50 protein-coding genes (2 of these 50 cut by a window edge) are annotated in these 57671 nt (G+C 38.8%); 18 read left to right on the plus strand and 32 right to left on the minus strand.

What is annotated here, in order from left to right; translation table 11 throughout:
- Positions 1-406, plus strand: partial view of an EAL domain-containing protein gene (locus WNY98_RS08880; RefSeq protein WP_342877679.1) — the 3' end only. 1325 nt of this gene lie to the left of the window's left edge; only the last 406 of its 1731 coding nucleotides appear in the window; its start codon lies off the left edge, out of view; it ends in the stop codon at positions 404-406.
- Between the two features lie 61 nt (positions 407-467).
- On the opposite strand, the gene WNY98_RS08885 is transcribed toward WNY98_RS08880, so the two are convergent.
- The 3 genes from WNY98_RS08885 to WNY98_RS08895 all read right to left on the minus strand — a co-directional run bounded on the left by WNY98_RS08885 (position 468) and on the right by WNY98_RS08895 (position 3096).
- Complete coding sequence (locus WNY98_RS08885; RefSeq protein WP_342877680.1) at positions 468-917, minus strand: response regulator; 450 nt, start codon at positions 915-917, stop codon at positions 468-470.
- Positions 914-2368 (minus strand): HAMP domain-containing sensor histidine kinase, encoded by a 1455-nt coding sequence (locus tag WNY98_RS08890; protein WP_342877681.1) that lies wholly within the window; start codon positions 2366-2368, stop codon positions 914-916. The genes WNY98_RS08885 and WNY98_RS08890 overlap by 4 nt, the downstream gene beginning before the upstream one ends.
- Before the next feature lie 290 nt (positions 2369-2658).
- A complete protein-coding gene (locus tag WNY98_RS08895) occupies positions 2659-3096 on the minus strand; it encodes a PACE efflux transporter (RefSeq protein WP_342877682.1) in 438 nt (145 codons plus the stop codon).
- Between the two features lie 125 nt (positions 3097-3221).
- Here WNY98_RS08895 and WNY98_RS08900 point away from each other — a divergent pair, with 125 nt between their 5' ends.
- Positions 3222-4127 carry a LysR family transcriptional regulator gene (locus WNY98_RS08900; protein WP_024597983.1) on the plus strand — a complete coding sequence of 302 codons (906 nt, stop codon included), beginning with the start codon at positions 3222-3224 and terminating at the stop codon, positions 4125-4127.
- 16 nt (positions 4128-4143) lie between these two features.
- Here WNY98_RS08900 and WNY98_RS08905 read toward each other — a convergent pair whose 3' ends face one another.
- The 6 genes from WNY98_RS08905 to WNY98_RS08930 form a co-directional block, all read right to left on the minus strand.
- Positions 4144-4788 carry an MOSC domain-containing protein gene (locus WNY98_RS08905; RefSeq protein ID WP_342877683.1) on the minus strand — a complete coding sequence of 215 codons (645 nt, stop codon included), beginning with the start codon at positions 4786-4788 and terminating at the stop codon, positions 4144-4146.
- Between the two features lie 389 nt (positions 4789-5177).
- Positions 5178-6110: an alpha-E domain-containing protein gene (locus WNY98_RS08910; protein ID WP_197185823.1), complete on the minus strand. Its 933-nt coding sequence runs from the start codon at positions 6108-6110 to the stop codon at positions 5178-5180.
- A 1-nt stretch (position 6111) separates the two neighbouring features.
- Positions 6112-7566 carry a circularly permuted type 2 ATP-grasp protein gene (locus WNY98_RS08915; protein ID WP_024597986.1) on the minus strand — a complete coding sequence of 485 codons (1455 nt, stop codon included), beginning with the start codon at positions 7564-7566 and terminating at the stop codon, positions 6112-6114.
- A gap of 47 nt (positions 7567-7613) precedes the next feature.
- Entirely contained in the window at positions 7614-8492 is an 879-nt protein-coding gene (locus tag WNY98_RS08920; RefSeq protein ID WP_182716375.1) for a transglutaminase family protein, read from the minus strand.
- Entirely contained in the window at positions 8489-11008 is a 2520-nt protein-coding gene (locus tag WNY98_RS08925) for a circularly permuted type 2 ATP-grasp protein (RefSeq protein WP_342877684.1), read from the minus strand. The genes WNY98_RS08920 and WNY98_RS08925 overlap by 4 nt, the downstream gene beginning before the upstream one ends.
- Before the next feature lie 112 nt (positions 11009-11120).
- On the minus strand, positions 11121-14432 hold the full coding sequence (locus tag WNY98_RS08930) for a transglutaminase family protein (protein WP_342877685.1): 3312 nt from the start codon (positions 14430-14432) through the stop codon (positions 11121-11123).
- A gap of 1020 nt (positions 14433-15452) precedes the next feature.
- Here WNY98_RS08930 and WNY98_RS08935 point away from each other — a divergent pair.
- Together WNY98_RS08935 and WNY98_RS08940 are read left to right on the plus strand one after the other, a co-directional pair.
- The gene (locus WNY98_RS08935; protein WP_342877686.1) at positions 15453-16226 is read left to right on the plus strand and encodes an SHOCT domain-containing protein; all 774 of its coding nucleotides are present in this window, start codon (positions 15453-15455) and stop codon (positions 16224-16226) included.
- A 69-nt stretch (positions 16227-16295) separates the two neighbouring features.
- Complete coding sequence (locus WNY98_RS08940; protein WP_342877687.1) at positions 16296-17465, plus strand: putative zinc-binding metallopeptidase; 1170 nt, start codon at positions 16296-16298, stop codon at positions 17463-17465.
- 157 nt (positions 17466-17622) lie between these two features.
- Here the strand turns inward: WNY98_RS08940 and WNY98_RS08945 are convergent, their stop codons facing one another.
- The 12 genes from WNY98_RS08945 to WNY98_RS09000 form a co-directional block, all read right to left on the minus strand.
- Positions 17623-18942: a hypothetical protein gene (locus tag WNY98_RS08945; RefSeq protein ID WP_342877688.1), complete on the minus strand. Its 1320-nt coding sequence runs from the start codon at positions 18940-18942 to the stop codon at positions 17623-17625.
- A gap of 151 nt (positions 18943-19093) precedes the next feature.
- Positions 19094-19552, minus strand: a complete 459-nt coding sequence (moaE, locus tag WNY98_RS08950; protein WP_342877689.1) for a molybdopterin synthase catalytic subunit MoaE — start codon at positions 19550-19552, stop codon at positions 19094-19096.
- Complete coding sequence (locus tag WNY98_RS08955; protein WP_342877690.1) at positions 19552-19851, minus strand: MoaD/ThiS family protein; 300 nt, start codon at positions 19849-19851, stop codon at positions 19552-19554. The genes moaE and WNY98_RS08955 overlap by 1 nt, the downstream gene beginning before the upstream one ends.
- Positions 19829-20299, minus strand: coding sequence for a cyclic pyranopterin monophosphate synthase MoaC (gene moaC, locus WNY98_RS08960; RefSeq protein ID WP_076925901.1), 471 nt, complete (start codon positions 20297-20299; stop codon positions 19829-19831). The genes WNY98_RS08955 and moaC overlap by 23 nt, the downstream gene beginning before the upstream one ends.
- Before the next feature lies 1 nt (position 20300).
- Positions 20301-20840: a molybdenum cofactor biosynthesis protein B gene (gene moaB / locus WNY98_RS08965; protein WP_076925902.1), complete on the minus strand. Its 540-nt coding sequence runs from the start codon at positions 20838-20840 to the stop codon at positions 20301-20303.
- Complete coding sequence (locus tag WNY98_RS08970) at positions 20837-21511, minus strand: molybdenum cofactor guanylyltransferase (protein WP_342877718.1); 675 nt, start codon at positions 21509-21511, stop codon at positions 20837-20839. The genes moaB and WNY98_RS08970 overlap by 4 nt, the downstream gene beginning before the upstream one ends.
- Positions 21512-21560: 49 nt before the next feature.
- Complete coding sequence (gene moaA / locus WNY98_RS08975; protein WP_342877691.1) at positions 21561-22532, minus strand: GTP 3',8-cyclase MoaA; 972 nt, start codon at positions 22530-22532, stop codon at positions 21561-21563.
- Positions 22533-22548: 16 nt separating this feature from the next.
- The gene (locus WNY98_RS08980; protein ID WP_342877692.1) at positions 22549-25245 is read right to left on the minus strand and encodes a nitrate reductase; all 2697 of its coding nucleotides are present in this window, start codon (positions 25243-25245) and stop codon (positions 22549-22551) included.
- A 43-nt stretch (positions 25246-25288) separates the two neighbouring features.
- On the minus strand, positions 25289-26812 hold the full coding sequence (locus tag WNY98_RS08985) for an FAD-dependent oxidoreductase (protein ID WP_342877693.1): 1524 nt from the start codon (positions 26810-26812) through the stop codon (positions 25289-25291).
- A gap of 227 nt (positions 26813-27039) precedes the next feature.
- A complete protein-coding gene (locus WNY98_RS08990) occupies positions 27040-28233 on the minus strand; it encodes an alginate export family protein (RefSeq protein WP_342877694.1) in 1194 nt (397 codons plus the stop codon).
- 9 nt (positions 28234-28242) lie between these two features.
- On the minus strand, positions 28243-29985 hold the full coding sequence (locus WNY98_RS08995) for a bifunctional protein-serine/threonine kinase/phosphatase (protein WP_342877695.1): 1743 nt from the start codon (positions 29983-29985) through the stop codon (positions 28243-28245).
- A 13-nt stretch (positions 29986-29998) separates the two neighbouring features.
- Entirely contained in the window at positions 29999-31468 is a 1470-nt protein-coding gene (locus tag WNY98_RS09000; protein ID WP_342877696.1) for a NarK family nitrate/nitrite MFS transporter, read from the minus strand.
- A gap of 289 nt (positions 31469-31757) precedes the next feature.
- On the opposite strand from WNY98_RS09000, the gene moeB reads away from it, so the two are divergent.
- Positions 31758-32516, plus strand: coding sequence for a molybdopterin-synthase adenylyltransferase MoeB (gene moeB / locus WNY98_RS09005; RefSeq protein ID WP_342877697.1), 759 nt, complete (start codon positions 31758-31760; stop codon positions 32514-32516).
- Here moeB and WNY98_RS09010 read toward each other — a convergent pair whose 3' ends face one another.
- Genes WNY98_RS09010 through modA form a run of 3 tightly spaced genes read right to left on the minus strand, consistent with a single transcriptional unit; the run spans position 32517 to position 34963 of the window.
- A complete protein-coding gene (locus WNY98_RS09010; protein WP_342877698.1) occupies positions 32517-33545 on the minus strand; it encodes an ATP-binding cassette domain-containing protein in 1029 nt (342 codons plus the stop codon). It abuts the gene before it with no gap.
- Between the two features lies 1 nt (position 33546).
- Positions 33547-34224, minus strand: coding sequence for a molybdate ABC transporter permease subunit (modB, locus tag WNY98_RS09015; RefSeq protein ID WP_002959821.1), 678 nt, complete (start codon positions 34222-34224; stop codon positions 33547-33549).
- Positions 34211-34963: a molybdate ABC transporter substrate-binding protein gene (gene modA, locus WNY98_RS09020; protein WP_342877699.1), complete on the minus strand. Its 753-nt coding sequence runs from the start codon at positions 34961-34963 to the stop codon at positions 34211-34213. The genes modB and modA overlap by 14 nt, the downstream gene beginning before the upstream one ends.
- Positions 34964-35008: 45 nt before the next feature.
- Between modA and glp the strand changes: the two genes are divergently transcribed.
- Positions 35009-36226, plus strand: coding sequence for a gephyrin-like molybdotransferase Glp (glp, locus tag WNY98_RS09025; RefSeq protein WP_342877700.1), 1218 nt, complete (start codon positions 35009-35011; stop codon positions 36224-36226).
- Between the two features lie 70 nt (positions 36227-36296).
- Here glp and WNY98_RS09030 read toward each other — a convergent pair whose 3' ends face one another.
- Positions 36297-36749 (minus strand): hypothetical protein, encoded by a 453-nt coding sequence (locus tag WNY98_RS09030; RefSeq protein ID WP_342877701.1) that lies wholly within the window; start codon positions 36747-36749, stop codon positions 36297-36299.
- A gap of 274 nt (positions 36750-37023) precedes the next feature.
- A complete protein-coding gene (locus WNY98_RS09035; RefSeq protein ID WP_024599116.1) occupies positions 37024-38448 on the minus strand; it encodes a sodium-dependent transporter in 1425 nt (474 codons plus the stop codon).
- A gap of 188 nt (positions 38449-38636) precedes the next feature.
- Here WNY98_RS09035 and WNY98_RS09040 point away from each other — a divergent pair, with 188 nt between their 5' ends.
- The 6 genes from WNY98_RS09040 (at position 38637) to WNY98_RS09065 (ending at position 42947) form a co-directional block, all read left to right on the plus strand.
- Entirely contained in the window at positions 38637-38939 is a 303-nt protein-coding gene (locus WNY98_RS09040; protein WP_024599115.1) for a YciI family protein, read from the plus strand.
- Positions 38940-39099: 160 nt separating this feature from the next.
- Positions 39100-39357 (plus strand): PepSY domain-containing protein, encoded by a 258-nt coding sequence (locus WNY98_RS09045; RefSeq protein WP_024594903.1) that lies wholly within the window; start codon positions 39100-39102, stop codon positions 39355-39357.
- A 2-nt stretch (positions 39358-39359) separates the two neighbouring features.
- Positions 39360-40034, plus strand: a complete 675-nt coding sequence (locus tag WNY98_RS09050; protein WP_007375447.1) for a response regulator transcription factor — start codon at positions 39360-39362, stop codon at positions 40032-40034.
- Positions 40028-41365, plus strand: coding sequence for an ATP-binding protein (locus WNY98_RS09055; RefSeq protein ID WP_342877702.1), 1338 nt, complete (start codon positions 40028-40030; stop codon positions 41363-41365). Before WNY98_RS09050 ends, WNY98_RS09055 begins: the two co-directional genes overlap by 7 nt.
- On the plus strand, positions 41352-41762 hold the full coding sequence (locus WNY98_RS09060; protein WP_342877703.1) for a hypothetical protein: 411 nt from the start codon (positions 41352-41354) through the stop codon (positions 41760-41762). The genes WNY98_RS09055 and WNY98_RS09060 overlap by 14 nt, the downstream gene beginning before the upstream one ends.
- A gap of 105 nt (positions 41763-41867) precedes the next feature.
- Positions 41868-42947, plus strand: coding sequence for an FAD-dependent oxidoreductase (locus WNY98_RS09065; protein WP_342877704.1), 1080 nt, complete (start codon positions 41868-41870; stop codon positions 42945-42947).
- 69 nt (positions 42948-43016) lie between these two features.
- Here the strand turns inward: WNY98_RS09065 and WNY98_RS09070 are convergent, their stop codons facing one another.
- Positions 43017-44054, minus strand: a complete 1038-nt coding sequence (locus WNY98_RS09070) for an AI-2E family transporter (RefSeq protein WP_342877705.1) — start codon at positions 44052-44054, stop codon at positions 43017-43019.
- Between the two features lie 170 nt (positions 44055-44224).
- Here WNY98_RS09070 and WNY98_RS09075 point away from each other — a divergent pair, with 170 nt between their 5' ends.
- Together WNY98_RS09075 and WNY98_RS09080 are read left to right on the plus strand one after the other, a co-directional pair.
- Positions 44225-45115: a TIGR01777 family oxidoreductase gene (locus WNY98_RS09075; RefSeq protein WP_342877706.1), complete on the plus strand. Its 891-nt coding sequence runs from the start codon at positions 44225-44227 to the stop codon at positions 45113-45115.
- Between the two features lie 353 nt (positions 45116-45468).
- Positions 45469-46422, plus strand: coding sequence for a GGDEF domain-containing protein (locus WNY98_RS09080; protein WP_083707603.1), 954 nt, complete (start codon positions 45469-45471; stop codon positions 46420-46422).
- Positions 46423-46603: 181 nt separating this feature from the next.
- On the opposite strand, the gene WNY98_RS09085 is transcribed toward WNY98_RS09080, so the two are convergent.
- Together WNY98_RS09085 and WNY98_RS09090 are read right to left on the minus strand one after the other, a co-directional pair.
- A complete protein-coding gene (locus WNY98_RS09085; RefSeq protein WP_342877707.1) occupies positions 46604-49156 on the minus strand; it encodes a glycoside hydrolase family 3 N-terminal domain-containing protein in 2553 nt (850 codons plus the stop codon).
- Positions 49156-50430, minus strand: coding sequence for a sugar MFS transporter (locus WNY98_RS09090; RefSeq protein ID WP_197185838.1), 1275 nt, complete (start codon positions 50428-50430; stop codon positions 49156-49158). Before WNY98_RS09090 ends, WNY98_RS09085 begins: the two co-directional genes overlap by 1 nt.
- A 258-nt stretch (positions 50431-50688) precedes the next feature.
- Between WNY98_RS09090 and WNY98_RS09095 the strand changes: the two genes are divergently transcribed.
- The 3 genes from WNY98_RS09095 (at position 50689) to WNY98_RS09105 (ending at position 54435) form a co-directional block, all read left to right on the plus strand.
- On the plus strand, positions 50689-52017 hold the full coding sequence (locus WNY98_RS09095) for a GH1 family beta-glucosidase (RefSeq protein ID WP_342877708.1): 1329 nt from the start codon (positions 50689-50691) through the stop codon (positions 52015-52017).
- A 28-nt stretch (positions 52018-52045) separates the two neighbouring features.
- On the plus strand, positions 52046-53368 hold the full coding sequence (locus tag WNY98_RS09100; protein ID WP_165734906.1) for an MFS transporter: 1323 nt from the start codon (positions 52046-52048) through the stop codon (positions 53366-53368).
- 62 nt (positions 53369-53430) lie between these two features.
- On the plus strand, positions 53431-54435 hold the full coding sequence (locus WNY98_RS09105; protein ID WP_342877709.1) for a LacI family DNA-binding transcriptional regulator: 1005 nt from the start codon (positions 53431-53433) through the stop codon (positions 54433-54435).
- Positions 54436-54526: 91 nt separating this feature from the next.
- On the opposite strand, the gene WNY98_RS09110 is transcribed toward WNY98_RS09105, so the two are convergent.
- Both WNY98_RS09110 and WNY98_RS09115 read right to left on the minus strand, forming a co-directional pair.
- Positions 54527-55195, minus strand: a complete 669-nt coding sequence (locus WNY98_RS09110) for a DUF2987 domain-containing protein (RefSeq protein ID WP_024600125.1) — start codon at positions 55193-55195, stop codon at positions 54527-54529.
- A complete protein-coding gene (locus tag WNY98_RS09115) occupies positions 55188-55994 on the minus strand; it encodes a glucosaminidase domain-containing protein (RefSeq protein ID WP_024600124.1) in 807 nt (268 codons plus the stop codon). Before WNY98_RS09115 ends, WNY98_RS09110 begins: the two co-directional genes overlap by 8 nt.
- 184 nt (positions 55995-56178) lie before the next feature.
- Between WNY98_RS09115 and WNY98_RS09120 the strand changes: the two genes are divergently transcribed.
- Positions 56179-57471 carry an anti-phage deoxyguanosine triphosphatase gene (locus tag WNY98_RS09120; RefSeq protein ID WP_342877710.1) on the plus strand — a complete coding sequence of 431 codons (1293 nt, stop codon included), beginning with the start codon at positions 56179-56181 and terminating at the stop codon, positions 57469-57471.
- 97 nt (positions 57472-57568) lie between these two features.
- On the opposite strand, the gene WNY98_RS09125 is transcribed toward WNY98_RS09120, so the two are convergent.
- Positions 57569-57671 carry the final stretch of a prolyl oligopeptidase family serine peptidase gene (locus tag WNY98_RS09125; protein WP_342877711.1) on the minus strand. Its footprint extends 2054 nt past the window's final position, so only the last 103 of its 2157 coding nucleotides appear in the window; its start codon lies off the right edge, out of view — the gene reads right to left on this strand; it ends in the stop codon at positions 57569-57571.

Below are 57671 nucleotides of genomic sequence, written 5' to 3' on the forward strand. Positions count from 1 at the left end.
AACAGCTTTTATGGAAAACAGTAAAGAGGTAATTGATATATTAACTTCTTTATCTGACAAAAGGTTTAGGATTGCCTTGGACGACTTTGGTATGGGCTACTCATCTATATCGCACCTAATATCCTACCCTATTGATATAGTGAAATTAGACAAAAGCATGCAGTCGTTAGATGGTGAAAATAATAAGCGATTAAAAGTAATCGAGAGCTTATCTTTGATGCTTAAAAAATTAGATTTTTCTGTAGTGGCAGAAGGTGTCGAAACTCAAACCCAGCATCAACTATGTAAAAAACTAAACATAGACTACCTGCAGGGTTTTCTATTTTCAAAACCAATACCCGCAGACGAAATTAATGTGTTACTAAATACCTACACAAAACAAATAAGTCAGTATATGAAACGGTAATATATCAGCTATATAGTGGAGCTTTAAAAATGAACTTTAGAATTTTTAAAGCTCATAAAAATCAGCTGTTTTCGTTTAAGTGTTGCCCGATGACAGCCAATATTTTCTCTTTCAAATCTGCTGCTTGAAAGGTGCCTTTTACAAGGTAACCTTTAACAAAATCGTGTGACATTATTATCTTTTTTTCTTCTTCTCTTTCTGATGAGCTAAACATCATAACCACACAAGAGCTGATTTCTATCATCTTTCTTAGTTTAGAAAATTCTTCTAAAAATTGGATCCCATTAACTCTTGGCATATTAATGTCTAAAAATATAAGTATGGGAGGAAATCCATCAGGGTATGCTTTTCTGTTATCTTCATAATTCTCTAAAAATTCTAATGCTTCTTGACCATCTTTTTTTTCAAAAATTGTAAGCTCTAATTTAGCTTCTTTAATTAGTCTTTTAAGAATGTAGCGATCAACTTCATTGTCATCGACAATTAATATTGGGGGTTTAATTTTTGTCATGTTAGCTTATCCATTGGTATTATTATTTTAAACGTTGTACCTTCATCAGAGCTTCGCAGCGATATTTCACCGTTTAAATATTCAATATGTTTTTTAACCAGCGCCATCCCTAAACCAGAGCCAGTGCTTGTGTCTGCATGAAATCGTTTGAACATATCAAACACTTCACTTTGATGCTTTTGTGGTATTCCCAATCCGTTATCTGTAACAGTAATAAAAAACGTCTCTTGTTCATTAAAAATATCACAGCGAACATAAGGTGAGTCTTTGTTTCTATCGTAATACTTCAACCCGTTTGAAATTAAGTTTTCAATAATTTGGGCAAAACGCGCTTTTTCTGATTTTATAGGTACTGATAAGTTAATTGTTGTTTCGAGCGTACAAGGATTATCTTTCATGAGCCAAGACAGTCGTTCTTTCATATCAATAATTAACTGATTAAAGTCAATTACATCTCTATCTTCACTACCAATTTCAGCTTTCGCTAACAATAAAATATCAACAACAAGTGTTTCTAATTTTTCCATTTGCTGATAGATAACCAGTGCATTTCGGCTTGCCTCTTCTGTGTCTCCCGCTTTTATATCTTCAATAACAAAATGCGCTAGGGATTTAGCCCCTGACAGCGGTGATTTCAGGTCATGGGAAGCTCGATAAGCAAACTGGGCAAGTTCATCATTTGCTTGCTGCAGGGACGCCGTTTGGCTGTTTATAATCTGTTTAAGTTCAATACTGTTTTCAATATTTAAAAGATCATTTTTAACCCGCTGCCTGGCCGCAATAACGAGTGCTTTTAATTCACCCGACGTTTTTATATCAAGTTCATCGTCTAGATTAATATTGCTTTCGGGCTTACTTGATAAAAGCAGAGTTAGATTTCGAATTGAGCTGGATATAGTGCGGGAAAGATAACTTATAAAAAGAATATTAAAAAAAGATATGATTATAACAAGTGGAATTAACGTCATTAGTATAAACGATACTGTTTTTCTAATTGGTTCCTCAAACAGCTCAGTGTTTTTATTAAAGCCACTTAGCGAAGTATTAAGATTTAGTAAAAAAGCGTCTCTACTAAGCTCCCCCTTTTTATACTGTGCAACCGATAATAAGGCTTTATTAGCAATTTCAATATCGTTTTCACAGATTGTTAATGTATGCTCTGTATTAATAACTTTCATAACAGCATAATTTAACGGATTTATTTGTTCAACACACTCAATTGGCTGTTGCCTAATTAACAATATATCCGACTCAATAGTATTTATATCAATGGGGATATTGTTTTCTATTTTTTTAACTGATTTGGTAAGTTGATGAACATATTTTAAATGAAGAAAGTTAAGTTGGTGAAACTTAGCCCCTTTAGCTATTTCAAAGGCAGAATAAACAGTAATGCTTATCTCTGCTGCAGTTAATATTACAATAAGCATCAGTTTTCTTGAAATATTCATATACGACACCTATTTTAGCTACTAACCCAACAATTTTTAAATAACACTATAATAATTATAGTGTTTATAACCTTAGGTATAGCAGACTTTATCTTTTTTACTAGCTCCTCTATAAATAACAATTGATATTTAGCTTTATTCACTTTTAATAAAAAGATCCTTTATTGGTTTTTTGCCACTATAAAGCAAACTTGGGCAATATTACGCCTCAAAAAGTGCTGTTGCATTGGCAAATACACCAGCAGCTAAATACAAAACTTTGTTAAGTCATCCCATATTTAAAAATTGTATTAACATGCAGCATTTTTTGAATGAAAAATATAGGCTCGTGTGTGGTCGTAAACTAAGTTAAAAGTAAAAGCGTAAAGGGTTATAAAAAAAGTTACGCCTATATCCATTATTAATGCTTCCCATAAGCCTACTTTTAAAATGATTGCCATCACGTGAATAGTAAAAACAAGTAACCCGCCTTGAAATAAAAGCACGTGAAAAATACGGAATAATACAGAACGTTGCTCCTTTGCACCGGTAGCTACTTTGTCAAAACACCAGTTGAAAATAAAGTTCCAACACATAGCAATTGTCGCAACAATTACCATAGTGCCCGATAAAGCCTCAATTGCATGATCTGTAAATAGTGCTAAACCTAAAATTGATAACGATACGGCTAAAATCTCAAACAGAACTGCCTGAAATACTCGCTCTGTTGCCCCCATTTTCTCTGTCATAATGTCCTCTTTATCTCTTAATATTTAAGTGTAGTGATAATGACAGATTTATTTAGTTACTAAAGTTAGCAACTATCATCTATAGTGATAAGATGAGTATATAGTTCTAGATAAAGTAGAATAAAATGTACAGCTTAGAGCAACTAAAAACATTTGTAACCGTAGTAGAAACCGGCTCTTTTTCAGCAACAGGGCGAAAGTTAAAGCGTGCACAGTCGGGTATTAGCCAAGCTATCTCTAACCTTGAAATTGCAATAGATCAAACATTGTTTGACCGTAATAAAAATACTCCCACTTTAACAAAAAGTGGAAAAACCTTGTTACCTGTTGCTTATTCAATACTGCAACAACAAACTTATTTCGATCAAAAAGTTGAGTCTCTTGCTAAAAACAACGAGCAAGACGTAGTAATTGCTATTGACGAAAGCATAAGTAATCACGGAATTTTAAAAATAATAGCCCCCCTTGCACAGCAGTACCCTATTACAAACTTTGAATTAATATCGGCTACTACGTTTGATGTAGAAGAACTTGTAAAAATAGGTAAAGCGCAAATAGGCATCATATATAGTGATGGTGAGTTAAAGGTAGATATGGACTTTTTTTTGCTTGGCCAAGCTCGATTTTTAACGATTGCGTCACCGCAACATGCGCTTGCTAAACTTAATAAAGTAAATAGCAGTCACTTAAAAGCACATAGGCAATGTGCTCACCGTAGCCTTAATCAATCAGAATTATGGTTTAGCTATGCTATAAGCGCTAAGGTTTGGTACGCCAATACTCATCAAACACTCATAGATTTGGTAACACAAAATGTGGGCTGGGCGTTGGTGCCTGAGTTGGCAATAAAACAACAACTTAAACAAGGTGACCTTGTTGCGCTACCCGTAACACATGAGCAAGGCGGTTGGCTAACGCCTATAGGTTGCGTGGTATCAAGAAGTAAACCTACAGGCCCAGTTACTGAAAGTTTACTAACCCTTTTACAGCAACATTTTTTAAAAGAAGGTGATTGGAAAGCTAAAGTTTAACAGCACTCACACGGCGTTATATTGCGAGCTTCTTTTTAATCTTAGTTTGCCACTCAAGCGCAAGCTCGGGTAGTTCAAGTGCTGCTAGTAATACGCTTTCATAACCTGGGTATTGTTTATCAAAAAACGCCTGAAACAGCGTTTTAACTGATATGTCGTGCGAGGCTTTCTTCTCGATAACAACACTATCACCCGTTTTTGCAATGCCCTGCTCTAGTACCCTAAAATACACACCAGTGCAGTAATGCTGCGAAAACAGTTTGAGACTATTTTTATTATTAAGGGCGATAGCGAGTTTAAAACAGGGTACACGAGGCTGGCTTACTTCAAGCAGTGCAGTACCAATTCGAATATGGTCACCTATGTGTATATTCGCTTCATCTAGGTCAGAAATCGTGAAGTTTTCGCCAAAGGCACCTACTGCCAAATTATCATTCTCGAGGGTTTGTTTCCAATACTCATAATGATTGTGCGAAAAAGCATATACCGCTTTATCTACCCCGCCGTGATTAACTAAATCAGCTTGCTCGTCACCTATAATGTTTAGCTTTTCAATCACTACAGGCTCGTTAGTTGGTATTTTGAATATTCCTGTTTTCACCTCTTTACCATTATGAATAAGAGTTTTAATTTTAGAAATATTAGTCGAGATGATTTTCATTGCGATACCAACGGATGAGGAAGTAAAAATTAATTATGCAGGTTTTAAAATTATTATAAATAAATTTAAGCAAAAAAATGACCGCTTAAGACTAGGGCGTGTTTATCTTTGTGGATTGAAATTTATTCAATCTAGGGGCGATTAAATCGCGGCGCGAGGTTTGTAACCTAGTGGGCTAAGTAAAAACCGAGCAACAAAGAGTTAATCGTCCCTAGAAAGAACCCAGAGGGCAGCGCATGTTTGGTATTTATGCTGCGTTATCGCCCATTAATGGGGAATAACCACACTACATAGGCTCTGCCTTGCCTAAAAACCAAACATACTGTTGCAAATTCAACCACCAAAGTTCAACACGCCCTAAGCAGTCATCTCACAATATACAGTTTTTATTATTCTGCTTGTTTTAAAAAATACGTTTCGGCCAGGCCGTTATGTATTCCAGCTAAGTCTATTTGTATTTCATCGATAAAGTCATGCAACAGACCGTTTTTAAGTACTCGTACGTCTTTACTTTCTAACTCAACAATTGCATCATCAATTGATTTAATGATTTCTGTTGAGTTTGGCAAAGGTAAAACCAATGCTTTTAATTCATTCATACAAAATAAAATAGATCGTGGGAATACTTTGCTGTGCATTACAAATTCTATTACATCTGCACGCTGTACTCTAACGCCCATTTCTTGGCGATACATTTGATAAGCACTTAATGAGCGCAATAAACTGATCCACTGAATATTATCAAACGGTTTTACTTCTTCTTCGCTGGTGATTAACGTAGCAGAGCGAATATCTAAAATTCGCGATGTCATATCTGCGCGCTCTATAATTGAACCAAAACGGATAAAAACATAGCCCTGATCATGATTAATTGTGGCATCTAACGCCCCAAATATTTGATGGGCTGAATCTATAATCTTTTTTAAATACTCAAAACGCCCACGCTTTGTTATTCCTTCTTTTTGATTGTCTTTTACATAATAATACAGAGAGTTTATTTCTTCCCATACGTCTCGCGGTATTACATCACGAATTGTACGCGCGCTTTCTCTGGCAGAAGTGATAGAGTTTAAAATTGACGAGCTATTATCACTACCAACAAGTAAATACCTTAATGCTTTTTGCTCAGAAAAATCAGTATGGTTTTCTGAATACGCTTTGCGTACACCAATAATATCAATTAATGGCTCCCAGCCGGTACATACGCCTTTGGGTAAGTCCATCATCAGTAAATTGTTAACGTTGATTAAACGAGCTACATTTTCCGCACGTTCAATGTATCGAGATACCCAATATAAAGTTTCGCCTACTCTTGATAACATATTATTTAGCCTCTTCGTCAACAATCCAAGTATCTTTACTGCCACCACCTTGTGATGAATTAACCACCAAAGAGCCTTTAACCATAGCAACACGCGTTAATCCACCAGTGGTAACTTGCGTATCTTTACCTGATGATAAAATAAACGGTCTTAAATCGGTATGTCGGCCATCTGGTTTATTGCCATCAAATGTGGGTACTGTTGATAAATCTAATGTTGGTTGAGCTACCCAGTTTCGTGGGTCCGCTTTAATTTGAGCAATACATGCTTCTTGTTCTTTTTTGGTTGATTTAGGACCAATTAATAGCCCGTAGCCACCAGACTCATTTGCTGGTTTAACAACAAGCTTATCAATGTTTTTAATCACATGGTCGCATTCTTTCGGGTCCAAACATTTGAACGTTGGGACATTAGCAAGTTTAGCTTCCTCGCCTAAGTAGTACTTAATCATCTCAGGTACATAGGCGTAAACTACTTTGTCATCAGCAACGCCTGCACCTGGTGCATTAACCAAAGCGACATTACCTTTAGACCAAGCGCGCATTAAACCAGGAACGCCCAGTTGAGAGTCAGGTAAAAAGACTTCTGGGTCTAAAAATAAATCATCAATACGACGATAAATAACATCAACTCGTTGTAGCCCTGTGATTGTTCTCATGTATACACAATCATCTTTTTCAACAACTAAGTCCCGTCCTTCTACCAGTTCACAACCCATTTCTTGGGCAAGGTAGCAATGTTCAAAATAAGCGGAGTTAAATACCCCTGGCGTAAGTACCACAACTTCTGGTTTATCTTGTGGACGAGGCGACATTGCCGCTAGCATATCAAATAATTGTGAGGGGTAATCATCAACAGGTAAAATCGACACTTGCTCAAATAATTCAGGGAATACACGCTTCATTACAGAGCGATTTTCAAGCATATAAGATACACCAGAAGGAACACGCAGGTTATCCTCAAGTACATACATAGTACCACTACCATCGCGTACTAGATCTGAGCCACAAATATGCGCCCATATCTTATTTGGCGGGTTTATACCCACGCATTGCTGGCGAAAATTCACAGATTTTTCTAGTAACCCTTTTGGAAAAACACCATCTTTTATTATTTTTTGGTCATGGTATAAATCATCTATAAAAAGGTTAAGCGCTTCAACACGTTGCTTTAAACCAACCTCTACGCTTTGCCATTCTTTTTTACCTATAGTTCGCGGAATAATATCAAATGGCCAGGCTCTATCAATCATATTACCTTCGTTGTAAACCGTGAAGGTAATACCCATTTCTTTAATTGCTAAATCAGCAACCGCTCTGGCCTTTACTAATTCTTCTGCCGATAAATTAGCAAAAAATTGTGCTAATTGTGTTCCATGCGATCTAACGTTTCCTTGTGCATCAATTAATTCATCAAAGAAACCTTTTGTTTGGTACGCTTTCCAATCAATTTTCATACACTCTTTCACCTTATCCATCATAATATATGACGTAGTTAAACTGCCTATTCCATTCGAATCATATCAACCGCTACATCCAGCAATTGGCTACCGCCACCAAATACCACGCCTTTTAAAGGAGTTACGTCAGAAAAGTCTCGCCCTACGGCTAGAGTAATATGCTGATCGCGTGGTAAAACATTATTTGTAGGATCAAAATCAACCCAACCAAAGTTTGGCACAAATACCGCAAACCATGCATGAGTTGCATCAGCACCTTCTAGCTTTTCTTCGCCTTCTGGCGGCATGGTTTCTATGTACCCACTAACGTATCGACCCGCTAACCCCATACTGCGTATGCATGCAAGCGCAAAGTGTGCAAAGTCTTGGCAAACGCCCCTTTTTTGTGCAAAAACAGTACTCAGAGGCGTACTAATCGTTGTAAAACCAGGATCATAATGAAATTCATGAAAAATTCGTGCCATTAAATCTTTGCATGCAGAAATTATATTTTTGTGTGCATCAAACGAAATCAACGCGTATTCCTTAATCCCTATATCTATTGGAATAAGCTGTGAAGGTAGTACAAATTCAGACGTTTTTAATAATTCCGCTGTATTTGGTTTAACCAATAAATCTCGTACTTTTCGCCAAGCAATATCAACGCTCTCTAAATTGCTATTAGCGCCGACTAACAGTTCTACCTCGCTGATCATCGTAACTTTAAGTTTTTTATGCTGTATTGCTATTTCAAACGCTGTTACTTGATTATTAAAATAATCAGTAAATGTTTGTAAGTAAGTCGGTGTCGGTTCAATTTCTACACGACTACTGTGGCATATTTGCCCACGATTTGTTTTTGGCGTTAATCGCGCTTGGTTTTGACACAAACTCACAAAGTCAGAATAGTTGTAAGTAGTTGAATGCTTAATTTTATATTTCACGATTGAGCTTGCTCAATATTAGTCCAGTTCAATTTATTTGCCGTTTGGGTATGAGAAAAATACTGTAGTAATAATACATCACAAAATGTATCTAAGTTCATACGCGTATTATGGTTAAATTCGATTAACTGGTTACGTTGTCCATTTTCACTTTTTTGTAGGTAATCTTTTTCGGTTACATAACAACTTGTTTTAGATAGTAAAATTGCTTTTTCGTGTGCCGCAATTACACCTTGTCTACGTTTTGTGGGTAAATGCTTACACAACTTATTAATTTCCTCTAACTGAAATAATAAAGAACGTGGGTATTCTGCATCTAAAAGTAATAACTCAAGCCCTGTACCAATGGTTTGATACATTCTGTATCGGCGCTTATGGGTAACTAGACTAACTTGGCAGCTAAGCACAGCCTCAAGTAAGCCTAGCTCTTCGGGCTCGTCTAACTCTTTGGTTAATAAAGCCGTGCTTAGTGATGTAATTTGTAAGCTACGCTCTACTCGTCTACCCATTTCGAGTAAAAACCAGCCGTTACTATTTGGCATACAATCTGTGATTGAGCCATTAAAAGCCATAATAGAGCCTATAACTCTATCTAGGCTGCTTTGCATTGCACGCGTTGGAATATTAATATTTACATTTTTAAATATCTTAATTTGCTCACTAATATCATCAATTATTCGGCGACTATCATGGGACAGTAATTCTTGAATTTGCACCGATGCATTCGCAATATATTTTAATGTATTAATAATACTGCCAGCGCATTGCTCGTCTGCAAGCAGTTGAAAAGCGGTTTCTTTCGACAGATTTACATCAATGCCATCTAGTTTTAAATCAGGTTCTACATATGGATAAACAATATATTGCGACTTAATAGCATTTGAAAGCCGTGCAACTATACTTTTTCGTATTGAATCTGGGTAAACAGAAAACTCGGTGTACTTGTCTATAAAAATACGCAAAATACGTATGGTGTTTTCGCAACGCTCTAAGTATCGACCTAACCAAAAAAGATGTTCAGCCGTGCGGCTCGAAATAACCCCTTCGAGTAGCGTCACATCCATTCTTTTTCTAATGGGTACCGGTGGATTATGCTCACCTAAATCAACTCTATCGGCTGTATTTATCCATGTATCTTTGATCCAACCAGATACTCTTGGGTTGTTACTTTTTTCGTTTGAAAAGCACAGTGCTGAAGGAAGTACTTCTACATCATTTTCTGTGGTTAATGCATAACACCTAAACACCACTGGCTTGGAGATTAATTGCCCATCATGCCAAAATGGTGCACTGCTAAAAGAAGGCTTTTCTTGGAAAAAGTAATTATCGGGTTCTTTGCTAATAAGTAGCTTTATTTCTTGCTCGTCCAACACTCCATCTAACTTGAGTGTAGGGTCTATAGCTGATAGTAGTTCGAGGTTATTCCAATCAACGGCTTGCGCTTCTTTTACACTTAAGTAATTTGGCTCACCTAACAACAGCGGTTGTTTTAAAATTTGCTGCGATAACTTTTCTAAGTTGCACTTTATTGAAGGTGACGAGAGCACACCGCTACCAAACGGGTTTAAAACTTTAACCGACCCTTGTCGTACCGATTGTAATAAGCCCGGAATACCATGAAGTGAATATTCAGTTTGCTCTAAAGAATCAATACAACGATCAGAAACCCAGCGTAAAATGACATTAATTTTACCCAAGCCTTGTAACGATTTTAAACATACGTCACCACCACGCACGGTTAAGTCAGCGCTTTGTACTAATGTATAACCAAAGTAGGTAGATAGAAATGCATGCTCGTTGTAGTTAGGGTCATCAATTCCTTGGGTTAAAATTACAATTCGTGGGTCATCCATATAGTGGGTATATTCATTAATACCCTCTTGGAATAGATTTAGAAATTCTTTAATTTGCTGAACATTACATTCTGCAAATTCTTCAGCCATTACACGCCTTGCAATAATACGGCTTTTAATTAATAGCCCTAAGCCTAACGGGCACTGACAATGATCGCTTAATACTTTAAATTCGCCTGTAGGCGTGCGGTAAACATCTAATGCAGTAAAAAAGAGTGTTAATTCGTTACTGGGTAAGCTAAAACCTTCGCGTAAGTAATTAGGGTCTTGAAAAAGCTGCTTTGCAGGAATATGACCATCAACTAATAGAGTTTGATCACCGTAAATATCTTGCTGAATTTTATTTAATAAAAGGGTTCTTTGTTTTATTCCCTCTTCAAGCAAGGTCCAATCAGCTTTAGATAACATAAATGGCAATGGGTCGAAGTGCCATTGCTTATTACTTTCATTTTTAATATTGCCATTTTGTAGCAATTGACTAATTTCTGTAGCGCGGCTACTAACATCATCTGCTGTTAGGCTAGCTAAACGCTTAAATAAAGTATCCCAATGTTCTGGGTTTAAACCACTGTGGTTTGCTAGTTCATCATGGCCATGTGATTTATCAAGGTATAAAGACAACCACTCAGGCAATTCCGGCATCGCGTTATTGTTAATATACAAGCTGAAAGTGCTCCAATTTATAGTAAATAGCCGTGTTCATAATGATGCTTTAAAAATATTTAGTCATTCCACTTTAAATAATTTCAAAGTGGAATGACACAACTATCAATTATTATTTAAAGTTAGGCTGCCTGCGTAAATCCAAGGTATTTGGATAATCAGGATTACTACTTTCTTCATCAGGTACTACGTATTCACTTGCGCTTTGCGCCGACTGAAAACTATGCGTAACCGCCGATGGGCTCCAGCTTGGTTCTGCTGATGCAAGTAAAGATGGTGTATGCCCATGCTCCCAAAATCTTGCGACTCTGCGCCCTTCTGCTTCAAATGCATTAACCGGTAGCGTTTCAGGATTACGCCCACCAGCATGGCTCACATGATATACAAAGCCTCCAACTGAACGTCCTTCCCACGTATCGATTAAATCAAAAACTAATGGTGCATGTACGCCAATAGTTGGGTGAAGCGCTGTAGGTGGTTGCCAAGCTCGGTATCGTATACCCGCGACCATTTCATCTTTTGCTTTACCTTTAACCGGTTTAAGCGGCACTCTTCGACCATTACACGTTACAACATAGCGGTCGCTCATTGTTCCTTGTACTTTTATTTGTACTCTTTCTAATGACGAATCTACATAGCGCGCCGTACCCGACGCACTTGCCTCTTCGCCTAGTACATGCCAAGGCTCGATTGCGGTTCTAAGCTCAAGTGTAACGTTATCAAGTTCTCGCGTACCACACACCGGAAATCTAAATTCAAAAAATGGATTTAACCAACTTAACTGAAATTGAAAACCTGCCTGTTGTAAATCGCGGCTTACTTCAGCTAAATCGTTTTCTACATATTGTGGCAATAAAAACTTATCGTGTAACTCTGTACCCCAACGTATTAATGGCTTGTGGTAAGGTTTTTTCCAAAACCAAGCAAGTAAAGTACGCAACAGCAGCATTTGCACTAAGCTCATTTGTGAATGCGGAGGCATTTCAAAGCCTCTAAATTCTACAATCCCTAAACGACCTGTGGCTGAGTCGGGTGAATAGAGCTTATCTATACAAAACTCTGCTCTGTGCGTATTACCCGTTAAATCCACTAATAAATTACGCAGTAACCTATCAACTAACCAAGGTTCAGGCACCTCACCTTCGGGCATGTGTGAAAAGGCAATTTCAAGCTCGTATAAAACTTCATCACGGGCTTCATCCACTCGAGGTGCTTGGCTTGTAGGACCAATAAAAAGCCCCGAAAATAAATACGATAAACCAGGATGATGCTGCCAATAGGTAATAAAACTTCTTAAAATATCGGGTCTGCGTAAAAATGGGCTTTGCTCAGGTGTTTCGCCACCAAGCGTTACATGGTTACCACCACCAGTACCAGTATGGCGACCATCTGCCATAAACTTATCGGTACCTAATCGGCATTCTTTTGCTAAACCATATAGCGTTGTAGTTCGACTGACTAATTGATCCCACGATGTTGAAGGATGAATGTTTACTTCAATAACACCAGGATCTGGCGTTACAGCGTATTTTTCTACGCGGCTATCTTTAGGTGGGCTATAGCCTTCAATAACAAGCGGCATTTTAAGTGCTTTAGCCACACCCTCTATACTACTTATTAAACTCATGTAATGTTCAAAATGACTTGTTGGTGGCATAAATATGTATAAACGCCCATCTCTCACTTCCATTACAAGGGCGGTTTTAACCATTTCTTTGCCAATAAAGCCTTTTTTAAGCTTTTTAGCTTTGCCAAAGTTTTCAGGAATATCAAACGGGTCGCGGTCAATAATATTGCCGCTCCATTCAAGACTATCTAAAGGCAAGCGATACCCCATAGGGGATTCACCAGGTAATAAGAAACAATTGCCTCGTTTAAATTCCCACGTACACGACTGCCAACAGTTTTTACTATCGTTCCATTTTAAAGGTAGAACATAGCCAACAGGCTTTTCTATGCCTTTATCCATTTTAGCTAAAAAGCCTTTTCGGCTCATTGCATGGAGAAGCTCCGGCTGATCTGGCTTTATTTCGTTAGGTAATGAGGCTTCTTGCCACATGTGATATAAAATATCTTCATAAGCCGTAGTAAGTGCCTTGGTTTCAAGACCAAGTGAGTCACACAGTTTATCAGCAAACTTTTTAGTATCAGTATGATCAAATTTATAATCTTTATTAGGATCAGCTAATAATGCTGCATCTTGCCATAAAGGCTCGCCGTCTTTGCGCCAATAGCACGCATATTGCCAGCGTGGTAGTGGCTCACCCGGATACCATTTACCTTGTCCGTAGTGAGTAAAGCCACCTTTTGTGTATACTTTATTCATTTCTACAAATAAATTTTGAGCTAATATTCTTTTTTCTTTACCGTCGGCGTCAGTATTCCACTGAGGATGTTCCATATCGTCAATAGAAATAAACGTAGGCTCGCCACCCATGGTTAAATGTATGTTTTCTTCATTGTAAACATTATCAACGTGCTGACCTAAGCGATTAATTGCCGCCCACTGCGCCTCAGAATAAGGCTTAGTTACACGTGGGTCTTCGTGTACACGCGTTACTTTATTATAAAAGCTAAACTCAGATTTACAGTCGTCTATACCACCTGTAACCGGCGCCGCCGAGCTTGGCTCTGGCGTACATGCCAACGGAATATGACCTTCACCAGCAAATAAACCCGAGGTAGGATCAAGCCCTATCCAACCTGCCCCAGGAATATACACTTCGGTCCATGCATGCAAATCGGTAAAATCTTCTTCTGGACCACTTGGACCATCTAATGATTTTTGATCTGAGGTTAGCTGGACTAAATAGCCCGATACAAATCGAGATGCCAACCCTAAATGACGAAACAGTTGTACTAACAACCAAGCAGAATCACGACACGAACCTGTTTTTTTACTTATTGTTTCGTTTGCCGTTTGCACACCGGGTTCTAAACGAATGCCATAACCTACTAATTCATAAATAGCTTGATTAACAGCCACTAAAAAATCAACGCTTCTAAGCGGCTCTTTAGGATTTAAAGATTCAATTAATTCTTTAAATTTTGGACTGGCTTTGCGTTTTTTTAAATAAGGAGCGAGCTCTGACTTTGAAATAGCATCGTAAACAAACGGGAAGTTTTCGGCGTAATCTTCTAAAAAGAAATCAAAAGGATTAATAACCGTTAGTTCGGCGACCAAATCTACTGTAAAACTAAATTCGGTGGTTGGTTTGTTAAAAACCACCCTTGCTTGGTAATTACCAAAAGGGTCTTGTTGCCAATTTATATAATGATCTTCTGGTACTATTTTTAAAGAATAGCTTTTAATTTTAGTACGGCTATGTGGCGCGGGACGTAATCGGAATATATGCGGCCCCATATTAACTGACCGATCGTATTTATACTGAGTATGGTGCGAAATCCCAACTGTAATTGTCATCTATTAATTCCCCTATAATAATGTATGGCCACAATATAACGCTGAAAATATTATTTGGACTAATTCACTTGTGCAATTTTTATACCAAAAGACTTGCTTAAGTAGTGCTGTTCATCCACTCGCGGCTCTTGCACAAAGCAACGTTATGCATAAAGGTTTTGACCTAATTAATAGGAAAAACACACCAATTCAATAAATAGTAAACTGAGTGTGATTTAGACCATCGGTTTTAGATTTTTAATGGTGCATAAAATGCACCAAAATAGTGCTTAAAAATAACTTACAATTAAAACTAGTTAATTTAATATATTGAAATAAAACAAATAAAGTTAACTTTTTAAAATACTCACTGCGTTATTTATAACGCTAAACGGATATAATTAAAAGGATTTATTTAGAGTTTAAAAATCATTCAAAGTAATTATTAAATAGTAAGAAATAGTTAATAATAAAGCTGCTGTTAAAGTAAGTAACGGTGCTATACTAGATCGATTTTTAACCGCTTACGTTACAGCAAAACTAACAATTTCGATGAGATCAAACAAGCAACTTTTAATACATATATGCTTACTTTAAAGATTAGTTTTGCAGTGGTGTGTTTTAATTTCAAACAAAACAGAACACGTCCAATTTGAAAAACCAGCACATCTCACTAACCTGTTAATTTTTCATTATCATCAAAGCTAAAGGTAATGCAGCACTAGGGCATGTTGTTCTTTGGTGGTTGAATTTGCAGCAGTGTGTTTGGTATTTAAGCAAGGCAGAGTCTATGATGTGTGGTTGTTCCCCATACATAGGCGATAACGCAGCATAAATGCCAAACATGCGCTGCCCCTGGGTTCTTTCTAGGGACGATTGACTCTTTGTTGCTCGGTTTTTACTTAGCCCACTAGGTTACAAACCTCGCGCCGCGATTAAATCGCCCCTAGATTGAACAAATTTCAATCCCAAAAATCAACACGCCCTAGCGTATTTAAGATTTTTTAAATCAACCCAATCTACCTAATAGGATATTCTCTTATGCAAAAGCTAACAGATGTCGGTGAAAACTTAGTTAATGGTATAGCATCTCGTTATAACCTCAGTCACGATGCAGTAATACACATGTTAGTTAGCGTTAATAACGGCGGTTGCTCAATGGCACAGTTTAATTGCCCAGAGCTTGGTGGTTCTGGTCAATGGATGCGCGGCGGAATGACAATGGTTGGCGACATGTTTAACAACGGCTTAAAATCAACCGTTGATAACTTGTGCAACGAACTTGCTAATATATTGAGCAATAACCAAATATTTCCGGTTATTCCTGCAGGAACGCCTGGTAGCAATCAGTGGTGGCCAGGTAATCTAGGCAGCCCGTTTAGCAGTGGTGCACAAAATAATATTCGTTACGCTATATTCCCTAATCGCTTAGCCGTTGAATTAAATGGGCAAGTGAGCGTATACGACACGTTAGATCACAATATTGGTGGTGTAAGCCAACAGCAAGGCAATAATACCTCTCTTACATTTAACAGCCAGTGGGGGACGATTAATGTAAATACCCTGCCATTAATTCCAGGACAAGCGCCAACGCCTCCAGAACCACAAAAAGACTTTACACAGCAAGTAACGCAGCCCAATTTTGCATCATTAACGCCTAGCCAAATTGAAGCACCTGTTAATAATACAACGGGGCAATACTCGGTAGACGAAACACTTCAAATTATTGAAAAGTTAGCACAACTACGCGATTCAAATGCGTTGAGTGATGATGAATTTAATATTAAAAAGTCTGAACTTTTAAAAAGGATTTAACCACTATCCTCCAATAGCATAACGCTAAATAAAAGTGGTTTATACGGTCTCTTTTTTATTCGGTAACATATGAAAACATTTAAATGTAATTGCACAGAACAACTTATTTTATTTTTTGAAAGCAGCCATTGTTTTGCTTGTGGCAGAACCGTTGGTATAGATGATGAGTTCGATCAAGTTGTACCCTATGAAATTGATGAACAATCGGGTCTATTTTACAAAGCAGAAGCGCCTGAAGTTTTTTATAAAAAATGTGATAACAATGCTCAGTACCACGTTTGTAATGGTATGGTTAATTTAGATACATTTATACCCGTTGCCGATAAAGACGAAGTGCTGTGTTTTTCATGCCGCTTTAATGAAACGGTGCCCGATTTAAGCATTATCGGGCATATTCCATTGTGGAAGAAAATGGAAACGGCGAAGCGTCGCGCTTTATATACTCTAAAATCGTTATCGCTCCCCTTAAATACTATTATTCAAGAACCTGAAAGCGGATTAAGCTTCGACTTCATAACTGACCGTAACGTCAGCGATCACTTTGTAAGCCCAATTATAGGTCAAGACGTTGTATTTACAGGACACGATTGCGGGCATATCACTATAAATCTAGCCGAGGCAGACGACGTAGCACGCTCTCAAGCTAAAATAGCGATGGGTGAGCGTTACCGTACTTTACTTGGTCATTTTCGCCATGAACTTGGTCATTATTATTTTGACCAACTAATCGCAAATTCACCAAAAAAACATGCTTTATGTAAGCAATATTTTGGTGATGACGAATTAGATTATCAGCAAGCTCTCGATACTCATTACAAACAAGGCGCGCCAGCTAACTGGCATGAAACCTTTATTAGTGAATATGCTACTATGCACCCCTACGAAGATTGGGCAGAAACATGGGCGCATTACATGCACATTATCGATACGCTTGAAACGGCTAAAAACTTCTCAATTACCGGCTCTACAACTGGCAATGAATTTGAGCTAGACGAAGCAGACGAGCTTCGATTGCCACAAAGTGCTTATTACTTTAATTCACAAACATCGATTGATGCTATTTTAGATACTTGGATGGAATTTTCGATCATTCTAAATTCGCTAAATCGCAGCATGGGACTTGCCGATGCCTACCCGTTTGTATTAACTCAAGCGGTGCGTACTAAGTTATCGTTTATCCATCATGCTATCCATAACAGGCTCAATTTAATACCTGATTTGAGCATTGGAAAAGTGTAATAAAGTAAGCTCAGTCCAAAAAACATTTTAATAAAGAGCCATTTATTCTTACTATGACTTTTCATGCGTAGGTAGGTGGCTTTTTTATTATGCGCAAAGCCGCAAAAATAAGAGTCTAAAAATAGTATATCCCCCCTACTTTCTCGCTAAATCTCTATTAGCTTGTCATCGCGAGGTTATTCTTGAGTCGACTTATGATTTTTTCTTGGTAAGTACTAACTGTAGAAAACTTTTGTATTGATACAAATAAGCCAGTTAGTTTTTCGTTTGATATATCAGAGATATTAATCCCTTTATATAAAATAGGCGCATTATTTTGTCTGGTTAAATTATTCGACAGTAAAATGTTCAATTTTACTGTGCGTGCTAACTCTTCTTGATACAGAAAAAATTCTCTTAAATGTGTGCTAACAATATTGGCTGGTTTTGATCTGTCTATCATTAAAATTTCGTCAATTAGTCGGTTTAACCTGCTGCGAGATTCTATTGCTTCGTCGAGAATATCTAACCAATTAAGTTCGCTATTTGATAGTAAAGCTAAAAAATATACCGTACGTGCTTTATTGTAATTAATAAAACCAGGCCACATAACATCTTCGCTAGATACTTTAAGTGCTTTATCAAACTGCTCAGCGGCAGATTTAAGATACATACTTACTTCTTCAAGTATTGATGGTTCTATAGTGTTAATATTTTTTTGAGCCAATTCTAAGCCATCAATAGACAAAATATCTACAGAGTTCATATTTAGCGACTCTCGCAGCAAATGCATGCCTTTTTTATTGTAATACAAACCTAGGTAATTATGGTAAATGGTTTTTGTCACTGGATTACGAAGAATTGGACCTCTGACATGAAGTAAGTCTGCATGAATATTAAAATTATCATCAGCCACAAAACTTTGGTAAGACACAACAGCTTTAAATAGCTTTATTGTTTCCGTTATTTGGATTGAATTACCTTTACTTACCGAGTGCAATATTTCACAGCGCCTATCAACTTCTGACAAAATTGTATCCATACGCTTTTTATAAAGTACTTTGTTAGTTTCTGATGCATTAAAAACAGCTGGGAATAAAACAATTAGGTCGATTACATATTGCAGAGTATCGGCAAAGAGAACGGCGGTTTCTGACTCTTTTTTTAGTTTATGCTCAATAGAGTCAAAAACCTCTTTCTCTAGTGTATTTTCATCTTGGGACTTAAACTGATTAATTAACTCTGGAAGTGAGGTTACGTAATTTTCATTATCTAAAATGTTACCTTCCATTTTACTAATGTTATTTACACTATCAATTGACGTATATGTTCTAACAGTAATAAATAAAGCTAATACGGCTATACAAAAACTTACTGTTGATATGGTGAAGCTTAGTAAATCTTTACCTTCTTTTAAATCATATACCCATACAGCAAGAAAGGCTGAAAGTAGAACAAGTAATAATATTGTAAAATATAACATTTTTGATGTGCGCATATGTCTTCCAGACTTGGGTCGAGCTAACAATCTAATATTGCTGATTTATAACACGAAAAACGCAGACTTCACACGCAAACTAAGAGTTACATAAGTTATTTATTATCGAGCTGTAAAGCCTTTATTGAACAGAAATAATTAAATATTTGTATCACTTCTCCCACTTGCCCAGCGCTTGTTTGTCACTTTGTTTAAACTCAACCCAGTTTGATGAGTCTTTAAAGTGCTCTTTTTTCCAAAACGTGGCGTGGTTTTTTAAATAATCCATTATAAATTGTGCGCCTTCGAACGCGGCTTGGCGATGGCGGCTGGTCACGCCTACAAATACAATTTGCTCGCCAAGTGCTAAATAACCAACGCGATGAATAATGCATATTCGCGCCAGTTGCCAGCGAGTTTGTGCTTGCTCTGCAATAGATTGAAGAAGTTGCTCGGTCATACCAGGGTAGTGCTCAAGCTCAAGTGCAGTAACGTTATCGCCACTGCTGAACTCTCTTACCAATCCTGTAAAGGTGACAACAGCGCCATCGTTTTTATTATTACTACAAAGCGTATTGTGCTCGTCACCTACATTAAAATCATCGGTTTGTACTTGAATATGTATGCTCATTAGCCACCTGTAACCGGCGGGAAAAAGGCAAGCTCATCCCCTGCTTTCACTATTTCGTCGCTTGATGACATAGTTTGGTTAAGCGCTGCAAGTAGCTCACGCTCCTCCAGCCAAGGTTGCCAATGCGGATATTGGCTCACTAATCTTAATTTAAGTTCTGAAATAGTAAGCGGCTGCGTAATCTCAAGGCTTAATTTACTGCACTTCAAGCGCTCTTTTAGTTGCCCAAAAAACAATATCTCTACATTTTGGGCGCTAGATACAACATCGTTTGGATTAATCGCGCTGCCAACTGCCATTTTTGCCCCCTGCTTTTTGAGTAACGCGCATGCCACTGATTTCCATTAGTGGATCGGCGGCTTTACACATATCAAACAAAGTAAGGCTAGCCACAGATACCGCAGTGAGCGCTTCCATTTCGACCCCAGTTTTACCGGCAAGTTTACAGTAGCTGGTTACTTTAATTTGGCTATTTGCTTCATCAAGTTCAAAATCGACTGCTACTTTACTAAGTGCAAGGGGATGACAAAGCGGGATTAAATCAGCGCACTTTTTAGCGCCTTGAATACCCGCAATACGTGCCACGCCTAACACATCGCCCTTTTTGTTTTGATTAAGCATAACTTGCTCAAAGGCAAGCTTGCTCATGCTAATAAAGGCTTCAGCTGAGGCGTCGCGCAGAGTTACGTCTTTGAGCGACACATCAACCATATTAGCTTGGCCGTTTTCGTCAACGTGGCTTAACATACTATTGCTCACGCGATTCACACTTTTTACCAATGGTAATGTGCGGTGCAAAGTTACACGGTTTATGCATTGAGTTAAGTTGATCTTTTATAATGCCTGTCCAGGCAGTTTTACATGCGCCAGTAGAGCCCGGCATACAAAAAATAACCGTGTTATTAGCAAGTCCTGCAAGTGCACGCGATTGAATAGTTGAGTTACCAATTTCACCGTACGATATATGTCTAAATAGCTCACCAAAGCCGTCTACGCTTTTATCAAACAGCGGCGCAAATGCCTCAGGTGTTGAATCACGTTCAGTAAATCCTGTACCACCAGTCACTAAAATAGCGTGAATGGTGTCATCGGCTATCCACTGCGATGCAATAGCGCGCATTTGGTAAACATCATCTTTTACAATTTCTTTATCCGCTAAGTGATGACCTGCCTCAGTTAGCGCTTTAATTAAGTAATGACCAGAAGTATCGGTAATCGCATCGCGCGTGTCGCTTACTGTAAGCACGGCAATGTTTAAGGCTATTTGTGACTCAGTTGTGTGGCTCATAATGTTCTTCTCAATTGGTTAATGCTTTGGTCAAAATGCTCATTTACAGCTTTAAATTGCGCCGGTGTATTGGTGTTTATTAATGCATGCGCTTTATTACATAAAAGCGTTTGCACACCAATGCTTTGGGTAAACTGTTTTATTGATTTATGACTGTTTGCGTTTGTGAGTGTGTGTTTTAAATGATTTTTTACACTGCTTGTATTACGAATATACAGCGGTAGAGGTTCATTTTCAAAGTGCCAAGCATGTATTTGTGACTGATTTAATTGATTGCTCACACTTTGTACGTTATTTGACTGAGAAGCCAGCACTATTGCGCTTAACAAACTACTCGTAAGTAGAGGCATATCTACCGCAGTAATAAGTAAATCGTACTCGGTGGCTATTAATGTTGAGTAAATACCGCCAAGGGGTCCACTATTGGGGTATATATCTTTAACGTACTTTTCTGAAGGATAATCGCTCGGCGAATAATGGCTCGATGACTTGAGCGGATTTATAACATTGCGGCTTATTAGTATGTTTTTAGCACCTGCGTCTTTTAATAAATCACACGCATTGTGTAATAGCGTTTTATTTTTTAAAACTAAATCGGCTTTGTCTGTGCCCATTCTTGATGACTTACCACCAGCAAGCACAACGCCTGTAAAATCTCGCTTAACTTTCATATTAGATTTTATATTAACTTCTATATGAGTATTCACATCAGCTCCCATATTAACCACCTAACATGGCTAAGTGAGTTGTCGCACCTGTTAAGCGTTTATCTAGCTCATGGCTTATTTCTTTATTGCCCATAGCAGCTTGAATTGCCTTTACGGTCGCTGCAGTATCGTCCTCATTTAGTAGTTCGCGTAAATCTATACCTTGCTCTGCAAATAAACATAAGTGTAATTTACCCAGCGCCGACACCCTTAAGCGATTACAACTTTTACAAAAGTCTTTACTGTAAGGCATTATTAAACCAATACGACCATCGTAATCAGGATGACAAAATTCCTCGGCGGGTCCGTTTAGTTTCCCCCTCACAACTTGTAACCAACCTTGGTCGAGTAATTGGGCTTTAACTGTTTGTCCACTTAAGTGGTTTTCTTCAAAAAAGGTTGCGCCGTCACCTGTTTCCATTAGTTCTATAAAGCGCACCGTAACTCTGTGCTGTTTTACCCACGCTAAAAAATCCTTCAATTGGTTTTTATTAAACTGCTTGGCAAGCACCGCATTTATTTTTATATCTTTTATTCCCAGCTCTACCGCGCGTTCAATTCCTTTTAAAATAAGGTTAAGTTTGTCGTGCCCTGTTATGAGTTTAAACATACTCGGATTTAAACTATCAATACTGACGTTGAGCGCATCAAGCCCTGCTTCTGCAAATTCATCAATTTTCTTTAATAAATTAAAGCCGTTGGTAGTAATGGCTACTTTTTCTATGCCGGGCGTGTTTTTACAAAGCTTTATAATATCGGTTACGTCGTTTCGTAAGCATGGTTCGCCACCTGTAATACGCACTTTTTTAGTACCTAGTTCTGCAAACGCATTTACAAGCGTGCTAATTTCATTTTTATTTAAAAAATTACGCGGCGTATCGCACTGATACCCGTTTGGTAAACAATAACTACAACTAAAATTACATACATCGGTTATTGAGAGGCGCAAATAGTTAAACTGCCGACCAAATTGATCATTAAGCATATGCTTCCTTTTTTCTTTACATTACAACAGCAACATCAATGCTGCTAGAACCTGCTTTGTAATGTTGTTTTATTAATTGGCTTAATTGCGTTTTACACGAACCGCAGTTCGTTCCACATTTAAGTTCAGACCCCAATTGCTCGACTGTGTTTGCACCGTTTTTAATGGCGTTTATAATTGGTTGCTCTCTTACTTTAAAGCAGCTACACACTTGCATACCTTGGGTAAATTCTTCATCTGGAGTTGCATAAAGCAAAGACTGTAACTGTGTAAACGTCAGTAATGGCTCTGCAAACAAATGGTTTATCCACTCAAGTGATATTTCTTTTTGCTCATTAGATATAACACCAACAAACGCTAATTGATTGTTTTGAATACACTGCACATGCATGGCTTTTGCCGTATTCATAGCCGACCACTGCCCTTGCAAACCAGTTAAGGTTTGGCAGTAATACAGTAAATCACTTTGTGGTTCATTAAGCGCCAACTGATAATTAAAGCAATTACTTGCATTAACTTTGAGCCAAAAATCACTGTTTATAACAAGTTCGGTTTTAGCAAACAGCTGCATATATTGCACATAGGGTGCTTTAACTATATTAACAGCGCCGTGTTTACACTCAGCCTGACCAGATAGTGGGTCAACTACCGATTGATACAGCCCGCTTACTGTTGCTGATGACGCGAATTGCTTGTTCCAATGAATAGGCATAAAGCATTCACCTTTTCGCACGCCATCGGTTACTTTTGCATGCGCAGTAACCTGCCCTGTTTGGGCAATTGCACTAATTAAATCGTTTTGTTTAATTGTTAATTTTTTTGCATCAAGCGGATTAATTTCAATATACGGGCGTGTAATATGCGATGAAAGCGCAGTACTTTTACCGGTGCGGCTCATGGTATGCCATTGGTCGCGTATACGCCCTGAGTTCATTACAAACGGATAATCACTTGATGTTTTTTGCACCGGTAATTGCGGCGTTATGGGTATAAAGCGTGCTTTTTTATCAGCGGTGCTAAATTGGTTATCTATAAAAACTTGACCATTTTTATAAGACTGATTTTTAACAACCGGCCACATAATGGGTTTTAAATTATCGTACTGGCTTTTTGTGAGCCCAACTAAACCAGAAAGATTTAGTAATCGGCTGCCGTTATTTTCAAAGCCGGTTAATTGTGCCCATTCTTCAAAAATGCCACTTGGGTCTATAAAATCAAATCCTTCAAAGCCCATTTTTTTAGCAACGTCGCACATAATTTGCCAATCGTTTTTAGCACCCGAATAAGGCGCTACTAACGGTCGTTGCCTTGATATTCTGCGTTCTGAATTAGTCACAGTGCCGTTTTTTTCACCCCATCCAGTTGATGGAAAAGCAACATCGGCAAATTTTAATGTATCACTTTTTGCAATACAGTCAGATACAACCACCAGCTCACAGGTCTCTAATGCCTTTTTAATAGCGGCGTTATTGGGCAAGCTCACCATTGGGTTTGTTGCCATTATCCACACTGCTTTTATTTTGCCTGCGGCTATTTCATCAAACATATCAATGGCATTGCTGCCTGCTTTTTTAGCGATCGTTGGCGAGAGCCAAAAACGTTGCACAAGTGATTGATGCGCTTCGTTTTCAATATCTAAATGCGCCGCTAACTGATTAGCCAAACCACCTACTTCGCGCCCGCCCATCGCATTGGGCTGCCCAGTAATTGAAAACGGACCGCTACCTGGCTTAAGTAATTTACCTGAGGCTAAATGCGCATTAATAATGGCGTTGCATTTATCTACACCCGAGCTTGATTGATTTATACCCATTGAGTAAAAGCTAATCGCACTTCGGCTTTTAGCAAATAGCGTGTAAAACTCAGTGACTTGCTCAATTGCTATATCGCAAAAGTCGCTAACTGCCTCGCAGCTCCATTTTTGTGTCTCTTGCAGTGCGCTTTCAAAGCCGTTTGTGTGCTGAGCAATAAATTGCGTATCGAGGTGGTTATGCTCATTTAAATAATTAAGTAAGCCGTTATAAAGTGCGGCGTCACTGCCTGGTTTTATATTTAAAAATGTGTCGGCAAGCTCAGCTGTGTCGGTTTTACGCGGATCAATAACCACCACTTTCATATTTGGGTTAAGCTGCTTTGCACGTTCCATTCGCTGATACAAAACCGGATGAGTCCACGCGGCATTAGAGCCAATTAAAATAAGCAGCTCAGCTTGCTCTAAATCCTCGTAAGTACACGGCACTACGTCTTCACCAAAAGCGCGTTTATAACCTGCCACAGCAGATGACATACACAGGCGCGAATTTGTATCAATATTGCCTGAGCCTATGTAGCCTTTCATTAATTTATTAGCGATGTAGTAATCTTCTGTAAGCAGTTGCCCCGATACATAAAATGCCACAGCATCGGGTCCGTGCTTTTGTATTATGTCGTTAAATTTATTGGCAACATGGTCGGTGGCTTCATCCCACGTAACGGCTTGGTTATTAATCAGAGGCGACGTTAAGCGATTATCACTGCCTGTCGTGTCGAGCAAGTGGGTGCCTTTTACACATAAACGACCAAAGTTTGCGGGGTGCTCTCGCATGCCTTCAAGCTTGGTTGGCACATTATTAAAAAGTGAAATATCAACACCACACCCTACACCACAGTAAGCACATGTTGTTTGTTTTAAACTGGTTTTATTTATAGTTGGTGACGTGTTTGCGGTTGTCATGCTACTGCTCTCTTTTAGTGTGCTTTAATTAGTACGTTTTAATTTATGCAGGTTGCTTTACAGGCTCATTAAGGGTAACTACGTTAATGGTGTTACTAGCTTTTGCGAGTGCGCTGTTTATTACGTTTTGAACGAGTTTTTCACACCCTCCACAACCTGTACTGGCTTTGGTGCTTTGCTGCACACTTGCTAGGTCTATAAAGCCTTTAGCGACTGTTTGTTCAATGGTGTGTTTAGTTACTTTATGACAAGCGCAAATAATAGCGTCATCAGGCAAGTCATCGGCGCTTAGCTCTGCTATGTCGCCAGCAAGGGGCATAATGAGCGCTTCGGGGGCGGTGGTAAGTTCAATGTCGTTTAAATGATATTGCAGTAAATTATCGTAATCACTAGTATCGCCAACAAGTACGGCGCCAATCAGCTTATTACTTTGTGAATTAGTGACTACTTTTTTATAAATACCATTGGGTTGATCTTCAAAATAATAGCTTATTGCGCCTTCGCTTCTTGCATGCGCATCGCCAATAGAGCCTACTTCAACACCCATTAATTTAAGCTTGGTGCTCATATCGGCACCGCTAAATTCATCGGCTTTATTGTCTAAGCCAGTACTTTGCAAAGTACCTTGCTGTGTATCTTGTAAAATATGCCCAACGGCTATTTTAGCCATGGCGTAACCGGGTGCCACTAAGCCAAAAATAAAATTATTCCATAGTGCACATTCGCCGATAGCGTATATGTTTTTATCACTCGTTTGGCAGTGGTTATTAATTACAATACCGCCGCGCTCACCTATATCTAAACTAAACTCGCGGGCTAAATTATCATAAGGGCGAATACCCGCAGAAAATACAATCATGTCGGTTTCAAGGGTTTTACCGCCTTTAAAACACATTTTGTAACGGCAACTTTCACCTTCTACTATTTCCTCAGTTGCTACCGATGTATGCACAGTAACGCCCAAATCTGTAATTTTGCTTTTCAACAACCGACCGCCACCCGCATCAACTTGTACGCCCATAAGTTGCGGTGCAAATTCTATTACGTGAGTGTGTAAACCCAGTTGCTTTAATGCGTTTGCAGCCTCAAGCCCCAGTAAACCGCCACCAATTACCACGCCTACTTTACTACCGTGGGCTGAGTTTTTTATTGCGTGTAAATCGTTAATGGTGCGATAAACAAGGCAATGCTCACGATCTTTACCCGGTATAGGAGGTACAAATGGAAATGAACCTGTAGCAAGCACCAGTTTGTCGTATTCAAACAACTCCCCTTTAGCGGTTGTTACTGTTTGCGCATCACGATTTATATCAACCACTTTAGAATGAGTATGAAAGCACACTTGCCAATCGTCATAGGTTTTACTGCATGTAAGTGCGAGGTCGTCTGCGGTTTTACCTTTAAAAAAGGAAGATAGTTGCACTCGGTCATACGCTAAACGGTCTTCACCGCTCAGTACCGTAATTTCAAATTGTTCATCAGCTTGATTTTGAGAAACTAGCTGCTGCACAAAATGATGCCCCACCATTCCGTTTCCTACCACTACAACACGCTGCTTGCTTAGCATTTACCCACCTCAAAGTGATATCTACTTTAGTAATTGACTAAAATTGAAATCGAATAATTTGTTATAGGATTGTTATAGCAATATGCAAGCCAAATATATAAGCATTTAATATCAGTAAGTTGCCTACTTTGGTGCAGAGGTGGAAAGCGTAAATCCCCACAAGATGGTGCAATTGCACCATCTTGTGTCGCTATAAATTACAAGAGGATATTAGAAGATAGTGAGGGTTAAAATTTAGCACTCATCCATACCCATAATTTTTGAGTATCGACTTTATTAGCAGCAGTATCCCCCGCTGAGTAATCGGCGTATTTAAAACCCACTGCGTATTGTTTGTTAATAGGTTTAACGTATTGTACGTTTAGCTCACTGCCTAAATCGTCAACCCCATTTGATTGCTCATTGGCATCAAAACGGTGATAAGCCACCAGCCATTTTCCGTCAAACGCTTTACCGTTTAAACTAATATAAGTGTCGTCCAAGCCTTGTGATGGTGTATTTAAAAACGTATCTGCCCAACCATTAAATTTATGTAACGTGGCAAGTGGTGTTGCAAACCCGTAATCGCCATTATCAGAGCCAAGTGACTCTATGCCGACTTTTAATGTTACTGTTTTTATACCCAACCCATTTAAATCCACAGCGCCTTCAAGTGCATAATAGTCTGCATCAAAATCGTTCACGCTTGTTGAGGCAGACTGCGTTGCATATTCCGCTTTGTAATAAAATTTTATGTCGTTTAGAGTTTTATTACCGTTAAAAGAAACGCCATAAGTGTCTAAACTGTCATCTTGTATAGCATCGTCACTTAATAAATAACTGTATAAAACCACTTTACCGTAGTCGGTTTTAAAGCTTGCATTAATTAGATGATCGGACGACTCAATGTCTTTATCGTCAGCAAATATGCGGTTACGCTTATTTAAATAACTGTATTGTAAATCTATGTTATTAAATGCGTAATTAACGGTTGCTGCATCAAAGGTTTGCCTGTCTTGGCGCCAACCTACGTGCCCAACAAAACGCTGCCCATCAAGTGCTATTACTTGGCGCCCTACTTTTAGCGATAAACCATCGCGTACATATTTAACAAAGCCTTGGTCAATCTCAGTGTTTTCTGGGTCTGCAATAACAGAGTAATTAGTATTTTTACCCAGCGTATTGTTGTAATCATCTACGCCCAATAGGCTGCGAATGTCTTCTACTTCAATAAGGGCTGAAAAACCATTCACCTCATCTGTTTGATGCGTTAAGCGGGTTCTAAGTGTCAAGCCACTTGCATCTTTTAAAACATTGTCTTGATCAGCGCTTTCAAAACGCAGTCTAAAATCAAGATCAGTTTGCGAAGCTTGGCTTATTGAAGGCGCAGTGAAGCAACCCAGTATAAAAATAATAGGTAAGTTGTTCTTATAGTTAAGCATTTTGGTTCTCTAAGTTTTAATTATTAATACACATACCAAAGCAATAAATAAACACAGCGAAATACATTTCCAGACCATCACTGGATCGCGTTTTAGTATTGAGCTTTTATTAGCGGTACTTTCTAAATAAGGGTTAGGTTTATTGATATCGTTTATAAACTCAGAAAAAGCTTGGTATCTGAGCTCAGGTTTAGGGGCAAGCGCCTTCATAAGGGCTTGATCTAACCAAAACGGAATATCGGCTCTGTATTTACGAATACTTGTGTAGTGCCAATGGCTATAATCTTTTGGCGCTACGTGGTTAAGTGGCAGTGGTTTGTAAGGTAATTTTGAGCACAATAACTCGTATGCAATAACGCCAAGTGAAAACAAATCACTCTTAAAATCGGCGTGCATAGTAATAAGTGTTTCGGGCGCGGTGTAGTCGGCTGTGCCTTGCGGGCAATCATCCGCAATTTGTTTAACCGACTCGTCCATAGCCGCAACACTTACTGTGCCGTAATCAATGAGCGTTACTTTTCCGTGCGCATCTATCATTACGTTATCGAGTTTTAAATCACGATGTACCATATCGAGTCGCTGAAACGCCCTTAGTGCATGTACTATTTGTTCAATAATACTGCGTACTTGGGTTATTTCTGGGTGCGGCACGTCGTGCTTCCAATCACTCAGTGTTTGCCCGTCCATGTACTCACAAATATGATATAAAAAACGACTTTGCGATTGCGTACTCAGTACTTTCATCACGTTAAGGTGGTTTATGCGTTGTCCAACCCAGCCTTCTCTTATAAAGCCTTGAAGGTAGTGCACATCGTCTTCAAAATTAACCGAAGGTGCTTTTAAAACCACTGGCGGTATATCGGGCGCTTGTTGCACTAAATAAATATGCGAGCGACTACTGGCATGCAATTTACGAATAACCGTGTAGTCATCAATTTTTTGCCCAACATTAAGCGCTGGTGGAATTTTGCGACGAGTTAGCGAATGATAAAGCTCATCTAGTTTTTGCTCAGCAATGTTTTCTACTTTTACCAGCAAACAACTTACGTTGTCGTCACTGCCTCGCGCTAATGCAAGTTCGGTAATTGCTTTAGCTGCATTTTCTAAATTAGTGTGCTCATTAATTAATTTAGCTATATCACTACTTGGGAGCACATCGTGTACGCCATCGCAGGTTAATATATAAATATCGTCTGCTTTTAGGTCAACTTCGTATACATCTATTTCTTGATGAAGTTGCGCGCCAAGTGCACGTGTTAGCGTATCGTTTACTTTGTGATCCCGTGTTATCGCCTCTATTTTAGTCCCGCGTAGGCGGGTGATTCGCGTATCACCTAAGTGAAATATATAACCCGTTGCCGACTTTAAAATAAGCGCTGTAAAAGTCGTCATCCAATCAGCTTGGCGCTGACCTAAGTGATTGTAATTAACCGATTGCGAATACAGCCACTGATTTAAACTTGCTAGCACCTTCGACACTGACTTTTTAACAGCCCAACTTTCGGGGGTATTTAAATACTCATTTATAAAATGAGTAACCGAAAGTTGAGACGCTTGTTTAGCATTTTTTGCTGATGAACACCCATCGGCTAAGCAGGCAATGACGCCTTTAGACTCTTTTTCTTGCGCTTTGGTATTAAGAGCAGCAAACGCATCTTGGTTTTCTGCTTTTAACCCTTTAGCGCTGTGCCCGCCAAATGAAACGTTGAGTTCATTTTTTAACGCTTTAGCTTGGTGTGTTTCATCAAACATAGTCAATAATGCCTTAAGTCACTGAAATAAGTTCAACGGTGCCGTCTTCATTTACTTCGGTAATATGGCCATCTGGTTCTTTCATAAAAAACAGTGCAGCTAGACCAAGTAATGCACTACCCGCAATAATGAAAAAGAAAGTTTTATAATCAACAAGTGACAATGCCGTTAAGTAAACTACCGCACCAACATTACCGTATGCGCCTGTCATACCTGCAATTTGACCAGTTAAACGACGCTTAATTAGCGGTACTGCCGCAAATACGGCGCCTTCACCGGCTTGCACAAAGAACGAACATGCCATAGCAGCTACTACAGCAAGCCATAAAGGCCACGATGCATCAACCAAGCCCATTACAAAATAACCAACAGCAAGACCCATCGTAAGTACGATAAGTGTTATACGACGACCTAATTTATCTGAAATCCAACCACCACCTGGGCGAGATGCCAAGTTCATGAATGCGTAAGCAGAGGCTAAAATACCCGCGTACACCATATCAAGCGCAAACACATCCATAAAAAACAGCGGCAACATAGAGACAACCGCAAGCTCAGAACCAAAAGTTGTAAAATATAAAATATTTAAAACAGCTACTTGTTTAAACTCATAACGATGCGACTCAGGTACTGGCTCTTTAAAAATATGACCATTTACGTCAAAGGTTTTATATACTTCGTAAATATAAAGTAGGACTAAAAAAGCATACACAGCAAGCACAAAATTAGCCGAAATTAAATTAGCACCGGTTGGCGAAAGCTTCCAAGTAAGTAATGCTAATGCGCCGTACATAGGAATTTTCATAATAAGCAGTAATACAAAGTCGCCTTTACTGGTAACCTCCATTGCGCCTACTTTTTTAGGCTTAAAGTATGTACCGCCTTTTGGCGTATCGGTTACATTTAAGTACCAAATAACACCAAATATAACGCTTAATACACCGGTTAAACCTACTGCGTAACGCCAACCATCTTCGCCACCAAACATTAGTGCAATAATTGGCAATAACATAGCCGCTGCTGCTGAGCCAAAGTTACCCCAACCGCCATAAATACCTTCTGCTATACCCAGCTCGTTAGCAGGAAACCATTCACTCACCATTCGAATGCCCACAACAAAGCCAGCACCAATAAAGCCTAAAGCAAAACGCGCTATTGCTGCTTGCTCAAATGTAGTTGCCATAGCAAACATAAAACATGGAATACTACAGCTAATAAGTAGTGCCGCGTAAACAATACGGGGACCAAATTTATCGGTTAGCATACCCACCACAACACGCGCTGGAATAGTTAACGCTACATTTAAAATTAGTAATGTTTTAACCTGTGCCATGGTAATACCAAGTGAACCCGCTATGGCACCTAATAAAGGAGCATGGTTAAACCATACAAAAAATGACACAAAAAAGACCATCCAACTCAGATGTAATACTTTCATTTTTCCGCTAAACGATATTAGGTTAAACCCAGAACTCGGTTGCATGTTTATTTTCCTCGTAAACGTATTATTGTTTTATTAATGCCCCACCCTTTTATATGAGTAGCAGCCCAATTTTTGTTAAATTTAAGTTAACCCGATATAGCAATTACTGAGCCACTAATTAAAAACTATAAATTTCATGTAGTTACATGCAACAGTTGTTTTTATACGTTATAGTTGCACTATATGAGTGAAGGGCTCTGGGTTGTTAGAGTGCAAATAAAAAGCGTTACTACTTGCTCTTGGATTTAACAACTTGGTATTGTTCAAAAAAAGTATGAGAAGTTTGAAAATGCAAAAAACACCGCTAACTTACCAGCAGCAACTGCGCTATTCACGGCACATTATGCTCCCGCAGCTTGATATAGACGGACAAGAGCGACTATGGCAATCGCATGCTTTAATTATTGGTGTGGGTGGGCTTGGTTGCGCGGTAGGTCAATACTTAGCGGCATCTGGCGTTGGCACGCTTACCTTAGTTGATAACGATGAAATAGACGTGACCAACCTGCAAAGGCAAATACTGTATAAAGAAAGCGACATTGGTAGCTCAAAATGCAGTGCTGCTAAAAAACAGCTTAACGCGCTTAATAGTGAAATAAACATAAATACTATTGAGGCATTTTTTGATACAAATACCTCTCCAGAGCAGCTATTTAATAACATTGATATAGTAATTGATTGCTCAGATAACCTAGCAACGCGTAATGCACTTAATAGCGCCTGTTTTAAAGCTAAAGTTCCGCTAGTGTCAGGCTCTGCAATACGAATGGAAGGACAAGTCGCGTGTTTTACTATGGATGGAAACAGCCACTGTTATGGTTGTTTATCGCAATTTTTTAGTGAACAAACACAAAGCTGCTCTGAATCCGGCGTGCTTTCCCCAATTGTGGGGCTAATAGGCAGTATTCAGGCTACTGAAGCGCTAAAAATGCTTGCTGGTTTGCCAAGTGGCTTAGACAAACACTTATTGCTGGTGGATGGTTTAAGCATGGAGTTTAATCGTTTTAAAATACCTAAAAACAGTCAATGTGCGGTGTGCAGCATTTAGTTATTCTAGATTACTGATTGTTGTATAAAGCACATCGCCCACTTTAAAGTTGTTTTTGTCCCACACTCGTCTTGAAGCCAAGCAATACAAAGTTTGCCCATCTACATTAAGCGTTAACTGCCACTTGTTGTTAATAAGCTCAGCCTGAGTTAATACCGACTTTAAAACATTACTGTGCGTTGTTTGCTCAGGCTTTAACGCACTAAGCGACATTTGCTCACTTTCTATAATTAGCTTATTACTGCTATCTACAAGTGCAGGAAGCACAAAAAGCGGCTGCTCACTTTGCTGTAATTGCAGTTGATATAGCCCGTAGTCTTCATCAAATTTAACAACATCGTAATTAATTAAGCTCAGCGGTGTTTGCCTATCGTTTGCATAAATAGCTTTTGCAACGTGTGCACTTGCACCTTGGTTTATCACCTTACCTTTATCAAGCTGAATAAGGGTATCGCAGCAAAATAGCAGCTCTTTTAATGAGTGACTTACTATTATAAATTTAATATTAAACTTAACAGCAATCTCGCTAAGTTTAGTGAGTGTTTTAAAACGCAATGACCAATCAAGCGCGCTAAAAGGCTCATCAAGCATTATAAATTTTTGACTAGCAAGCAAAGTGCGTGCAAATACTACACGTTGGCGTTCGCCGCCCGATAAGCTTTGTACATCACGGTTTAGTAAGTCTTGTAATTCAAGTGTTTTAACAACGTATTCTAGCGTTAAGCTTGTTTGCTTATTCCCGCAGTGTTTTTGTGTAAACGCTAAATTACCTGCCACATCTAAATGAGGAAACAACGGGCACGATTGCAACTGAAGCGTAATACCGCGTTTATCGCTTGGCAGCTCATGCACTGGTTGATTGTTTACATAAACACTTTTTGCAGGCTCTAAACCGCTAATACAACGCAGTAATGTTGACTTACCCGAGCCAGAAGGCCCGTAAACACCGAGTACATTAAACGACTCAAGATCAAGGTTTATATCTAAATCAAAATTATTGAGTGCTTTAAAAAGGCTTAACTTAATCATGTTATTGCTTAACCCCTACAATGCTTTTATTAAACTTAAATAACAGCACTAAACAGGCAAACGAAATCGCCAATAAAATAAGTGAAAGCTGATGCGCCGCCGTATAATTTAACGATTCAACATGGTCATAAAGCGCAATAGACACCACCTGTGTTTGTCCCTGAATATTACCGCCAATCATTAATACCAAACCAAACTCACCCAATGTATGCGCAAAGCCTAAAGCAAACGCGCTACCAATACTGGGTTTTAAAAGTGGAATAATTAAATGCACAAAGCGTTTAAATGGGCTTAATCCAAGCGCAATGGCAGCTTCGTTATAGGTTTGATTAATATGTTTAAACCCAGCCACAAGAGGCTGCATTACAAAAGGCAGCGAATAAAAAAGCGAGCCAATAACAACGCCCTGAAAACTAAACGCAAGCTGTGTACCCGTTAGCCAAAACCAAAACTGCCCAAAAGCGTGATCAGGCGAAAATAAAACAAGTAAGTAAAACCCTAATAACGTAGGCGGCAGCACTAAAGGCATTGCAATTAATGCCTCTAAAAATGGTTTAAATTTACCGTTATAGCCAGCGAGCTTGTAAGCCAGTGGAATACAAAAAACAAGAAGGAGCACTGCGGTTATAAAGGCAAGTTTTATAGTTAACCACAGCGCGGTTAAATCACTTTGAAGCATTGTTGTCCTTTATTCTGTAACCTAATTCAATTAACTGCTGCTGCGTAGCTTCTGCCATTAAAAATTGCATAAGTTGCTTAGCGCTAGCATGCTTTTTAGTCGAGCTAATAATAACGCCTTGTTGAATTATATCGGGATATTGATTGGTAGGCAGCACGGTGTAATCTAAATATTTTTGATCTTGCGTGTTACTGTAAGCCGCCTTTAGTGATGAAACAGCCACCAGCCCTACGCCTACATTACCACTTTGGACAAACTGAAACGCATGCGTAATATTATTACCATACACATAATTTACTGGCTTTTTAAAATGGTTATTCGCGTAGTGCTCTGAGGCACGCCCGTATGGTGAAAAACGCGGATTAGCAATAGCTACTTTATCATTTACTTTTTCAGCTTTTGGTTGCCACAAAGCAAGTTCGCCTAACGCGTAAGTGATTAAACTGCTTTGCTCGGCATAGCCTTCTTTAATAAGCGATTGCGGTCGAAAATCGTCAGCCGATAAAAACACATCAAATGGCGCGCCATGCACTATTTGCGAATATAAAACACCGCTAGAAGCAGCTGATATTTTCACGTCAACATTAGGTAATGGGGATTTTTTTAGTAGGGTTTGCAATACAGTTTTAAAATTACTCGCTACGGCTACTTGCAGCGTTTCTTTTGCGTTTACGCTGCACGAAAGCATGCATGCTATAAGCAAAAAATAACCCAACCATGTATTGTAAAGCTTTGACATTATAAGTATTGTTTCAAAATAAAATGATTTAAGTAAGCAATATATATGAACGATGTTTGCAATGCACCCGGTTTATTACCAATTGAAACTGCAATACAAAATATACTTGGCTCAATAACGCCTGTTAAAGACGTTGAAACCATCACTATAATGCAAAGTGTTGATCGCGTTTTAGCAAGCGATGTTAAATCAACTATAAACGTACCCGCTCATAACAACTCTGCAATGGATGGCTATGCGCTGTGTATTTCAGATAAAAGCTTAACTTATACACAAGTAGGTAGCGTGTTTGCGGGTCAAGTTTTTGAAGGAACGCTTACCCCAGGGCAATGCGTAAGAATAATGACCGGAGCCGCCATTGCACCAGGCGCTAACGGCGTTGTAATGCAAGAAAACGCCTCGGTAGATGGCGATAAAATTACGTTTACCGCGCAACCAGAGCTAAATGAAAACGTGCGTTTTGCTGGCGAAGATATTGCAATAGACGATGTTATTTTAAAAGCAGGCGATAAATTAAAAGCCGTTGATGTGGGGTTACTTGCATCGTTAGGGATTGCCAATATAGACGTGGTGAGAACTTTAAAAATAGCCGTACTTTCTACAGGCGATGAGCTAATTGAACCTGGTCAGCCTCTTAAGCAAGGCGCTATTTTTGAAAGTAACCGCGCTGTTATTATTAGTGCGCTGCAACAAAAAAATATCGACGTGATCGATTTAGGAATAATCCCTGATGACAAAGAACTCATCACCAATGCATTTTTAAAAGCGAATGAACTCGCCGATGCCGTAATAAGCTCAGGCGGCGTATCGGTTGGAGAAGCCGACTTTACTAAAGAAGTGCTCAACGAAATTGGCGAAATTCACTTTTGGAAAATAGCCATGAAACCAGGCAAACCTTTTGCCTTTGGTAAACTAAGTAACAGTTACTTTTTTGGCTTGCCAGGTAACCCTGTGTCGGCTGCTGTTACATTTAATCAGTTAGTAGAGCCTGCACTGCAAAAACTGTCGGGGCTTGGTGAAGTAAATCCTAAAATGCGCTTTAACGCTGTTACTACATCCGTTATTAAAAAGCGCCCTGGCAGAGCCGACTTTCAGCGCGGCACTGCATCAATTAACGAGCAAGGTGACTTGATGGTTGCCCCATTTAATAAACAGGGCTCGGGTGTACTTTCGTCGCTTAGTAAAGCTAACTGCTTAATTGTAGTGCCTGCGCAAAGCGGCAATATCGAAAAAGGCGCAACAATAAGTATTGAGTTGCTATAAAGTATTGAGGTGTTATAAAGCCTAACATGCTACAGCTAACTGTATAATTTAGCCGTAGCGCTACTCTAATTTAAAATATTTTTATGTTTAGAGTTTGGATTAAACAGTTTAACTTTTCGCTACGTCCTACAAACTCTTCTTTGCTGAACCTATTAATACACTTCAGCGCGTTTTTAGTAGCAAAGTATCTGTCATAACTTAGGCTTCTTTCGCATTTAACGCTATACGTTGAGGGCCAAGAGCCACCGGCACCCGTTGCTATGCCAACAACGTTACATGTAGCATCTATATATTGCTCCCATGCTTTTATTTGCGCTTTAACTGCATCTACTTGGTAATCATCAGTTAGTTGCGGGTAGATCTCATCCATCATTTTACTGATTTTAGTTTTGTATCTATTGCCCTCTAAATTATAAGTATTGCCCGTGTGCATTGCACCGCCTTCTGGCCAATCATCAGTACTTTGTGCAAATGCGCCAAATGATGAAATAGCAAAAGCAAACCCAATAATAATTTTATTCATTTTAAATCCCTTTAATACCAATCTGCTTATATATGGGGTCTATTTAACGTTAAGAAAATTACGCTAGAACTAGGCAAAAATTTTTGTATCTAGTTGTTCTAAATAAAAAATTTTTAACGACGTTATAGTGCAATTTAATTCGTTAAATTGATCAAAGATTTATGCAGGTTGGTATAATAGTTAGACCAGATACCTGTAAAAAACGCCTATAAAAAATGCCGCTAAGCTTAACTGAGCGGCATTATATTATTCAATAAGCTTTTAAAGAGGCCTATTAAAAACCAAATATTTTTAAATCAAAAAACTTAGTCGCCACTGTATTTATAAATATTACAGCTAGAATGACAGGAATAAACGTTGAAAGTGAAAAGTTAACGTACTTTTCCATCAAGCTTCCCGCATAATTAGGCGAACCTAAGCTTAGCTCTTGTGTTAAGCGTGCTTTTTTCCAGCGGTACATTACAAACAAACACACCATTAAGCCATTAAGCGGTAAAATTGTGTCGTAAAATACATCAACAATAATATCAAAAAAGCTCTTACTAACGCCGCCATAACTGGTGAAAGATGTAAGGCTGTCAATCATACCAAACGACATTGTACATAAAATAGTAAGTACACCGGTTGAAAGTGTAAGGATGCCCAGTGCTTTTTTACGGCTAATACCTTTACGGTCGCTTAGTGTTGCAGTCGGGACTTCCACTATTGAAACAAGTGAAGTAATCGCTGCAAAAAATACCAATAAGAAGAATGAGAACGCAACAATAGACGCACCTACATAACCAATATCATTTTGCAGTGCTAATAATATTTTAGGTAGGTATACAAAAATCATTGATACGGACGAATCAGAAAGTGCTGATGGGTCTGTATTTGGGTCAAAGCTAAATATCGCTGGCAACACCATTAGCCCCGCTACAAACGCAACGAGTGAGTCAGTAATAGCGACCATTTTAGCACTGCTTACAATGTCATCTTTTTTAGAAATGTACGACGCGTAAGTCATTAATATACCCATACCCAGCGATAGCGAGAAAAACGCTTGGCTTAATGCGCCATTAAGTACACTTGCACTCATCTTAGAAAAATCAGGAATAATGTAGTATTTAACACCGGCCATTGCGTTATCAAGCGTTAATACATAAGTAACTAGAGCTAGTAGCATAACTAATAAAGCGGGCATTAAAAATTTGGCGGCTTTTTCTATGCCTTGTTTAACACCACCTAACAAAATTAAGTTAACGATAATAACCACAACAGCCATATAACCAAACACAGTGTAACTATTAATAAAAACACCAAAGTGGCCAGGATCTGCAAGTAAATCTAAATTACCGAGGCCTGTTTGCGTTAAATAACCAAAGATCCAAACCGTAATCACCATATAAAATACAGCAATCATAAATGGTGTAAGCACCGCAAAAAACCCAGCTAACTTCCATTTTTTATCGTTATTAGATAATAGTTTGTACGAACCAAGTGGATCTTTTTGAGCGTTACGACCCATTGCCATTTCAGCCATCATGACTGGTAAACAAATGAATATGACAAATAAAGCGTAAATTAATAAGAATGCGCCACCACCATTTTTAGTAGCAGAAACCGGAAAACCAACTAAATTACCAATACCAACAGCTGAACCGGCCGCTGCCATTATGAATCCAAGGCGGGAACTAAATCGTTCTCTATTTTCGCTCATGCATAAAACCTTTTTATTATTTTGTATATTTCAGCGACTCTACCAGTGTTACACAGAGATTTTCAAGCAATTACAGCTTAAAAATAAAATCGAAGTGTAAACCTGTGTAAATACGCTTTTAATTCACCAATTTTCAACGCTGTGGTAGTATTGCGTTAATCAAATTTAACAATTTTATGAGATTCCTTATGTTGTACATGATTCACTCAACAGACGTTGAAAACAGCTTAGAGCTTAGAAAAGCAGCACGCCCGGCACATTTAGCACGCCTTAGTGAGCTTGATTCACAAAACCGTCTACTTACCGCCGGTCCATTACCGGCAGTTGATAGTGAAGATCCACAAGAAGCAGGTTTTACTGGTTCATTAGTGGTTGCTGAATTTGAATCAATTGAAGCAGCTCGAGAATGGGCAGCAGCAGATCCTTATGTTGCCGCGGGCATCTATGAAAATACAATTGTTAAACCTTTTAAAAAGGTATTTCCTGCTTAAAAAGTATTAAACCCTAGAGCGTGCGTTGCACTGTAATTCAGGGTTTGTTCACAGGATTTTAATTAAAATTATCAGGATAAAAACGAATTTACCGTTTTTACTTGAATTTTAGTAACTTAGTTAATTAAACTAAGTGAGTCTGGTCTAGGAGTTTTCCGTTATGCGCGTATTATTAAGCCTCGGTTTTATTGCTTGTGTTAGCTTAGCTAACTTTAGTCAAGCAGCAACCGCCACCCAAGCATCTCATGCTGAGGTGGACAAAAAGAAAGCCGTAATACTTGCAAAGAAAACAATTGGCGGTAAGACATTAAAGATCACTGAAAAAACAGATTTTTATACCGTACGAATACTCAAATCTGACGGCCACGTCGTTGATTTACATATTAATAAAAAAACCGGCGAAGTGAAAAAGGATTAAAAATGCGAATTTTAGTTATAGAAGACGATTTACATTTAGCAGATAACCTACGTAATGCCTTAGAAAAAGAACGTTACAGCGTGGATTTATGCCACGATGGTGAAGCAGGTCTTTTCCACATTACAGAATACCCGCTTGATATGGCCGTAGTTGATTTAGGTTTACCTAAAATAGACGGTATTGAGCTAATTAATAAAGCACGAGCACAAGGCATTACAATCCCTATTTTAATCTTAACCGCGCGCGATCGCTGGCAAGATAAAGTAGAAGGTTTAGATGCAGGTGCCGATGACTACCTTACTAAGCCATTTCATGTTGAAGAGCTTATTGCCCGTTGTAATGCATTAATTCGTCGCAGTGCTGGTAAAGCAAATCCAGAAATGACTGCAGGTCCAATTAAAATCCATACACGTTCACAACAAGTATGGGTTGATGACAAAGAACTTAGCCTTACAGCTTACGAATATAAAGTACTTGAATACTTAATGGTAAATCCGCAAAAAGTAATTTCTAAATCAGAACTGACTGAGCACATTTACGACCAAGATTTCGACCTTGATTCAAACGTAATTGAAGTATTTGTACTTCGTTTGCGTAAAAAGCTTGACCCTGAAGGCGTACTAAACCCAGTAGAAACACTACGTGGGCGTGGTTACAGGCTTAAAAGCCAGTGGTAATACCGCAAATATCGTTAAAAATAAGGCAAGGATTTATCCTTGTCTTTGTTTTGTTAGTCGCACTTCCTATCTTATTTTATTCAATTGGTAAGGCGTATTACGCTTCACTTGTTGATGCGACAGAAAAAACCCTCGAAGCACAACTCTACTCGCTAATATCTGAAGTCGATTTTACTGAGCATGGTATTATTATGCCCAGCACTATTTTAGCGCCTGAGTTAAACAGATTAAATTCTGATACCTACGCAATGATCTACCGCGATGATGACCCGGTTTGGAACTCAGAGTCGGCTGTAAATTTAAACTATGTACCTCAAAAAATAGAGACCAAGGCAGGTGCTGCCGACTTTAGGCGTGTAGAATATAATAATACCGCTTATTGGCAACTTAGCCTGACTGTAATTTTAAACAACATAGATCAATCAGAACAAGCTCGCTTTATATTAGTTAAACGTAACGACGCTCTACTTCGTTTAATGGATGGCTTTAAACAAACCCTTGTAGATTGGATGTTTATCATGGGGATTGCAATTGCAGGCCTGATGGCGATTGGTTTCATTTGGAGCGCTCGCCCACTCCAACGACTCGATAAAGAAATAAAAGCAATTGAATCCGGCGATATTCAAGAAATTAAAGGCCTCTACCCAGTAGAACTGCAAACAATAAAAGCAGATCTAAACTTGCTACTTGAGTCGCAACAACGCCAAAAGGAACGCTATAGAGCCTCATTGAGCGACCTTGCTCATGCACTCAAAACGCCGCTGGCTGTATTAAAATCAAGTCCATTGGCAAACGATGCCGATGCACAAGAACAACTCGACCGCATTAATGTGATGATCGAGCACCAATTAAAACGTGCTGCAACAGGCGCATCAGACACATGGAAAAAACAAACCCCTGTTAAGCCAGTACTCGATTCAATACTCAGTGCTATGGCAAAAGTATATCGTGATAAAGATATTATTTTTAGCTGCACTGTAACTGAAAAAGATTATTTTTTAGGTGATCAAACAGATTTAATGGAATTACTCGGTAACTTGATTGATAACGCGTGTAAAGCATGTCGCTCGCAAGTAGAAATACAAGTAATCCAAAGTAAAACCCTGTGTATTGGAATTAGCGACGATGGTCCTGGCGTGCCAGAAGATCAGCGCGAATCTTTACTTACACGTGGTACTCGCCTCGATACTTACGAAAGCGGACACGGCGTAGGCATGGCGATTGTATCAGATTTAGTTAAGTCGTATCACGGTACGCTAACCATTACCGATGCTGATAAATTAGCCGGCGCTCAATTTATTTTAGAGTTTAACTACAATGACAAAAAGTAACTGTTTATTAAAACTCACTGCCATTGTGCTAGTTGCTGTAAGCCAGTACAGCTTGGCAGATGAGGCATGTACTTTAGCCGCTAAAGCAACAACCGATGAAGCTAAACGGTATATTCAATGCTTAGACACCCAAATTGATAAAGCAAAGCAAGTACAAGGTAGTTGGATACAAAAGCGCAAATATGAGCTAACTAAATCACAAGAAAGCACAGGTAATACTCAAGTACTTCCGTTATTTATGCGTAGCATTACTAATAGCGAAAAGTACCTGGAGAGCGCCTGCCAATGGCGCTATTTAATAAAACTTCCTAATGCGACAACAGCTGCAATTAGCTATAAGCTCTGTGAAATTGAGCTTATAAATCAATTTACAGAATCACTAAAACACCCATTCTAACGAAACTAATTAGTTAAGTTATTCTGTACACTCCCCGCTCCGCTTGACAATTTATTTATATCAAAACAAACTATCTACTAGTAGATTGCTAAATGGGTAATAAAAATGACTAAACCAGTAATAATTATAGGTGGCGGACTTGCCGGCTTATACTGTGCGTATAAATTACAACAACTTAATATTCCGTTCTTATTACTGGAAGCTAAATCGCAATTAGGCGGTCGAATTTTTGCCGCGCAATCACCAATAAATAACGATGTTAGTTTTGATTTGGGCCCTACGTGGATATTTCCCCACCAACCAAAAATTCAAGCTTTAGTAAAGTCACTCAACTTGAGTATATTTGAGCAATACAACAAAGGTGATGTGTTATATCAAGCACCTAATTCCAAGCAGCCTCAACAAATTGCAGGTGCTGGAGATATGCAGTTATTTAGGCTTAAGCACGGCATGAATACCTTAATAACTGCCTTATACGCGCAACTTAATCCTGATTCAGTGTTATTAGAACACAATGTCACTGAGCTTAAAAAAGGTGATAACAACTGGCAAATTACGGTAAATCACTTAGGCAATATAAAGCACTTTACTACTGAAAAACTAATTTCAGCAATTCCTGCTCGTATGGTTACAAAACACTTAACACCTGAACTATGGGCGACTCCAACACTCATAAACCGCCTTAGTAGTGTACCTACATGGATGGCAGGACAAGCCAAATTTATAGCTACTTTTGAACATGCATTTTGGCGTGATAAAAACTTATCAGGGCAGTGCTTTAGCCGCGTAGGCCCTATGGCCGAGATTCACGACGCCAGTGCTGAAGATGGCAATTACGCCGCATTATTTGGCTTTATAGGTGTGCCCTACTTATCACGAAACCAAGTAACTCAAGAGCAATTAATTCAAGCCTGTGCCCAGCAGCTTAGCTACTTTTATGGTAAAGATGCAGAAAAGGCAACGGGGTACTTTATTAAAGACTGGGCAGACGATAAGTTTGTAGCGAATAGAGACGATCAAACTCAGCCTTCACAGCACCCAGAATTTGATTTTTCTGGCTTGGATGAGCAATTAAATAACCTAAATATTCATTTTGTAGCGAGTGAGTTTGCAAAACAAGAAGCGGGATATTTAGAAGGCGCAATAAACGCAGTGGATGACGCTATTAAATTGTTTGTTAATTAATAGTCTTGTATTTACTCTTAACGTAGCCATCAAGGGCTTTAATTTTACAGCCCTTGATGGCTATAGATGTTAGTTATTTTTAGCAACGTCTTCGCCACTGCCTAGTAGAGTGGCAACCCACTTACCTTCTGCACTGGCTTCTAGGGCTATTTTTACAATCATAGTTAATGGCACAGATAAAAGCATACCTACAGTACCTAATAACCAGCCCCAAAATATTAATGATAAAAATACTACTAGCGTTGAAAGACCTAGCCCTTTGCCCAAAAATTTAGGCTCTACAATATTACCCATTACCGTATTTATTGTTAAATAGCCTGCAGCAACCAATCCCGCAATTAACGGGCCTTGAGTAATAAGTGCAAGTAATACTGCCGGTACAGCCGCAATAATTGACCCAATATTAGGAATGTAATTGAACATAAACGCCAATACGCCCCAAAGCACAAAGTAGTCTACATCCAAAATCCATAAGTAAAACGCAGCAATAATACCCGTACCTAAACTTACTAGCGTTTTAATTGCCAAATATGAATTAATAGACTCTAAAAAGCGGTCAATTTGCTTCATTTTGCTATCAGGATCTTCAAGTGCCATGTGTATTTTTTTGCTCAGCATTGGCCCTTCAAACAGCATAAAAACAACCGTTAAAATAATTAAAAACATGTTTGCCATTACGCCACCTAAACCGGTGAGCATATTGGTGGCTACATCAACCATTTTACCTGGGTCGAACATATTGATTAACTGATCTTTATTGATCAATATATTGTATTGAGATGCTAAATCTACCAGCCATACAAATTCTTCTTTGAGTTGTGTTTTATACTCAGGAAGTTGCTGCGAAAAATCATTTATTGATTGCCCTACAAGCCCGCCAAGGCTCACACCTAAGCCAACTATAATAAGCACCACCAACATAACAGCAATGCCTTTAGGAATTCGGTAGCGCGCAAAAAACTTGATTATCGGATTACAAATAATGGCAATAAACGCTGCCAAAATAAACGGAATAATAATTACACTTGCTGCTTTTATCCCCGCGAGTACGACCACTAAGGAAGCAAAAACTATTAAGCTTTTATTTACTCCAGTTAAACTTGCCAATTTATTAATCCTTTTATTAATTATATGGCCTTAGTGTAAGGCAAAAGGTAATTAAATGAAATAATGACGAAGTGATCATAAAAGCCTGTTTTACGTATAAATTTGCAAAGCTGTTTGCTAGCGAGTATGTTTTTTAATCACTTGCTACTATTTTATTGTAAGGATTAATAATGCATATATTTGTTACTGGCGCGACAGGATTAATTGGTAAGCACTTATGCCCTTTTTTACTTCATCATAATACTGTTACTGTGCTTAGCCGAAATCCAACTAAAGCTAACGTATTACCGGGACATAAAGTTAAAGCCGTAAGCAATGTTAATACAGTAGATTTTAACACCGTTGATATTGTTATTAATCTAGCTGGCGAACCAATTGTAAATAAACGCTGGAGCGACAAGCAAAAGCAAATAATACGCGACAGCCGTATTGGTATTACGCAACAAATTAGCGAAGCTATTAAAGCTTGTAGCACTCCCCCGCATACTTTTATTTCTGGAAGTGCTGTTGGCTTTTATGGTCGACAAAATAGCAACCCTATTGATGAAACCTGTGAAAATCCGCATGATGAATTTAGCCACCAGCTTTGTAAAGACTGGGAAAATGCAGCGCTACTTGCGCAATCAGAACAAACCAGAGTGTGCCTATTACGCACGGGTATTGTTTTGGCCAAAAAAGGTGGGGCATTAAGTAAAATGCTACCCGCTTTTAAATTGTGTTTAGGTGGCCCTATTGGTGATGGCGAGCAAGGTATGTCGTGGATACACATCGACGATATGATTCAGCTAATACTTTTTATTATTAGACATCCTGAAATATCAGGTCCTGTTAACGCAACTGCACCAAACCCTGTGAGCAACGCTCAGTTTAGTAAAAGCTTAGGCGAAGCGTTATCACGACCTGCATTTATCCCTATGCCAACAGTAGTGCTTAAACTATTAATGGGTGAAATGTCAGACTTACTTACAACGGGGCAATTTGTAGTTCCTAAAAAAGTACTAGCTCATAATTATCGTTTTCATCATCCAGATATTAAATCAGCTTTAGAGAGCTTGGTTTAGCTGGCGTTAATAATTCTTAAGGTAGAATGCAGAAAATTGAAAAGCAATCCTTTTAACCGAATTGACCTTTTCTTATTAATACATAATAATTACACACTTAATTGAATATATATTTCATCATTTTATAATAAAGAGAATAAATCATGTTTCATTTACCTACTGTGATCTTCCTCTCTTTTATTCTTAACTTACTCATAAGCTTATTCTTTCTCTCAATTTATAAATATAAAAAACAAACATCTTTTCTACTATTTGGTTTAGCCTGTGCCACATTTGCTTTAGCAGAAATACTGGCATGTTTGCGCTTATACATAGACTTTCCTTTGATAACCCACTACTTGGCTAGTATTTCTATGATTATGAGCCCACTTTTAATTATTATTGGACTATATAAATATAAAAATATACAGAATATTAGTTTAATGCCTCTTTACTGCATATTTGGGTTTTCTGGTTTATTGTTATTGGCAATTTATCCTTTCGAAGCAGCAAAAATGCTAACGAGCTTAGTAATTGCCGGATTATTTATTTACACGGCGTATTTAATCAAAAGCATGAGCTTTGTTGCTAAAGCCCAGAAAAAGGCGTTGATCACCTGCTTTTTAGTGCACAGCGGTGTTATGTTTTTAAACGTAATATTTCTACTAATACCGGTACTGAGCTCGAGTATTCAGGATGTAGCAACGCCTTTACAAATTGTTCTTATTAGTCATTTACTATTAGCCACTCTAAGTGCTCTTATACTGCCATTTTTGTTATTTTCTAATAGTGAATACACGCTATCGAACCTTGCGAACACCGACTCTCTTACACAATTATTTAATCGAAGAGGCTTCTTTAATAATGCCAAAGAAACCCTTAAACAACCTAACAACAGTGATAAAAACGTATCTGTAATTATCCTAGATATCGACTTTTTCAAGCGTGTAAATGATAAGTACGGCCACGACACCGGCGATCAAGCAATTAAATGGATTGCGCAGCACATAAAAGAGCAATTTATTGATGAAGGTATTTGCGCCAGAATAGGCGGTGAAGAGTTTGCTATATTACTACCAGACTATTCTCTACGAGCAGCTAAAGAATATGCAGAACACTTACGTGAAAATATTTCTAAGCATCCATTTTATTATCAAAACTCGCATATTAACCTATCTGTAAGCGCCGGTGTGAGTAGTGCACTAAATGGTAAAATGAGTGTAAAAGACTTACTGTCGCTGGCTGATAAGCGCCTTTATCTTGCTAAAGAAACTGGCAGAGATAAAGTAGTCAGCTTTGACGAGAAAAACCTCTTAATGCAGTGCTAATTATTTTATAAGTAATTATAAAAAAGGCCCCTCTTATAAAAACGCGGTACCCCTTTGTATTTATAGCGACCAGTTCCTATTAAGTTATATCAATCAGCTCAAGTGTTTATGCAGGTTACCTCTACATAAAAAAAGCCCTTCATTCGAAGGGCTTTGGTATACACACAATAGAGTTAATAAACTACTTACAAGACAGTGTGGCTTCGCCTGCCTTATTTGGCACAAACTGAATATTAGCTACAGAAATTGATGCTTTACCATTGCTGCGTAAGCTAAATGGGCTTGTTAGGTTTGCAAAATTAACACCCTTATCAGCAAAGCAACCTAAATCGATTGATACTGACTGCCATTTATTCTCAATGGCTTTATCCACTACGTTTGCTAAATCAATGCTTGCACCACATTCACCCGAGCAAGTCATAGCAAGTGCTATATCGCTCGTTAGTGCTTCGTTTAATTTAATATCAAAGCTAATCACACTATCGGCTTCAACGTAGGCAATGGTATCTTCTGCAAAGCTTGTTACTATTTCAGCACTGGCTTTTTCTGTACCGCTGAAGTTAAATTGGCGCGCGTCTTCTTGTACTGTTTTATCCTCAGTACGGTATTTAATTGCACCAAATTCATGGGTACTGCTCGATACATCTAAAAGCTCATCGCCCGATTTTAACAATAAGCGCCATGGTGCTACAGGTGCACCAACAAGTATATCCATACTCGTAAGCCCAGAGTTATCAAGTTTAGAGTCTTCATCAAGGTCGTCAGCTAACACGTTTTTATCGCCGTACGATAAGCCAAAACCATAAGGGAGTAATGGGTCGTAATTTTCATCGCCTTTATTAACCGCAGTTTGTACTGCTGATTTAGGCCAAGAAAACGATAATTTACCTTTAAAGTTATTTTGAATGGTGCCGTCTGCCGCTTTTAATAAAACATCAGCAATACCTGCGCCTTCTGTACCTGGCAACCATGCAGCTACAAACGCGTCAGATGCGTTAAGTTCGCTGTTAACCCACATAGGTCGACCTGATATAAACACAGATACAACAGGAATGCCTTGCTCTTTTAGTGAGTTTAAAAGTGCTAATGATTTTTTATTTCCGCGCTCAAACTCAAGGTTATCTTTATCGCCGTGCCCTTCTGCGTAAGGTTCTTCACCAAATACAACAATGGCAACATCAGGACGTTGCTCAAACGTACCATCAGCGCTTAAAGTAACACTTCCACCTGCTGCAGATATTTGATCTTCAAGCCCTTTATATATCGAAGTAGCACCAGGGAAATCAGCATTTTTATTATTAGTACCTTGCCACGTAATACTCCAACCACCCGACTGTTTACCTATATTATCGGCACCATCACCTGCAACAAGTACGCGTTGATTAGCTGCGATAGGCAATAGGTTATTTTTATTTTTGAGTAACACAAGTGATTCGCGCACAGCTTGACGTGCTACTTCGCGGTGCTCTTGGGCACCAATTAGCTCTGTTTTTCCAGAGTAAAGACGCTTAGCCGGGCTTGGTTTATCAAATAAACCAGCGCGAAGTTTTACGCGTAATATTCTGCTCACTGCGTCATCAATACGCGACATACTAATTTCGCCTGACTTAACTTGCGCAATTGTATTGTTATAAAGAGGCTTCCAGGCACCTGTTGGCACCATGAAAATATCAAGGCCAGCATTAACGGCTTGCGCACAACTTTCGTTAGTACAGCCTTTAATTTGACCGTGACCGTTCCAATCGCCTACTACAAATCCATCAAAACCCATTCGTGTTTTTAATACATCAGTAAGTAGATATTTATTGCCGTGATTTTTAACGCCATTCCAGCTATTAAAAGAAGCCATAACCGATTGGCTACCTGCTGATAAACCGCCTACATAGCCTTGTGCGTGAATATCAAATAATGATTGTTCACTGTCGATATTATTACCCTGATCATCACCATCAACCGTGCCACCGTCGCCAATAAAGTGCTTAACGGTACTAATTACACGCTTGTCACTTAAAAAATCGTCATCGGCTTTACCTTGTAAGCCATTTACTATGGCTGCTGAGTAATCATGTACAATTTTTGGATCTTCTGAGTAACCTTCGTAGGTTCTTCCCCAGCGATCGTCTCGCACTACGGCAACTGTGGGTGCAAATACCCAATCAATACCCGTAGCCATTACCTCTACTGCAGTAATCGATGCTATTTGCTCGATTAAATCAGGATTATTCGCCGCGCCTAAACCAATGTTGTGCGGAAATAACGTCGCACCAATTACATTATTATGGCCATGTACTGCATCGGTGCCCCACATAGTTGGGATACTACTGCCATCAACTGAGTCGTCGACAGAAGCTTGATAAAAGCTCTCTGCTAAGGCTACCCAGTCCATTGGTGTTGCATGTTTGTCGCCATTAGGGAATGCGCCACCGCCATTAAGGTATGAACCGAAGCCATATTTACGCATGTCTTCAACGGTAATATCACGAATTTCTGGCTGAATCATTTGAGCAACCTTTTGCTCAAGTGTCATGGCCTTTAAATAGTTAACTATTTTAGCTTCAATATCGGCATCTTTTTTTACGGCAATATTAAGTTTTGGCCAAATTTGCGCTGTTTTAGATAACGTTTCATTAGTTTCAACCGATGTCACTGCGTCGTTTGAGCAAGCCGATAAAGCACCTACTGATGCAATTAATGTTGCTAAGGCTATTTTATTAAGTGTAAAAGGGGTTTTCATTATAGAGTCTCCTGCGCTTGAACTGGTTTGCTACCGCTTAAACCATAGAACACGATAAATATGTAACATAAAATAGGTAAAACATACGAAAGTTGAACACCCACACTATCAGCAAGTGCACCTTGTAAAAGTGGCACTATTGCACCACCCACAATCGCCAAACACAAAATACCAGAGCCTTGAGCTGTATGTTTGCCAAGTCCATTTAACGCTAAACTAAAAATAGTGGGGAACATAATAGAATTGAATAAACCAACCAATAGTATTGACCACATTGCTAATTGACCCGACGTGCTCATGGCAATAACGACTAAAATAATAGCCATGGTTGCGTTAAAGCCAAGTACTTTACCAGCAGGTAATTTTTGCATTACAGCAGCACCAATAAAACGCCCAACCATAGCACCACCAAAATAATAAGTGATGTAATGAGCTGCAGCATGCTCTTTTAGCCCTGCTATATTTTCTTGTGCTAAAAAGCTTACTAAAAAGCTACCAATTGCCACTTCGGCGCCTACATACATAAATATACCCACAGCACCTAATACAAGATGGCGATACTGCCAAGCACTGCCTTCAATTGCCTCTGATTTTTCGGCTTCTGCTTTTTGCTCGCTCATAATGTCTGGTAATTTAAGCCATGCAAAAATACCGGCTAGTAAAATAAGCATTGCAGCTAAAAGGAGGTAAGGAAGTTGTACTGATTCTGCATTTTGTGCAGGTGTTAAAAAGGCTTCTGACGCTGAGTCCAGAATTAACAGAGCACCAAATGATGGCGCAACCGTAGTACCTAACGCGTTAAAAGCTTGGGTTAGTGTTAAACGAGACGACGCAGTTTTTGCTGAACCCAACAAACTTACATAAGGATTTGCAGATACTTGTAATAACGTTATGCCACTGGCAAGTACAAATAAAGCAAATAAAAATACAGGATAACTATGTAAAGACGCTGCTGGGTAAAATAAGATACACCCTACTGCCGCAATTAAAAGCCCAACCACGATTCCTTTTTTATAACCAAGCTTTTTAACAATGTATCCACTAGGGAGTGACATTAAAAAGTAAGCGCCAAAAAAGCAAAACTGCACAAGCATTGCTTGAACATAAGTTAAATCGAAAACCGCTTTTAAATGCGGAATCAAAATATCATTTAAGCAGGTAATAAAACCCCACATAAAAAATAGTGAAGTTAAAGATGTAAGTGCAAAACCATAGTTTTTATCTTGGTGGTTTTGCGACTGTGTGTGTGATGTCAGTGGTGCTGAACTAGCCATGTGCTCTCCGCAATTTATTATTATAAATTGATCTTCAATAAGTAATTAATACAAACCCCGCTAAGGCGCAGTATTAAAGAGTTGACCTGAAGATTAATTAACATTAATCTAAAAATGTAAGCGCTTTCACGGCTAATTAAATACGAACATGTTACATATTTCAACAACTTTTATTTTTAATAATGTTTTGTAACCGCTGAAAGTCAGTAAAAATAGGCGCTAAGCGTGCAATTAAGTTCTCAAAAAGGTTTGTAACCAATGACAAAAATATCATTACCATTTAATTCACCTCTATTAACAAAAGACTTTGTTTATGGTGTAGCAACAGCATCATTTCAGATAGAGGGCGGGTATGAGCATCGCTTACCGTGTATTTGGGATACCTTTTGTAGTACTGCAGGTAAAATTGCTGACAATTCACATGGTCATATTGCCTGCGATCATTACAACAATTGGCAACAAGACATAGATTTAATAGAGTCTCTAGGTGTTGATGCTTACAGGCTTTCTATTTCATGGCCTCGCGTTATGACTCAAGACGGAAAGTTAAATCCTGTAGGCGTTAAGTTTTATACTGATATTTTAGATGAGCTAAAACGAAAAAATATAAAAGCCTTTGTTACTTTGTATCACTGGGATTTACCGCAACACCTTGAAGATGAAGGCGGCTGGCTTAACAGAAAAACAGCTTATGCATTTGAGCAGTACGTAGAACTAATTACTAACGCATTTGGAACACGAGTGTATTCTTACGCTACATTAAACGAACCCTTTTGCAGCGCGTTTTTAGGTTACGAGATTGGCATACATGCCCCAGGTCTAGTAGGCAAGCAGTATGGTAAAAAAGCAGCTCATCACTTATTACTCGCTCATGGTCTGGCTATGAACGTGCTAAATAAAACATCGCCTGATACTCAAAACGGCATTGTGCTTAACTTTACACCCGCCTACCCACTTACAGATACTCAACAAGACATAGACAGTGCCAAATACGCTGATGACTATTTAAATCAGTGGTACATGAAACCAATAATGGACGGTAAATACCCTGATATAATTAACCAACTACCTGAGGATCATTTACCAGAAATACACCCAGGTGATATGGAATTAATTTCTCAGTCAATTGATTACTTAGGCATTAACTTTTACACCCGCCAAGTTTATAAAGCGCACCCTACTGATATTTATGAACCCATTACACCTACGGGTCCGTTGACAGATATGGGATGGGAGGTTTACCCGCAATCGTTTACCGATTTGCTTGTATCGCTTAATAAGACATACACCCTACCGCCTATTTATATAACCGAAAATGGCGCAGCAATGCCCGATACATATAATAATGGCGAAGTTAACGACTTAGACCGTTTAAGTTATTATAATACTCATTTAAACGCAGTTCACAATGCAGTTGAACAGGGTGTTGTTATACGTGGCTACTTTGCTTGGAGCTTAATGGACAACTTTGAGTGGGCAGAAGGCTACTTAAAGCGCTTTGGTATTGTTTATGTTGATTATAAAACGCAGCAACGTACTATTAAAAATAGTGGCTTAGCCTATAAAGCACTTATCTCAAATAGATAATAATAAGCACAAAGCGGGATAAACAATCATGGTCAGTGTAAAAGAAAAAATAGCGTATGGCTTAGGCGACACCGCCAGTAATATTATTTTTCAAACAGTTATGATGTTTTTAATGCTGTACTACACAGATGTAGTAGGTTTATCGCCTGCCGTTGTTGGTACTATGTTTTTAGCAGTGCGTATTTTTGATGCCGTAACCGATCCATTAATGGGTAACCTTGCTGACAAAACACATACGCGCTGGGGGCACTTTCGCCCCTACTTACTTTGGCTTGCACTTCCTTTTGCTATTATAAGTATTTTAGCGTTCACTACGCCCGATTTAGAAGGCACCGATAAAATAATTTATGCCTTTACTACTTACACACTTCTTATGGTTGTCTACACCGCTATTAATATCCCTTATTGTGCATTGGGCGGCGTACTTACTGCAGATGTAAAAGAGCGCGTTACTATTCAGTCTTACCGGTTTGTATTTGGTATGCTAGGCGGCGTAATAGTAGCGGGTTGTACTATGCCAATGGTTGAGTATTTTGGCCAAGGCGATGCTGCCAAAGGCTATCAATACACAATGACTGCAATGAGCATTTTAGGTTTTGTACTGTTTTTACTTTGTTTTTTAGGCACAAAAGAGCGTATACAACAGCCAAAAGAGCAAAACATTCCTTTTGCCAAAAGTGTTAAAGCCTTAATTAAAAACGATCAATGGCGAACTCTTTGCTTAGCTGCATTTTTTTTACTTACCGGACAAGTATTAAGGCTTACGCTTGCTGTTTACTACGTAAAATACTATTTAGGTCGAGACGATTTAATCACCTTATTTATGACGCTAGGTGTTGCAGCAAGCATGGTAGGTTGTGCTTTAGCTCAACCACTTGCAAAGCGCTTTTGTAAGATAAAGGCCTATATAAGCTTACAAGTTATTGCCGCCGCTATTTGTGGTTTTAGTTACTTTATTAGTAAAGACTCTTTAGTATTGGCATTTGCGGCCTTTATTTTATGGAAATTCTTTTTAGATATGGCAACCCCGTTGTTGTGGGCAAAAATGGCCGACACCATAGATTACGGGCATGAAAAAACAGGTGTACGCATTACGGGTTTGGTTTATTCAGGCGTCATATTTTTTATTAAAATGGGCGTGGCTGTAGGCGGTGCAATTGCAGGCTGGTTATTATCTTTTTACAGCTATCAGGCCGATGCAGTACAAACCCTCGACACCCAACACGGTATTTTACTTTCATTTACTGTACTACCTGCTTTTGGCTCATTATTTGTTGCCTACATAATGAAAAAATATACACTAACTAATCAAGTTGTTGAAAATATTCAATCTAAACTAACAGCTAGTTAAGATATATACTCTAAGGTATTATTTAGCCGAAGTAGTTAAGGATAAGCGAGTGAACAAATAACATGGCAACAATTTATCAAGTCTCAGAGCTTGCGGGCGTATCGTTAGCCACCGTTTCTCGCGTGATGAACAAAAATACCCGCGTAAGCGATAAAACTAAACAAAAAGTGCTTGATGCCATGGAGCAGCTTGGCTACAAGCCCAATTCAATAGCGCAATCTTTAGCCTCTAACTGCACTAACAGTGTCGGTATTTTAGTGTCTGAGTTACATGGTCCTTTCTTTGCCCAAATGATGGCTGGTATTGAATCAGAGCTTCGTGCTGCGGGTAAACACGTTATTATTACCACCGGACACAGTGAAGAAGACAAAGAGCAAGAAGGCATTGAGTTTTTAATTAGCAGACGCTGCGATGCCATTATTTTGCACGTAGAAGCCGTCTCAGACGACTACCTTATAAAATTAAGCCAAGGCTCTACACCTGTTTATTTAATGAGCCGTTACGTCGAGCAACTAAAAGACAACTGTATCAGCCTAGATAACCAATTAGGTGGCTACCTGGCCACTAAATCGATATTAAATCAAGGCCATACACAAATAGCGTACATTGCAGGCCCGCAGTTTAAAGCCGATGCATTTAATCGCTTAGAGGGTCATAAACAAGCCCTTACAGAAGTTGGCGTTAAGTTTGATCCTGCTCTTTATTATATTGGCGACTTTAACGAAACTGGCGGTAGTAAAGCCTTAAAACATTTTATTGATGAAAAACTTAGCTTTACCGCACTGGTATGTGCCAATGACGAAATGGCATCCGGTGCTATGAAGTACGCACGAGAGCACGGTTATAATTTACCAAACGACTTATCGATTGTTGGATTTGATAACGTTATTTTTGCAAACTACCTGTACCCTACACTCACGACCATAGATAATCCGGTCGGGAAAATGGGCGAAATGGCAGCAAAACTAGTGCTTAAAGACGTATATCAAAATAAAAACCTCGTTATAAATCGGTTTTTTGAACCCACTTTAATGCAGCGAGACTCTTCAGCACCGCTTATTAAATAAAAGCTAAAGGCTAAAAACGAGTACAGAATTTGGTACAAAAAAAGCGGCTAAATGCCGCTTTTTATAGGTTAGCTACTTAGCTAAATGCTGATCACTTAACAATCCAAGGCGTTACTTTTATTACTTGCGATATATCGCCAAGCACCGCGCTATCATCTTCCCAGCTATCTTCAACTGCAAAGTAACATACTGACTTTTCACACGTTATGCTCTTATCATCAAATTGCATTGGGCTTTTAAATGTAACTGCTACGCCCTTTTGCTCTGGTAATAAAAACCACATTAATTTACTTACAAAAAAGCCCGACAAATCAGTTAACAGCTCATCAAGTTCGTCGTTAATGGTATATAACGACTGCTTTGAAAACGCTAAACCTTCAAGTTCGTTTGCTTCTATTTGTAGCTTTAATTGGCAATCGTGCACAGGATTGAGAGGCTCTACTACAATGACCGCTTTATCGGTATCAAGCTGCTTATCGAACGGCAATAGTAATTGTGCTTTATCGGTAAAGTTAAGTGGATACTCGTTTCTTTCGGTTAAAATAGTACCGCTTTTAATCGCACACGTTTCATTAGTACCAATATCACTAATGTAAAAGTTAACTCGCGCATATTGAAAATCGCCTTTGTTAACAATTTTTAAGCGGTCGTAAAAACCGTCATACGACATCACAAACTCTCTGGCATTTACATTAAATGCACTAATGCTCAGCAGTACTAACGCAATAGCGTTGGTACAATTAAAAATGTATTTATTCATCAAAGTAGGCTCTATTTTGGCTAATCATGGTGTTTAACTCTTCTATATACGCTTCACCGCGCTCAGAGTAAGACATTAAACCATGTGTAAGTTCAGTCGCTAAAATTGGTTTTTGCTCAAGACGTAAGTTTTCACGTATTGCGCGCAAATCTTTATAAGCAGGATGCGTATTTATGTTTTTAAAGTAAGAGTTTATAGCAGCTCTTACCGATTTAAACGCAGCAACTTCGTGCGCAGCCCCGGTATTACGGCGTTTTGGCACCATGCCACAACCTTTTGTGTAACACCACTGACCAAAAAAGTTAAGGCCAATACGTGCAAAACGTGATGTGCCCCACGCAGATTCATTTGCAGCTTGCATAAGCGCTAATTCTTTAGGAATTATATCAACACGGCGTAATGCTTGCGTAAGTATGAGCGTATCAACCGTGGTTGGTAAGCCGTATGACTTTAAAATTTTAGCAATATCTTTGCTTTGCTTTTTTTCTAAAGGTAATTCGTTTTGTAGCATCATGCGTGCTATTTCTAGCTTAGCGCGTTGCTGTAGTATTTTTTTGTTTTCGGCTTCTACATGCGGGCGGATAAAGCTAAAAAATGCATGTTTTTTTTCTTTTACATCACTAAATTCAGAAAACTTAGGTAATTTTACGTTATGTAATGGTTTTTCTTTTTTCTTCACTTTTTTGGGTTGTTCTGACGTTTGTTCATCCTGATCAACGTCGTCACTTTGTATAAACGGATATGCAAGCGCCCATACAAAAAATACGGTTAACAAAAACTGAAAAATAATTCTTAGCATGTATTCTCTCTTTCAAACAACTAATTATGCATGGTTAATACACAAGCATACGAAGGCACATTATACCTAAGCCACTTTATAAACGCGAATAACGAAAAGTAGTGCATTTGTTCATTCGCAATTTATAAGTCCATGGGTATACTGGGCAAAGTTTAATAATATTAACTATGTGTGAGTAAGCAGTATGGATAAACAATGGCAAAGCCGAATAATAGAGCAATATAAACATCGCCCTAACGATAACCGCTCGCCGTGGCAGGTCGATCGTTCGCGTATTATTCATGCCGCTGCATTTAGACGTTTGCAAGCTAAAACCCAAATTATGGGTATTGGCCTAAACGACTTTTACCGCACTCGCCTTACCCACTCTTTAGAAGTATCGCAAATTGGTACTGGCATATTACGCCATTTAAAAGCGAAACATAGCGACTTTACGCACTTTCCATCAACCGGACTGCTAGAAACACTCTGTTTAGCGCACGATATTGGCCATCCGCCTTTTGGGCATGGTGGTGAAATAGCACTCAATTACATGATGCGCGATCACGGTGGTTTTGAAGGTAACGCACAAACACTGCGCATAGTTGCAAAACTTGAGCCCTACAGTAATGGCCACGGCATGAACCTCACTCGTCGTACTTTATTAGGCTTTATAAAATACCCCGCGTTTATTAATACGCTTTGGCATAACATTCCTGACGATACAACCGGTCGTGCATTTATAAAAGCGGATGATTGGAGACCTGCCAAAGGGTTATACAACGACGATGCAGCCATATTTAATTGGATAGTAGAACCACTAAGTGAAAACGATAAAACATTGCTAGGTAGCCATGCCGCTATTGATAAGTACCGCGCTAAAACAACGTATAAATCGCTCGATAGCGCCATAATGGAACACGCCGACGATATAGCGTACGCGGTACACGACTTAGAAGATGCCATTGCAACCCACGTACTCACATTAGACGATTGGCAAACTCATGCTCTACCTCATTTAAAAGCACTAAATTTTGACTGGTTAAACACCATGCTTGAATCGCTGACCCAGCGTTTGTTTTCAAAAAATGATTATGAGCGAAAAGATGCCATAGGTGAGCTGGTTAATACCTTTATTATTCATATACATTTAGATGTTCAAAACGATGACTTTGAATGCCCTATTTTAAAGTACACCGCTAAATTAGATGCCCAATACGACAGTGTATTGCAAATACTTAAGCATTTTGTGTTTCAACGTTTAATACGTGACCCCGAAATGCAGCAAATAGAATTTAAAGGTCAAAATTTACTAATAGAGTTATTTACGGCGTTTGCTAGCGATCCGCTGCGTTTATTGCCCGAAACAACACAAGCACAATACATAGAAGCGCAAAAGCAAAGCCAAGGTATGCGTATAATTTGCGATTACTTAAGCGGAATGACCGACGAGTACGCTTATAAAACGTATCAGCGATTGTTTTCACCTATGCAGTAGCTGACTGCTAACTGCTAACATTGAAAAGGCCGAGTAAATTAAATTTACTCGGCCTTTTTGCTCAGCTATTAAAGTTAGCTATTTAGTTAAATCGCTTTTATAACGACTCTACACCCATGTTGTATAGCGTAAAACCAAATATATCAGCGTACTGCTCAATTGTTTTGCTTGTTGGAGTACCTGCGCCATGCCCTGCATTG

Origin of the sequence: Pseudoalteromonas sp. AS71 (assembly GCF_038900275.1) — a bacterium.
Classification (GTDB): domain Bacteria; phylum Pseudomonadota; class Gammaproteobacteria; order Enterobacterales; family Alteromonadaceae; genus Pseudoalteromonas.

What these genes read in the sequence shown, in the direction of transcription:
- WNY98_RS08930 (WP_342877685.1), bottom strand. Translation starts at nt 14,432, where the DNA reads ATGACAATTACAGTTGGGATTTCGCACCATACTCAGTATAAATACGAT.
- WNY98_RS08985 (WP_342877693.1), bottom strand. Translation starts at nt 26,812, where the DNA reads ATGCTAAGCAAGCAGCGTGTTGTAGTGGTAGGAAACGGAATGGTGGGG.
- moaE (WP_342877689.1), bottom strand. Translation starts at nt 19,552, where the DNA reads ATGAGCATACATATTCAAGTACAAACCGATGATTTTAATGTAGGTGAC.
- WNY98_RS08890 (WP_342877681.1), bottom strand. Translation starts at nt 2,368, where the DNA reads ATGAATATTTCAAGAAAACTGATGCTTATTGTAATATTAACTGCAGCA.
- WNY98_RS09080 (WP_083707603.1), top strand. Translation starts at nt 45,469, where the DNA reads ATGATTATGAGCCCACTTTTAATTATTATTGGACTATATAAATATAAA.
- WNY98_RS09090 (WP_197185838.1), bottom strand. Translation starts at nt 50,430, where the DNA reads ATGGCTAGTTCAGCACCACTGACATCACACACACAGTCGCAAAACCAC.
- WNY98_RS08945 (WP_342877688.1), bottom strand. Translation starts at nt 18,942, where the DNA reads ATGCGCACATCAAAAATGTTATATTTTACAATATTATTACTTGTTCTA.
- WNY98_RS08995 (WP_342877695.1), bottom strand. Translation starts at nt 29,985, where the DNA reads ATGTTTGATGAAACACACCAAGCTAAAGCGTTAAAAAATGAACTCAAC.
- WNY98_RS09040 (WP_024599115.1), top strand. Translation starts at nt 38,637, where the DNA reads ATGTTGTACATGATTCACTCAACAGACGTTGAAAACAGCTTAGAGCTT.
- WNY98_RS08955 (WP_342877690.1), bottom strand. Translation starts at nt 19,851, where the DNA reads ATGGCAGTTGGCAGCGCGATTAATCCAAACGATGTTGTATCTAGCGCC.
- WNY98_RS08900 (WP_024597983.1), top strand. Translation starts at nt 3,222, where the DNA reads ATGTACAGCTTAGAGCAACTAAAAACATTTGTAACCGTAGTAGAAACC.
- WNY98_RS09000 (WP_342877696.1), bottom strand. Translation starts at nt 31,468, where the DNA reads ATGCAACCGAGTTCTGGGTTTAACCTAATATCGTTTAGCGGAAAAATG.
- WNY98_RS09120 (WP_342877710.1), top strand. Translation starts at nt 56,179, where the DNA reads ATGGATAAACAATGGCAAAGCCGAATAATAGAGCAATATAAACATCGC.
- WNY98_RS08935 (WP_342877686.1), top strand. Translation starts at nt 15,453, where the DNA reads ATGCAAAAGCTAACAGATGTCGGTGAAAACTTAGTTAATGGTATAGCA.
- WNY98_RS09085 (WP_342877707.1), bottom strand. Translation starts at nt 49,156, where the DNA reads ATGAAAACCCCTTTTACACTTAATAAAATAGCCTTAGCAACATTAATT.
- WNY98_RS08970 (WP_342877718.1), bottom strand. Translation starts at nt 21,511, where the DNA reads ATGAAAGTTAAGCGAGATTTTACAGGCGTTGTGCTTGCTGGTGGTAAG.
- WNY98_RS08905 (WP_342877683.1), bottom strand. Translation starts at nt 4,788, where the DNA reads ATGAAAATCATCTCGACTAATATTTCTAAAATTAAAACTCTTATTCAT.
- modA (WP_342877699.1), bottom strand. Translation starts at nt 34,963, where the DNA reads ATGTCAAAGCTTTACAATACATGGTTGGGTTATTTTTTGCTTATAGCA.
- WNY98_RS08915 (WP_024597986.1), bottom strand. Translation starts at nt 7,566, where the DNA reads ATGAAAATTGATTGGAAAGCGTACCAAACAAAAGGTTTCTTTGATGAA.
- WNY98_RS09035 (WP_024599116.1), bottom strand. Translation starts at nt 38,448, where the DNA reads ATGAGCGAAAATAGAGAACGATTTAGTTCCCGCCTTGGATTCATAATG.
- WNY98_RS09030 (WP_342877701.1), bottom strand. Translation starts at nt 36,749, where the DNA reads ATGAATAAAATTATTATTGGGTTTGCTTTTGCTATTTCATCATTTGGC.
- WNY98_RS08990 (WP_342877694.1), bottom strand. Translation starts at nt 28,233, where the DNA reads ATGCTTAACTATAAGAACAACTTACCTATTATTTTTATACTGGGTTGC.
- WNY98_RS08885 (WP_342877680.1), bottom strand. Translation starts at nt 917, where the DNA reads ATGACAAAAATTAAACCCCCAATATTAATTGTCGATGACAATGAAGTT.
- moaA (WP_342877691.1), bottom strand. Translation starts at nt 22,532, where the DNA reads ATGCTTAATGATCAATTTGGTCGGCAGTTTAACTATTTGCGCCTCTCA.
- WNY98_RS09110 (WP_024600125.1), bottom strand. Translation starts at nt 55,195, where the DNA reads ATGAATAAATACATTTTTAATTGTACCAACGCTATTGCGTTAGTACTG.
- WNY98_RS08980 (WP_342877692.1), bottom strand. Translation starts at nt 25,245, where the DNA reads ATGACAACCGCAAACACGTCACCAACTATAAATAAAACCAGTTTAAAA.
- WNY98_RS08910 (WP_197185823.1), bottom strand. Translation starts at nt 6,110, where the DNA reads ATGTTATCAAGAGTAGGCGAAACTTTATATTGGGTATCTCGATACATT.
- WNY98_RS09050 (WP_007375447.1), top strand. Translation starts at nt 39,360, where the DNA reads ATGCGAATTTTAGTTATAGAAGACGATTTACATTTAGCAGATAACCTA.
- WNY98_RS09075 (WP_342877706.1), top strand. Translation starts at nt 44,225, where the DNA reads ATGCATATATTTGTTACTGGCGCGACAGGATTAATTGGTAAGCACTTA.
- moaB (WP_076925902.1), bottom strand. Translation starts at nt 20,840, where the DNA reads ATGAGCCACACAACTGAGTCACAAATAGCCTTAAACATTGCCGTGCTT.
- glp (WP_342877700.1), top strand. Translation starts at nt 35,009, where the DNA reads ATGAACGATGTTTGCAATGCACCCGGTTTATTACCAATTGAAACTGCA.
- WNY98_RS09105 (WP_342877709.1), top strand. Translation starts at nt 53,431, where the DNA reads ATGGCAACAATTTATCAAGTCTCAGAGCTTGCGGGCGTATCGTTAGCC.
- WNY98_RS09045 (WP_024594903.1), top strand. Translation starts at nt 39,100, where the DNA reads ATGCGCGTATTATTAAGCCTCGGTTTTATTGCTTGTGTTAGCTTAGCT.
- WNY98_RS09065 (WP_342877704.1), top strand. Translation starts at nt 41,868, where the DNA reads ATGACTAAACCAGTAATAATTATAGGTGGCGGACTTGCCGGCTTATAC.
- modB (WP_002959821.1), bottom strand. Translation starts at nt 34,224, where the DNA reads ATGCTTCAAAGTGATTTAACCGCGCTGTGGTTAACTATAAAACTTGCC.
- moeB (WP_342877697.1), top strand. Translation starts at nt 31,758, where the DNA reads ATGCAAAAAACACCGCTAACTTACCAGCAGCAACTGCGCTATTCACGG.
- WNY98_RS09060 (WP_342877703.1), top strand. Translation starts at nt 41,352, where the DNA reads ATGACAAAAAGTAACTGTTTATTAAAACTCACTGCCATTGTGCTAGTT.
- moaC (WP_076925901.1), bottom strand. Translation starts at nt 20,299, where the DNA reads ATGTTAAGCCACGTTGACGAAAACGGCCAAGCTAATATGGTTGATGTG.
- WNY98_RS08895 (WP_342877682.1), bottom strand. Translation starts at nt 3,096, where the DNA reads ATGACAGAGAAAATGGGGGCAACAGAGCGAGTATTTCAGGCAGTTCTG.
- WNY98_RS09100 (WP_165734906.1), top strand. Translation starts at nt 52,046, where the DNA reads ATGGTCAGTGTAAAAGAAAAAATAGCGTATGGCTTAGGCGACACCGCC.
- WNY98_RS08940 (WP_342877687.1), top strand. Translation starts at nt 16,296, where the DNA reads ATGAAAACATTTAAATGTAATTGCACAGAACAACTTATTTTATTTTTT.
- WNY98_RS09095 (WP_342877708.1), top strand. Translation starts at nt 50,689, where the DNA reads ATGACAAAAATATCATTACCATTTAATTCACCTCTATTAACAAAAGAC.
- WNY98_RS09115 (WP_024600124.1), bottom strand. Translation starts at nt 55,994, where the DNA reads ATGCTAAGAATTATTTTTCAGTTTTTGTTAACCGTATTTTTTGTATGG.
- WNY98_RS09010 (WP_342877698.1), bottom strand. Translation starts at nt 33,545, where the DNA reads ATGATTAAGTTAAGCCTTTTTAAAGCACTCAATAATTTTGATTTAGAT.